We start from the raw sequence: 57,671 nt of genomic DNA, 5'->3' as shown, positions 1-57,671 counted from the left end.
GCCGCCGGATATGCCGTCATCGGCACGCAGCCAGAAAGTGACGCCATTGTTGACGCCATTTGGTCCGGAAACATTTTTCGCAAAAGTGAAATAAGCGCCATTGGCCAGTTGGCTACTGTTAAGGGTAACGGTACCGTTGGCATCCAGTGCGTAAGTGGCGTCACCTGTACCGAAAGTATTGTCTGCGCTTACCACCAGGTAAGTACGTGCATTACCGCCGGCAAGTTTTATGGTGATATTCTGATCGGCCCAGTTGGTTTTCTGTGCTTTAAAGACGCGGGCCATGCGGGTGTTGACAGTATTGAGACCGTTAACCGGTGTCAGGTAGGTCGTGGCCGCGCCATCATCTCCAAAAGTAAAGAAGGAAAGGTCGTTGGTAATAGTGGCCGCATTGGTTTTGTTGGAAACGGCGATACCATCTCCGACAGCAATGGTGACGATGCCGGTATCTGCTGCGATGGATTGTTTCTGCAGCAGCATACCCCTGTCATCACGGCCGATGCCGATGATGTGTTTAGCGTAAGCACCACCGGTAGCGGCTTTCCACATGGTAGTGGTACCGTCGCTGGCGAGGTAGTCCATCGGCACGCCGATGCCCAGCGTCAGGCCGTAACGCAGTGCCATATAGGATTGTACCTGTTGACGCTCGACAGCGCTCAGCTTGCGGGAATATAATATTATCTCAGGGATATCGCCATTAAATACGGCGTTGTGGCCCGCGCCAAGATAATCCTTGTTGCCGGCCGGCGAGAGGAAGTTCACGGCATTGGTATTGACTGCCAGCAATACCTTGCCATCTACACCAGCCGCCCAGTCGTTGGTAGCGCTCCAGATGTTGAGCATATGCGCATTGCGTATGCTGACACCCACAGGATACGGGAAGTTCATTCGGCCGGTGTTAGTACCGAAATAAGTAAATTGATTGTTGTTAGTATAGTTATAGAACGCTGCACCACCGGCAAGTGTACCTCCAAATTCAAAAGGATACATGGCGTTACCACTGTTGTCAACATTAGATGTTTGTACCGAGAATACTTCACCTGCGGTAAAAGTATTGGCAATCTCAGGCTGCTGTATGAAATAGTTACCAGAGGCGCCTGCGCCACCGAAGCTAATGCCCGGGTTAAAGTTAACGGATGCTTCTTTCCATGGCAATGCTCCGGTAACGGCCTGCCCCCATGTACGGCCGGAAGCACTCAGGTCTTTCCACTGTGTGGCGTTACCGCCGGTCACCACTACTCCGCTGTCCGCTCTGGCCCATACTTCCAGTCCGCCTGCCACACCGGCCGGAGCCGACTGTACAATAGCAAAAGTAAAGAAGGCGCCGTCGGTCAGCAGATCGCTGTCCAGCGTGATGTTACCATTGGCATCCAGTTTATAGGTTTTGTCGCCGGCGCCAAAAGTTTCATCGTTGCTCACCAGCAGGTAAGTATTGTTGTTTCCTCCTGCGAGTGATAAGGTGATGGAGCTCTTAGCCCAGTTAGTACGGTCTGTTTTATAGATTCGTGACAGGCGTGCGGAAATATCACCCAAACCACTAACGGGGGTGCTATACGTAGCTGGCTGACCGTTATCACTAAAGGTGAAGAAGGAACGATCATTGGCCACGTCTGTGTTATTGTCCGCATTGGCAGCTGCCAGGCCGCTTCCGATGCCAATGGTCAGGTTGGCGCCGTCCAGCTGCGAAAGGCTTTGTTTCTGCAACAGGGTACCATTGTCGTCTCTGCCAATACCGGTGATACGTTCGCCATAGCCGGTATTTTTAGCGGCTGACCACATTTTGGTGGCACCGTCGCTGGCAAGGTAGTCAGCAGCAGCACCTGTAGCGGTCTTCAGCGTCAGCGCGTACTTCAGTGCCAGATAGCTGTTCACCTGTGAACGTTCGGTAGCATTCAACTGACGGCTATAAAGGATCACTTCGGAAAGGCGGCCATTAAATATGGAACCATGTCCTGCGCCGATGGCACAGTTCAGTGCCGACCCTCTGCTGAAGGAAACCGGATAGGCATTGCTGCTGCCCAGGGTTTTACCATCGAAGTTCATTGCCCAGTCTCCGGGAGCGCTCCAGGTATTTAATATATGCGCCTTTTGGATATTGCTGCTACCGAATGAATAACCCGGTCTTGCTGTAGTTCCAAAGTGCGTATAGATAGCTCCGCTAAACGGATAGTGCTGAGCCAGAGAGGCTGCCGGTTCTCCACCAAATTCATAAGGGAAACTGGCCGAAGTGGCAGTAGCCGGAGTATTGGAATATTGTACGGAGAATACTTCACCAGCAGTATTGCCCTCGGCAAACTTCGGTACTGTAAAATAGTTGTCACCCTGGAAGTTAACAGCCGGGTTATAGTTAATAGCGCTCCTGGCCCAACCCACGGATGTGGCAGCGTTAAGCGGCCATTCTCTCTGCACCGCCTGGTCGCTCCATTTCAGGATGCTGCCGTCGGCAACGGTTGCACCTGCATCTGCTTTCACCCATGCCTGAAGGTTGTTCGCCACACCGCCGGGGAAACGTTGCTGCTGACCGAACGTAAAATAAGCGCCATTGGCCAGGTCTGCACCGGAAAGTGTAACTATTCCCGTGCCGTTCAATTTTATTTCTTTGGTAACAGTGCCAAAGGCCGCATCTGTGCTGATGAGCAGGTAGTTATTGCCTGCGCCGCCTTTCAGTTGCAGCGTTATCTGCTGGCTGTTGTCCCACGAAGCGGTTTTCTGCACGCGCCATACACGGCCCATACGCTGATTGGCGTTGGTGCTGGTGACAGGCGTGAAATAACCGGTAGCACCGCCGTTGTCGCTGAAGGTGAAGAATACTTTATCCTGCGCAAAGTTGGTATTATTATCGGCATTGGACAACGCAATAGCGTTACCCAGCGCGATGGTCACCATACCGCTGTCCTGGCTGAGGGATTGTTTCTGGCTCAGCATAGCACAATCCTCACGGCCGATACCGGTGATGCGTTTACCATAACCGGCGTTAGCGGCGGCCGTCCATATCTGTACGGTGCCGTCGCTGTTGATATAGTCAGTGGCGCCATTGTTCAGCGTGATGCCGTATTTGAGCGCCATGTAAGATTCAATACGCTGGATCTCGGCGGGCGTAAGATCACGGTTGTAGATGAATACTTCCGGGATAAAAACTTTTGTGAATTCCGAGAAGGTAGCGCCTCCCACGTCTAATGTCCATGCCGTGCCATCAGAAGCAGCGCCGTTTTTCACCAGCGCGCCGTTGCTTTTAAATTCATAAGCACCGCTGGCTCCTCTCTCGAAAGAATAGAGTTTGCCTCTTGCGGTTAATCCGTTGCCGGTGTTCAGCCATCCTTCCACATACAAGCGGTTTTCGAACCCGGCATGCCATCCCATCAGTTTATTTCCACTGGAGCTGTTGAACACGCGGCCATTCTGGCTGCCTTCCAATACTCCCATGCCCATAATGGAGTAAGCCCCGGATACAGCTGCCGTGGCAGGTACCAGGTGAGCGTCGTTACCATCATAATAAATAGCCGGGTTGAAGTTGACCATGCCGGTGGTATTGTCCGGATCACCGATCACCGTCATATGATTGGCCTTTCCGGAAATATCGCCCCAGTTCACGCCATTCACCGCCTGGTCTGCCCTGTACCACGCCACAATGCCATTGCTCACACAGGCGGGGCCTTTGGCTGACATGGTGATGGCGTTGCTAAACTCTGACGTTCCGCAGTTGTTAGCCGGAATACGCAGGGTGGCAGTCCACGTACCGAGACCGGTAGCGCCCGGACCAGCATTGTAAGTGATGGTCTGTGTAGAAGTGCCGGCAGACAATCCCGTTAAGGACGTAACATAATATTGCCCGCTCGTTCTGTTCGTAGCGGGATCATTGGCATAAATATCAACGGTGTACTGTGCCCCGGCAGCTATATTCGGGATGGTAAGCTGTAGCTGGTACTGCCCTCCCCCCAGCGCGGTAGATGATACGAGTACCGGTGTTTTGCCTGCAGCGAGCGTGTAACTACAGTTACCGCCCGCCAGTGAAATGCCAGCCTTGGTATTGTTATATATGGAGTTATTGGTAATAATGACTTTATTGGGGGCATCATTATAAATGCCCGCTTCGCCATTATTATATATGACACAACCATCTACCTGCGAGTCTGTTATACCGGCGCCGCCATAAAACCAAACACCATGACTAATGTTGTTCGCGATCGTATCTCCCTTCAGGTCTACGTCAGTAACGGCATTGGCACCATTGATCGCAATACCCGTCCGGTCCTGGTTATAAAAAGCAGAATTGATGATGTCTACATTACTTCTCGGCGCATTGTTGTAAAATTCAATACCATCCGTGCTATTCGTAAATTTGGAATTGGTCAGCTGAAAATTGGTGGCTGCGCCTCCAACATAGATACCATCTACGTCAAACCCATTAAAGGTCACATTATCGATCGTCACGCCGGTGGCAGCTCCCTGGAAATAAATACCTGCATCGCTGTCATCTGTGGTACCCAGCTTATCTCCGTTCAGTACTGAATTGGTGCAGGTAAAGCCATTGACCGTGGTATTAAACAGGACGTGGCTTCCCGCGTAGATCCCGGGTATCCGGTTTTCTATGACTGCTTTATTAATCGTGATGTTGCTGGCGGCTCCGTTGAACAAGATGGACCAAAGATCAACCTCATTAATATTAATGGTATCGAGTGAAATATTCGTAGCGGTATTAACAAAGCGGAAAGCATAGTCGCCGTCGTCATCGGTGCCAATCACGTCCAGATCTACTGACGTGCGGTTAATATCAAAATTCGTGGCAACGAAATCACAATAAACCCCCTGTGATATGCCGCTCCATAAACTATCAATGGTCACGTTTCTGAACAACACATTATTCGCCGTCTCGACAGCACCACCGGTATTATTAAATACCATCGCATTCTGGAAACCACTGATATTACTGTTGATAAACGTAAAACCATTTACACCCGCGTCACGGAAAACGATCCCTTCTCCCCCACGCGTATTGTTGAACGAGCTAAGCTGGATATTATCCATGACCAGGTCGGTCTGCGTACCCCCTGTAAAATAAAACGCCCGCCCGATGTGCGCCGCGCCGCTGGAAGGAGCCGGCTCTACGTCGTTGGAAGAAATGTTTTTCACCGTCAGCCTGGTGGAGGCTCCCTGCACGCGCATAAATGCGTTCAGGTAGTTGCCTACCGTACTGAAAGAACGTATATTATCAATCGTTATCCCTGTTGTATTGGGAAAGATGTCTACGTTGATGTCCCCGTTGTTCTGCACGACGAAATTCCTGACGGTCACACTGTCCGCATTAATCACAAAAGGATTAATAATGGAGTTGGTCCCGGTGGAATACAACGTGATCTTGTTCTGCCCGTCGATCGTCAGTTTCTTCGCCGTAATAGTTGGCAGCGAGGTGGCCAGCGTTATCTGGCCATGCACATTGAACACGATATCGTGCGGGCCCGCGCCCGCGGCGTTCGCATCCAGGATAGCCTGTCTGAATGAACCCGGCCCCGCGTCGTTTGTATTGGTGACAGGGAAAGTGCCGGCAGTAGCGGCAACAGTCGTCATCATGCCAAACAGCGCCAGTAACAGCCGCTTGCAGCTTCTGCTGAAAAACCTTGATTCGGGAGTCATAACATTATTTAAGAGGGACATCATGCAATAAACATTGGGTAATAAGAAGCCAGGACCACCGTTTTGCAAACAGCGGAACAGGCTGATTCTTTTGGGAATCTATATAGCTCAGGACGTGATATGGTTGACTATTAGCACCAGCATACAACTCTCTTTTTGCCGGTATAGATCAAACACAGACAGTTTCAGTTTTATGAATAATGGTTATTGAGACAGTACAGGACGGTAAAGTCCGCATGTGTTGAATTCGCGTAAAAGTTCCCCATAGGAATGTATTAAGTTTATAAAAAGGATACGGGCCTCATGATTTTCGTCCAACATTCACATTGTTGTTCACAATAGTTCATCCTACAAATCGCCAGAAGTGTTCACATGACTCAACGGAACATTTCCGTTAACGAAAGTAGACAAACTATTCTTGACAAGTTGTAGTTGAACTTCAATATAGGTGTAGTAGTTATACTACTCATCCGTAAGGCCAAAAGTGTGCGGAGGAAGCAGGATTTGCTGAAAGGGGGCAGGGCGCCCTCTTTACCCCATACGCTCTGTCATTGTTATATCATAAAAAAATTTATAAATAAACATATACATCGGAAGAAAAATATAGTATTTTAGTGGCGACAAAAGATCTATGCTACCCTCCCGCCCTAACCTTAAACGGAATGATACACGTATTGATAGCAGATGACCATTCGATAGTAAGACTTGGCATTAAACAAATAATCTGCTCCCTGCCTGGTAACATGCATGTTACAGAAGCAAAAACATTTGATGAAACCATTTCTTTTATTGAACAACAACATTTTGACCTGCTGGTACTGGACATTAATATGCCCGGCGGCAATAACCTGCAGATGATACAGGCGGTAAAGCTCCGTCAGCCTGACGTGCGGATACTGATTTGTTCCGCCTATGAAGAAATCATGTATGCACTGGGCTATCTGCAGACAGGCGCTGACGGCTATATTGAAAAAAACTCTCCGGACGATGACTTCAAAACTGCCATTAATAGTGTTTTGGCGGGAGAAAAGTACATCAGCAGAGCTGTCCGTGAACAACTGATCAACAAGTACACCAAGCAGCAGGACCACCGTCCCAATCCTTTCTCCGTACTTTCCGGCCGTGAGGTGGAAGTGATGAACCTGTTGACCAAAGGGCTTCCGCTGATAAAAATTGCGGAGATACTCCACTTGCAACTCACTACCGTGAGCACTTACAAAGCACGCATTTTCGAGAAGACAGGCGTAAAAAATGTGATCGCTTTAGTGGAGAAAGCGCAGATGTACCAGGTGACTAGTCATTCCGGCGAAGTTGTAATGAAAGTATAGTGCCGCCGTCATCACCCGGACGGGCATGGAGCCGGCCATTGATCATGGTCAGCAGCTCCTTTATCAGTACAAGGCCGATGCCTGTGCTGCCGGAATGTCCTGTGCCGTCATTTTCCGGATGATTAATCCAGTCTCTTACCGTTTGTGGCATGCCGCTGCCGGTGTCTGACACGTGGATCGTCAGTCCGTCCTCTCCGCCTTCGGCAGAAACTTCAACACTTCCGCGAACAGTATATTTTACAGCGTTGTCCAGCAGGTTATGCAACACCACGGCCAACAGCAGTTTGTTGGCCACCACTCTTGTTCCGGTCGGAACATGGTTGATGAGCTGAATGCCTTTCGAATCGGACACCGGTTTAAAAATGGACATTTTTTCTTCTATCAGCCAGGGCAGATCAATAACTTCTTTAGTCAACTCGCCTGTCTGATAGGAGGTCCGCATATAATGTATCAGATTGTCTACCAGGTAATGCATGCGGTAAAGACTTTCATAAGTGACCATTTTTATTTCTTCGTCCTGCAACCTGCCAGACGACTCCCCGTTATTATTGACGCGCAGCAGAAACCGCAACGGAGTTTTAATATCGTGGGTAATGGCCGTGAGCAGATGCTTATGCATTAAGCTTTGCTTACGCAGCATCTCGTCCGACTCCTGCAGGATGGTCATCGTTTCCTGCAATTTCTCCGTGCGGTTAAATACTTTCAGCTCCAATAACCTGTTTTGCTCCTGGATACGCCTGATACGCATTTTGTACAGCACAAAGCCGAGGCAGATTAAAACCCCCAACGCCAACAACCGGAACCATCCTGTTTCATAAAATGCTTCCTCCACGCGGATAGTAATCGTCTTTTCGATATACTGGTCCCTGCCAAAACCTTTCAGCTTCCGGACACGGATGCGATAATTCCCTGATGGCAGGGTAGACAATGTAATGGTCCTGTCGCTGCTCACCGGCAGCCATACCTGTTCTTCTTTCTGATCATCTTTCTCTAAACAATAATAAAAATAGAGGTTTCCCGGATCACCGAAATAAGGAGAGCTGACATGTAATCTGAAAGCCTTAAAGTTGTTGGGCAATTCAAAATGTTCGCCAGGCTCTGTCAGTTTCAGGTTGTGCTCTACCCAGTCCACGAATATGTCTTTGTCTGGCATCTCCATCCGGATGGCGGATGGCGTGAACTGTACCAGCCCGTCGAGCGAGGGCAGCGAGATATCTCCGTTGTCATATTTAAAGGCGCAGGGTTGGCAGCCTCCGTTAAATTCGTTGGTATTAAAGCCCTGGTCTTTGCCGAAATAATAGTAAAACAAATCACGCTGCTTCCCGTCCGCATAGTCCAGTACGTCCTGACGACTAACACGGAACAGTCCTTTGTTTGTCGTGAGCCAGCAGTAACCCTCTGCATCTTCTGTGACACAGTGCGTGGTGGACATATAACGCTTGCGGTCCAACGGCAGCGCTGTCAGCTTTTCATTGCGATAAAGAAAAACGCCTTTGTTGTAGGTACTTATCCATATTTCCCGCTGCCGGGGAATGTAGATACTGCGGATGTTTCCCTCTTCCAGCCCCTTAATGGTATCTGTATGGCCCGATGAAAGATGGACCCGGTATAATCCTTTGCCGGTGCCAACCCACATCAGTCCGGGAATTTTTCCTTCTTTGATGAAGGTAACATCTTTCACGCCGGCTGGAACGTACTGTAGTCCCTGACTGGCATCGGCATTTTTCAGGTAATACAGTCCGGGAAATTTCCCTGCCGTCCACACTGTTCCCTGCGGGTCAACATAGACGGGGCCTATAAGATAAGGCAACTGGAATTTGTATAACTCCCGGCTGAAGTCCGGTGATATGCAGATCAGCGCAAAGCCACCCCGTCCCCAGTACCGGCCCTGCTTATCGCGCGCCAGGGCGTAATTTTCCAGGGCGCTTTCACTGTCGAAAGACAATGGCAGCCAGGTATATTTGCCACTATGGCTGAAGACCAACCCTCTGCCTGTCACCACAGCGTCGCCCGGAAATGGCGCCTGTGCATAAAACACCTCCTCTCCGGAGACATTAGATTTATGAACGGTAAACTGTTGCCGGGTGCAAACGTAGAGGCCTTTGGTAGAGCTGCCGAGGAAAACGCGGCTGTTCCGCTGATCGTAATAAATGGAGGTAATATAGGCCTGATGTAAATCGAAGTCGCGCAGCACCAGTGAACCACGGATACGCCCCTCCGGTTCCGGCTGTAATACATAGCAGGCACGGTCGGTATATACGAAAACCTGGCGCGCCGCCAGATTCCAGAAAATATCCATTTTGCATTTGGCGAAGGCGGGGTCGGTCAACAGTTCTCCTGCAAGCGTTATCCTTGCCGCCTTGTCCCGCTCCCATCCGATGAAAATCCCGTCTCTGTTCAGGTAAAAAAGCCGGCCACCGCTCACGAATAAACGCTGCACGTCCAGTTGTGGCTGCACAATGCGGTAATCCACTTTGTCCTGTTTTACGTGGGAGATGGTATCACGGTATATAGAAAAATAACTGTCCGAGGTCTGTGGTATCACGATGGGACGTATTTTGGCGAAATGCGCCCCATAGTCGTCAGGCCATCCCCGGACGGGGTAATAATCATCTTTGGTATCTTTGTACTGCTGGTATTGATATCCGGACAACTCTTTTCCTATATGCGTTACCGTGCTCTGCGAAACCGTCAGTATCTCCCCAACCTCGTTTTCCACCGAGATAGCGGTATCATTAGGGTAAATCCGTGCCATCCGGCTGCTTTTCAGCCCTGGCAGATTCTCATTGCCGAAATTGAGGAAGTAGTTCCCATCAAACCGCGTCAGGCCATTCTCTGTGGCCAGCCACAGGAAACCGTTCTTATCGGGCACAATGCCTTTGATGCTGTTTTGCGGCAAACCATCCTCATCTGTAAAATGTTTGATAAAATAACGCGCTGTGTCTGCCGGAGCAGAAGACATTACCGGCAATATATGCAGTAAGCATAGGTGAAGGCAAAAAATAAGGCGCATTGAATAGTTTGATCCCGGACACACGACAATAGGAACAGGCTGAATTTTTCTTCGTTTATCCGGCAAAGATATAAATACGCCGTGAAATTAAAATCACATTAAAATTATATGTCATCGTACCCGGGACGGGCACCTTCCGGAGAAGCCAGGCTAAACACCGTTAACCGGCGCTTAGCCTGAAATCTTCTGCTTAGTCGATCTTTATTCGGGAAATCTTGCCATCCTGGCTGTTGATACGGATGAAAGACACCACCACCGTTTCATCTTCATAGCTACGCTCAAAAGTGTCTACGGTGTACTCCGGCGATGTCCTTTTTACATTGACGACAGAGAAATCGTCTTTTGTAGAACCGTCCGGTGAATCGTAAACAGTGATCCGGCAGCCCTGGCGCACGCCATAGAGCTTCATAGAGCGGATCTGCTCATGTTTAGCCGGTTGGAAATTCTGTCCGGGGACGTCTTCGACAGTCTGTACAATATCCTGGGTGCCATTGTTGCCTTCATAAAATACGATAAGACCCATAAAATAAATTTTTGAAGTGATTAATGAATAAAAAAAGGGGACATTCTCTGTAGCTACAGAAAAAAAATGTGATAAATATACCAACTACGGGAAGTGAAAATAATCAGGAATGCGAACTATAATAGTTGTTATTTTGAGAAATACGGGTTTCCTATCGGGTTATATTGTAGCGCTGTCAAGCATTACAACGCATCACGTTCTCTGGCGTTCACAAACTGAAATTACTAAAAAAATTTAAACCCTCAAAAAATACGTACGGCATAAAATATGATGCAGGCATAGGATGAAAACAATGCAACCACCCAAAATAATTCATCGCACGGTTCACATTAACGGCCTGGATATCTTCTACCGCGAAGCCGGCGACCCTTCCCGTCCGGCCATATTGCTGATGCATGGGTTTCCCAGCTCCTCCCATATGTTCAGGAGATTACTGCCTGCACTGGCGCAGGCCGACTACTACGCCATAGCGCCGGATTTCCCGGGATTCGGCTACAGCAGCTATCCGCCGACCAACAGTTTCGCCTATACGTTTGAAAACATGGCCCGGGTGATATCGTCTTTTGTAACGGAAAAGCAGTTGCAACAGTTCGCGCTGTACCTGCATGATTATGGCTCCACCATAGGCATGCGCGTAGCCCTGGAGCATCCCGAAAAAATCACTGCTCTCATTTTCCAGGATGGTAATTCCTACGAAGAAGGCCTCGGCAAGGAATGGGACACGGCTAAAGCATACTGGGACAATCCTACTGCGGCCAACAGGGCACAATTACCCGAATGGCTAAACGCAGAAGGCACCCGTCAGCAGTATGTGGCCGGCGTACCGGAAGATCAGCTGCCGCTTTTCAGCCCGGACACCTGGACGCTGGACTGGGCGCTGATGGACCGCCCGGGCCATGTGGCCGCACAGTTTGCCCTGTTCGAAGACTACCGGCACAACAGAAAATATTTCCCGCAGTTCCGGGAATTTTTCCGTCGCACCCAACTCCCAACGCTGGTGATATGGGGTAAGTATGATGCTTATTTCAGTGTTGAAGAAGCAGCCTGTTATAAAAGAGACCTTCCCGATGCGGAAGTACACATTTTAGAAGCCGGACATAAAGCGCTGGAAAGTCATTTTGAAGACATCTGTCCGTTGATGCTGGACTTCCTGAAGCGGCGACTCAGCTAACGGTCACGTTTTCCAGCCGTGCGCCCATCCCTTTCAGAGCGGCATAGGTAAGTTTGTCCATGGTGGCGCCATCGAAGTGGATGGTGCCGATAGCGCGGTAGTAATTGTTCGTCAGCGCAAAAGCCGGACGGAAAGAGACATTTTTGAGCGTTGCGCCTTTAAACACCGCGTCATTCAACAAGGCCCGGTCGAATTTAACGCCAATAAAGGTCTGCCCGTCAAAACACTGGCCCCGCAGGTCGGAACGCCTGAAATCCACGCCACTAAAGACACAGCGCTTAAAGATAGTCGTTCTGAGATCGGTCATGTCCAGTCTCACGTCTGTCAGCTTTACATCTGTAAATGTTGACCTCACCAGCTCCGACTTGCTGAAAACAGTCCGCACGAGAATGGAGTTGTCGAAACTTGTATCCGTGAGGTTAACGACAGACAACTTACAGTCTGTCAGGTCGGCCCTATTAAAACGGGCCCCGGCCGCGTCGCAGGTGGTAAAGGAGCTGCCAGTCAGGTCGGCACCGGTAAAATCCGCTCCGCGTAAACTGCTGGCGTGGAATTTTCGTTTAGGCGCCACGACACCGGCGAAATCTGTCCCCGCCAGGTCGGTCCCGGTGAAATCCGTCACCAGCGCCTGCTCCTCCCTGCCGGAAATTTTAGCATCCACTGGTGCCACCGGCTCCGTATAGGCGGCACTGTCAGTTGTCGCTTTAATCGTTGTCTCCGCTTTAGGGGATTCAAAATTCTCCGAGAAATAATTCAGGTCAACCCCCAGGATTTCGGCCAGCCGGTTGATGGTGAGGATATCAGGGAGGGATTCCCCACGCTCCCATTTGCCGACAGCCTGCGGACTGATAAACAACTGTTGGGCGAGCTGCGCCTGAGACATATTCGTCTCTTTTCTGGCCCTTGCGATTTTGCTGCCAATATTTTTAGCTTCCATGGATACTGCTTTTCGCAGCAAAGATAACCCGGTTCCGGGTCAATACCGTAAAACAGCGGCACCTGTTGGTGGTAATGACATTACCTGCTGTTGTATCTGACAACTACCGGTGGTATTTCCCTAAAAGGGAGCCATCAGATCCCTCTGTCCTGCAATTTATCCGGGACGCTATAGCTGCCGTTTTTAAACGGAACAACCGTCTTTTCGAGCGGCACATTGCTGCTCATGCAACTGCCGGTGATGATCACCAGACGGTAGTTCTCTTCTCCTGCAACAGGTTGCATCTGCCATTTGTTGTAACTGCATTGCCCTGTGCCGGAACCATTTTCATAGCTGTTGTCGGTAACGAGAGAAAAGGCACTGCTGAGCCTATCATTGGAAAAAGCCAGCACATCGTCCCAGAAAACGTTGGAGCCCATATGGGTAATGCCACCAACAATCACGATGCCCGTGCTGTGGCCGCCCAGCTTCACCAGTCCGTTGAAATAACCGGAGTTGCCGTACATGCCGCCACCGCCGGCATTCAGTTCGTGCGCCACATGCTGCCAGCTGCCGTTATTGTTTTTAAACAGCCAGATGTCCACCCAGCCGGAGGGCGGCGCACCACCGTCTTTGATTTCATTTCTGAAGGCGGCGAGGCAATAGGTGTTGCCATCCTGCCGGAAGAACTGCAGGGAGTCCAGCGCACGGCTCACTTTATCATTTGCTACCTCAGTGGGTACTGTATCGTAAACGGATTTGGTCAGCTGATTTACTTGCGCCTCCCCAAAGCCGGCCTGCGCGGGCAGTAGCTCCACCCGCTCCGCAAATGCCTGTTTGATTTCCTTCCGGATATCCTGCTTCAGGCGGTCCATGGATTTTTCAGTGTCCAGCTTTTCCAGGAAAAGCTTCACGATAGCGGCGGTTTTTGTATTGCCGTGTTTTTGTACAAAGGAGAGATATTCGTCTTTGTTTTCCTGGTTCAGCGAAGCAATATCCTGCCAGTTTTCAAAAGAAGGGGTATTATCCTGGCCGAAGAGATAATCTTCACAATACCGTTCGAAGCTTTCCCTGGCGCTGACAGCCAGAATACTGTTGGGATATGTTTCCAGGAACTGCTCCCAGTTCAGCGTCCGCTGGCCCACCTCATGAAAAGATACGCCCAGTCCTGCGTCCGCGCTGTACAAGACGGTATCTTCATCCGCGTTCAGTTGCAGGTAACTGCGGTAGTCTGCCGGCAATGCATTCTTAAACAACTGCGTGTAAAAGGTGGGCACCGTCCGTAACTCCGTATAGCCTTCTCCGATACCCCAGGGTTCAATTCCGGCAGTCGCCAACAGGTCAACTGTCCGTTGTACGCTGTCCGGCGGCACTATCTTCTTCTTTTCTTCAGCATAGTAATTGGCGTAATTGTCCAGCCATGCGGTTTCATTGTCAGACATGCCTGCCAGGGCGGTATCCACATATAGCGCGAGTGAATTGTATAGTTTTACTGCCGCTTCCGGACTGATGCCCGGGAGCTGTTGTGCGATCGCTTTTCTTCTGCTGATGATACCATCAACATATGTTTTTGTAGATACTGCCTGCCTTTCTGCAGGCTGATTAGCGAGAGTATCCACTTTCGCTTTTTCTTTGGGGTTGTTTTTTGTGTTGCCGCCATCACAAGCAGCCAGCAAAACAATGGAGCATAACAGGCCTGGTACCAGACCTTTAAAAAATGAACAGTTCATAAGTATTTTAAGCCATGAATAAGGTCGTAAGATACAGAAAGCGTGGCAAATAAACAGCGGAATCAGTAGGCCACGGCAGCTTTCCAGCTGCTGGTGTCCGTTAGCGCCTGCATGAAGGCCACCAGTGCTTTCTTGTCCTGCGGCGTCAGTCGCAGCTTTTCCGCTGGCAATGTCTGGTTGGGCGGCGCGATGCCCAGTCCGGCCCCACCGCCCTTGTCATAAAAGTCGATCACTGATTCCAGCGTAGGGAACACACCGTTATGCATATACGGGGCCGTGACCGCACTGTTGCGCACCGTCGGCGTTTTAAAAGCATAGCGGTGAATGCTGATCCTATACAGCACATACTTACCGGGATCCTGGTCCAGCGGCGCATGCGGACCGGCGCTTGCCGGTACGCCCAGCACTTCCGATTCCGGCTCTGCAAAATATGGTGGCGCCACCCCGCTGAACAGCGGCGCAAAATGGCAGGTGCCGCATTTACCCTTTCCCATGAAGACATTGAAGCCTTTCTTTTCCATTGTATTGAGCGCGGTGGTGTCCCCGTTCATATATACATCGAAGCGTGACTGCAAACTGGTGAGCGACCGCAGGAAAGATGCCAGCGCGTTGGCGATGTTTTCTTCCGTAATGCTGTTATGCCCTTCCGCAAAGGCTTTGGCGAACAGACGCACATAGGTGCTGTCTTTCTTCAGCGAATGGGCTGTCTGTTGCAGGGAGCCATTCATCTCCCGTTTATTGTGTACCACGTCAGACACCTGGTTTTCGAGGAAGATGGCGCGGGAATCATAGAACTGTTTCGACTGGAACGCAGCATTCAGCAAGGTGGGCGTATTGCGGGCGATGAGCGCTTTGCCGTCCAGGTCCGTATTGCGTGCCATGCCGTCTGTAAATGCTTTTGAGGCCTGGTGACAGGAAGCGCAGGAGCGCTGCAGGTTGCCCGACAGCATGGGGTCATAAAACAGCCGTTGCCCTAACTGTATCCTTCCGGCCGTGGGGTCTGACTCATAATTGGGCGAGTAACCGTTAACGTTATAGTACCGCATCGCAAAGAGGTGTGGGGCCTCGGGAGACAGTATCCTGCGTTCGGGCGGCAGTTGCAGGTGCAGTTGTTGTTGCAGCGCCAGCAGCGAGGCACTCAACGGATTGACGTAATGCGTAATAAAATGAAGCCGGTCAAATTCGTTGAAGCCCGGGTGTGCTGCCAGGTACTGCCGCGCGGCTTTAAAACGAGCCGTCGCTGTCTGCCGGACGTTGCTGTCCGCCACATCGCGGGCATACAGCGTAGCAGCGTATTCAACACCCTTCAGCGCGGCAGTTGCTTCGGGCATTGACAGCTGCGCTATGGGCGAATCATAGCCGGAAATACCCAGGGCGATGATGCGGTATATCTCAAAGCGCATCGCATCAAACACATAGGCATCCATAAAACCATAAGGGTCCGTCTGCGATCGCAAAGCGGTAAACTGTGCCCTGAGCGCTGTGACAACGGGCAGCAGTTCTTTGGATGCCGCACCTGGTGCCCACAGTTTTTCTTCGATCACCTGGAAACCCTGTGGCGGCAATATGTCCCGGGAATTCTCCCCGTCCGCAAAAGGCAATGCCGGTCCGTTGATATTCCGTATCACGTGCGGGTAATAATATTCCGTGAGAAATTCGGCCTGCTTGTATGCCAGCCGTGCGGAACGGAACAGTTGTCTCTGCGTGGAAACCGGTGCATGGGTACGGACAGCTTCTTCCAATAGCTGAAGACTATGTTCCACCGCTCCCATCTGAAGACCGAAATATGTTTCCACTGCTGTAACAGGCGGGGGCTCGCGGCGTGGGTGCGTATAGGTTAGTGCGGCCAATAACAGTACAGTAATAATGCTTCTCATGGTTTTCCGGTAAATATTATCGAATGAGCTGTTCTATAACGGGGTTTCAGCATCTTCAGCCCGTCTGCCGGACCGGAGATAAAAGCATGCCCGCCTTTGTCAATGCCACTTAATAGCGGTAAGTACCCACCTTGTTCCTATAAAGGCCCAAAACACTGCAAAGAAAAGATTTCATAAGAAGTTAACGGGTGTTTTAGATTAACTATTGTAAAATATGAAAATTATAATTAATTTCATTACCGGAACCATGAGGAGAATTTTTTGATTGATGAACCGGGAAATTCAGATGCAGCGATGATCCCCCAATCAAAAAAATCTCAAACTTATATTGCGGACACTGTAATGAAGCAGTAATGCGCGCCCCGGAAACCCAGCGCTTCATTCTCAACCTTTTCTGTATAAGCCGTTAAATCCAATTCACCTTTCAATCTAAATCGAACCTTCAACATCCAAACACTTAAATCTCATCCCATGATCCCATGCTTGTCCTCTATTGCGAAATCGTGCATCCTTACCTGTTGCAGCGCCCTGTTGGGCCTGACGTTACAGGCGCAGACCACACTGGTCCCTTTTGGTTCAACCTGGAAGTACCTTGACAATGGCTCCAATCAGGGCTCGTCGTGGCGATCGGCCACGTTCAACGACGGCTCCTGGAAGAGCGGTCCCGCCGAACTGGGCTATGGCGACGGCGACGAATCCACTGTGGTCAGTTATGGCAGCAATGCCAACAGCAAGTACGTCACCACGTACTTCCGGAAACAGTTCACCCTCTCCGGCCTCAGCAACTACACCAGCTTCACCCTGGAATTCAGGAGAGACGATGGCATCGTGGTGTATGTGAACGGCATGGAAGTAAAAAGGGACAATATGCCTTCCGGCACTATCTCCTACAACACGCTGGCCTCCGCCGATGCCAGCGATGACGGCGCCTCCGTACAAACAGCCACGCTTCCCGTTTCCGCTTTCGTGGAAGGCAGCAACACCATCGCAGTGGAGATACACCAGCAGGTGGTCACCAGCAGCGATATCTCTTTTGACCTGCAACTGAAAGGCAATAGCGGCAGTTCCTCTGCGTCCGTGGTAAGAGGCCCTTACCTGCAAATGGGCAATCAGACAGCCGTCTCCATTCGCTGGCGCACCGCCGAAGCCAGCAACACCAAAGTGAAGTATGGCACCGTATACGGTAACCTGACAGACAGCGTGATAAACACCTCCTCCTCCACCGAACATGAGGTGAGGATCACCAATCTGCAGCCGGACACCCGCTATTATTACAGCATCGGCACCACTACCGCCGTACTGGAAGCAACCGATAAAAACTATTTCAATACAGCGCCTCCCGCCAATACCACCCGCAAAATCAGGATCGCTGCGTATGGCGACTGTGGCAACAATTCCAGCAACCAAACCAAAGTACGGGACGCCTACCTGAACTATGTAGGCGCCGCACCTACCGACGTATGGCTGCTGCTCGGCGACAACGCCTATGATGGCGGGTTCGACAACGAATACCAAACCAACTTCTTTAATATCTACAAAGACAACCTGCTCAAAAACATCCTGCTGTTCCCCACGCCGGGCAACCACGATTATGATAATGATCCTTCGCGCCAGGATGACCATAATATCCCCTATCTTGCCAACTTCACCCTGCCCAAAAATGGTGAGTGCGGCGGCGTAGCTTCCGGCAAGGAAGAGTACTACTCATTTGATTACGGCGATATCCATTTTATCTGCCTGGATTCCTACGGAGAAGAAAACAACAAACGTTTTTACGATACCTCCTCCACACAGATACAGTGGCTCAAAAACGACCTGGCCGCCAATAACCGCAAATGGACCATCGCGTACTGGCACCATCCGCCATACACCATGGGCAGCCATAATTCCGATACAGAAAGTGAACTGGTGAAAGTAAGACAGAACCTGATCCGCATACTGGAACGTTATGGGGTAGACCTGATCCTCAATGGGCACAGCCACGACTACGAACGTTCCTACTTTATCCGCGGGCACTACGGACTGGAAAACACTTTCTCCCTGACGACGCACGCTGTCAGCAAGAGCAGCGCCAAATACGACAGTACCACCAGCTCCTGCCCCTACATCACTTCGTCTGCCAAAACAAACCATGGCACAGTGTACGTAGTGGCCGGTTCTGCCGGACAGGTAGGCGGTACTTCTTCTTCGTTCCCCCATGCCAGTTCCTATTACGCCAACGCCACTACCGGCGGCTCACTGGTATTGGAAATAGAAGGCAACAGATTGGATGCGAAGTTCATCGCAGCGGATAAAACGATCAAAGACCGTTTTACCATGATGAAAGACGTTAACAAAACAACGGTGGTGAATGCTACTGCCGGTCAACCGCTGACCCTTAGCGCCTCCTGGCCCGGCAATTACAAATGGGACGATGGCTCTTCCAGCCGCACCAGGACCGTAACGCCCAACAGCACCACCGTATATACCGTTTCTGATAACGCTACGCCCACCATCTGCGTAACTGATACCTTCAAAGTGGTAACCGGTACCCTGATGGCCACCAGCGCCGTCGCCGAAAACAAAACAACGGCAGCGCCTTCCTCCTTCTCCGTTAAAGTATATCCTAATCCATCTCCCAACAATAAATTACAGGTGGAAATCAGCAGCAAACAGCAGCAACCGGTGAGATACAGCATTGTAGACCTCTCCGGCAGGAAGATACAGGAAAATGTATGGCAGGTAGCTTCAGGCACTTCCACACAAACCATCACGCTGCCCCGTGGCAATTATGTCCTCACCCTCATCAATACTAACGGTGAACGGCAAACGCAGCAGCTCGTCGTAGAATAATCCATACTTTTTATCATAAAAAAATCCCGGGGCATGTAAATAATGCTCCGGGATTTTTATTTGTCATGCCGCGGCTGACATTATCCGCCAATGGGTGTAGCCGCATGTATAAACGTAGGCCTGCTGAAAGTATAAAAAGGCTGAAAGAAACACCAGATACGTTTGGAGCCATGTGAACGGAACACCTGTGTGGTATTGTTGGGATTGGCTATAGAAAAGCTGATCGTAGCATTATTTACATCCGGGAAGTTAGGGTCGTAAATTTTAAGGGAGAGATCTGTTCCATCCAGCTCATAGCCATATACCAGCACCACATGGTTTTCACCCAGGTCGGCAGGGTTGAGGGATTTTGTTTGTACCAGTGCGAGGGGCACCAGCTGGTTGCTGTCCAGTTTACGTTGCATTTTAGGCCATTCATCTTTGATCATGCGCCAGGCCCTGCCGCGTGGCGCCAGCCCTATCTTGCTCATATCCGTTTCATGGTCCGGCAGGGCGGGGTTCATCAAAGCCATATAGGTAGTGATGCCGCCAGGCAGGTTGAAGCTGGTGATAAAGCGGTCCACCAGGTAGTTGTACATGGTGCCGCCACAAGGAGACGTGGTGGTGGCCGGCGGCAGCATTTTACTTTCAAAGAGGTCACGTACTACGAACACCATGCCACCGCATACGCCGTTTGAAGCGTTGCCAATGGGTATCTTGATATTGCCGAAGGGAATGGGCGGTATCAGGTTAAACAGCGGGCAGTCGGGAAACCGGCTGTTGCTGAAGTGAAAAGCGTTGACGCTGGGTGTAAATCCGGGCACGCTGTGTTCTCTTATCCAGGTGTCGGATGACCATAACGCTTTACCGTTGGTATCATATATCACCAGGTTGCCGTCGTCCTGTAATATGAGCCAGGCGCCGTAGTGGCGGTCTGTGCCCGTGTCCCATACATAGCTGTGGCCGGGACCGTACATCACGAGGTTGCCATCCTGCTGCATTTCCAGTATGTCCACCTGACGGCCGTCGGTATTGGAAGCCCAGCGGGGTTTGTTGCCGGTGCGGTACAGCACCAGGTTGCCGTCGCCTTGAAGTATTAAAGTAGTTTTTCCGTTGGGGGCGGTCAATGTTCCGCCAACTGGGAGCGATTGTCCCGGTAGAAGCCTGTCCATAAAAGGGGGTTAATTTAATTAGTGTGATTAAATAAAATCATTTGAGGTTAACCGGTTAATGACAGTACAAAAGTAGTCGCCTGCCGGCATGCCGGTAAGCGTAGAAACAGCGATTTTGATAACTCAGTAGATGTACGTAGCTGCTACCTCCCCTTCCGCCGCAGCATCAGAAAATAAATCCACTACAATAAAAAGTACTTTGTATTTCAAAGTATATTCGTATTTTCGTATGGCCATTCTAAACAACATGCTATGAAAATAGATATTATCATCGCGTATGTACAGCGATACGAATTCGGCCATGAGTACGATTTTGTACCACCGGTCACCGGTATACACCTGGCGGCCATTACCCCGGCGGCGCATACAGTGAATGTATATCACCAGCAGGTGGACAAGATCAATACCGACACGGACGCCGATTTGATCGCCATCTCCTTCTTCAGCGGTTTTGCCATGGCGGCGTATACGCTGGCCGTGGAGTTCAGGAAAAAGGGGAAAACAGTGGTGGCCGGCGGCCCGCATGTGACGTACTGTCAAACAGAAGCGCTGGAATATTTCGATGCCATCGTCACGGGCGAAGCGGAGAACGTATGGCCGCAGCTGATCAATGATGCAGCGGCAGGCCAACTGAAACGGCTATACGCCGGCAGTCCCTGCGACATGCAGGACCTCCCCACGCCCAGGTACGACCTGCTGCCCAACAAGTTCTTCATCCGTAAAGTCATCCAGGCCACCAGGGGCTGCCCCTTCTCCTGCTCTTTCTGTACCGTTCCCTCGCTCAACCCTGGCTTCCGGCTGAGGCCTGTCAAAGATGTGCTGCGCGATGCCGGATACGATCAATTCGATTACTGGTGGCAACGGAAAATAGTCTGGTTCTGGGACGACAACCTCACCATCCGGCGCCCCTATATCCGGGAACTATTGCAGGAAATGATCCCATTGAAAAAATGGTGGCTCACGCAGGCCAGTATGGACATCGCTAAGGACCCGGAACTGCTGGACCTGATGAAGGCTTCCGGCTGCATCGGTGTTTTCCTTGGCATCGAATCGTTCGGGACAGACTCCCTCGCCGACGCCAACAAGCGGCAAAATAAAATCGCGCACTACAGCGCCGCCGTGAAAGCCATCCGTCAGCGCGGTATAGCGGTGATGGCAGGCTTCATCGCCGGTTTCGATCATGATGATGAACAAAGCATCGTCCGCATGGCCGATCAGCTCATGGAGATAGGCATAGACGTTCCTTTCCTGAGCATCATGACGCCGTTCAGAGGCACGCCCATCTATCACACCTTAAAAAAAGAAGACAGAATACTGGAAGACAGAAACTGGAATTTTTATAACGGCTATAACGTTGCCTTTACACCGAAAAAAATCGATGCCGAACAATTGTTGCGCGCCCACAGAACGTTATGGAAAAAATCCTTCTCGCCCTGGTACGCCGGCAGACGGATACTGCGCGGCATATTCACCCTCAGATGGGGAGCGTTGCTGCTGTCTGTGTTTATGAATAGTTTCTACTCCTGTAAACGCATGAGGAAAAACTATCCGATCGATATGACGAAACGAAAAAACGGTGTAAACGCCGTAGCGCCGGTGCTGCGCCAGGAAAAGGAAAGCTGCGGGCTGGCGGTACCGGCTTAACGCATGCTCCTGAATTCAAGCGGTGTTTTCAGTTGCAGCAAAGTCATCGGGAGGAAAAACAATCATAATTCTTTAATTTTATTTCAGACCATAAAACCCTCCCGTTATGACTGTAGAACAAATCGCCGCGCGCCTGGCAGAGCTTTGCCGGCAAGAACAGTTCAGTGTTGCGCAAAAAGAACTGTATGCAGATGACGCCGTCAGCATAGAGCCTCATGACATCCCTGGTTTCGACCGTGAAACCAAGGGACTGGCAGCGCTGAAGGAGAAAGACAAAAAATTCAACGCTATGCTCGAAGCCCGGTATGGCACCACTGTTTCCACACCATTGGTTGCCGGCAACGCCATTGCCTTTGTGCTGACCATGGACATTAAAATGCAGGGCAGAGAGCGGGAAAGCGTACGTGAACTTTGTGTGTACCAGGTAAAAGACGGCAAGATCATTTCAGAACAGTTCTTTATATAAAGAAATGCCCTGCGGGGCATTTCTTTATATAATCCGGGATGATATTGCTGCAAAACCTCCTTCCACGCGGCCACGCCGCAGCAACTGACGAATCACTGAAGTACGCCACCCGTCCGCTATCCGGCAATATCACCAAATTGTCAGGTTCTGCTGATGGTATAGGATTATTCTGAAGTTATCAATAACTTACTATTGATCGACCGTTTATCTGCCCCTACGAAACCCAACATCTGATGAGACACCCAAACCCGTTATGCATTGCACTCAGTGCCGTTTCTCTTTTTATTTTTTCTGCCTGTAGCAAATCATCACTCACCGGACCACAGGAACCCGGACAAACCACGTTAGCCACCGAAAAACAGGTAGCAGTCGCCTCCACCACGCCAGTCGGCACCGTTATTTATACCAGCAATGGGTACAAACTTACGTTTACCAATAATGCCGGTAATTTTGACGATGCCACCCGTCAAAAATTCGTGGATATGTACTTTAGTATTTATCCCACGTTGCTAAATCGATTTTACACAGGCGCTTCCAAACAGGTAACTTTTGTCATCGATCCCAGCTACAACGGTGTGGCCTATACGTCAGGCACCACGGTGACCTACAGCGCCGCCTGGATGGCCAATCATCCGCAGGACGTGGATGTGCTCACCCATGAGGTAATGCACATCGTGCAGGCCTATACCGGTGGTACGCCCGGCTGGCTGACCGAAGGCATCGCCGACTATGTACGCTATAAATATGGTGTGAACAACGGTCCTGCGGGCTGGTCGCTCCCCGCCTGGTCTTCTTCCCAGTCCTACACAGACGCATACCGCGTAACAGCGCGCTTCCTCGTATGGCTGGAACGGCATGTGAGGGCCACCATTGTGGACGACCTGAACACGGCGCTCCGCAACAAGACCTATTCCGCCAATACATGGAACCAGCTCACCGGCAAATCAGTAGATCAGCTGTGGGCAGACTACTCCAATAATCCGGCTTTATAATCCAGGGAAAGATATCATAGCATTGCCGTTATTATTCTCTAACCAGGGAATGATGAACAGTCGATCAACTATTCAGGCAATGATATGTACTACAGGTTACCGGCAGCCCTGTAAGGCCTGGCCGGTAACCCTGCATCATAGTGCTTATATTTTTTGCGCGTTCTGAGGCTTCGCCAGCATACCTTTGGCGAAGAGGTCTTCTGCGTTCATCTCCAGGATGAGATCACCGGTGATAACACCATTCGATAACAACAGATGGCCATCCATATTTCCGGCATAGGGAGCGTCCGCTGCCACGCCATAAAACGCCCCTCTGCAGGCGCCAATGGACACCTCGGTCAGGTCTACCGGGTTTCCGTTCTGGTCCATCAACCGGCTTGTGCCGGCAGCGAGGTCTTTTGCCTTCATGAGCTGCCCGGTGTTTAACAGAAACAACTGATTTAGACCGGTCACCATCACTCTGCCATTATTAAAGTGAATCCAGGCTGCCATACTTTCACTAACGCCCATGTCCATACGCACTGTGCGCGTTTGCCAGGAAAATACATGACCGTTCAGACTGGCGGCCTGTAGCTCGTTTCCCTCCTGTAACTCCTCCACAAACACTGGTCCCTGCGGGGTGGCAATATCGGTGCTTTGAAGATAAGACATAAGTATATAGTTTATTTGGTTAACAATACCGCCGCTATTTCGCGTCCGGCGAACGAATGTAAGACCTTTTTCCAAGTTAAAACACCCCGGGAAACGCAAACCAACATTCAAACAATTAATTGACGCTAAACACGTTAAGACTTTGATCATACTTTGTTCAAAGTTTGTCTTCGTTTTTACCGCGTTTCTGTTTGCAGGAAACGGTGGTCAGCGCATAGCTTTACTCCCATCAATCGGCCCACGCATTTTCACTGTTCCACTTAAGCATTCCACATATGAAAAACACCAAGAAAACATTCCTCCTGGGAATGATGCTCCTGCAAACCGGGCTGTTAAGCTCCTGCTACAAAAAATGGACTCCCGGAGACGGGCCGCATCATCCCAGTGATAACGTTGTCACCACCAACCGGTACTACGTAGACAGCAATGGTTCTGACTCCGCCAACGGCCTGTCCCCCGCCACAGCATGGAAAACGCTCAGTAAGGTAAACACGGTCACCTTCCAGCCGGGCGACTCGGTACTGTTTAAAAGAGGTGACGCGTGGACCGGCACCCTGGTCATCAAAAGTTCCGGTACCGTCGATGCCCGCATTACCTTTGGCGCCTATGGATCGGGAGAAAAGCCCCGGATCACCGGTAACAACAGCACCTTGTCAGCCGTACTTATCCAGGACGCCCGGTATCTCACCTTCGAAAATTTCGATGTCAGTCACCCGCGTGCGGTACGCCCGCCGGACATGGCCTTGTGCGGTATCTATGTAGCCCTTGCCACCGCAGGTGTCTACCCAGGTATCACCATCAAAAACAATGATATACACGATGTGGAAGGCATGCCCATCACCAACCGCCATATGCAGGGCGGTATCTTCGTGCGCTCCAATGCCACACAGGGCTATTTCGACAGCCTGCTCATAGAAGGCAATCAGCTCCGCCGCTGCTCTTCCAGGGGCATCCTCATGGGCGACGGCAGCAACAAGGACACCACCTTTTACAACAACCATGTGGTCATCCGCCAAAATGTGATCGATAGCAGCGCACTGGAAGGCATCATCGTGTACACCGCTAAAAATGTAATGATAGAACATAACCGGGTGCTGAACGCCGGCGCCTATACGCTGGGGGTGAACATGAACATCGTGCTGGCCGGCTTATGGGGCCGCGGCAAGGACATGACCATCCAGTATAACGAAGTCGCCTATACGCGGCTGACCAACCCGGTGCCTTATTCCTCCATGGATTCCGAAGCGTTCGACATAGACCTGAGCAGCCCCGGCTACACCATCATCCAGTACAATTACTCGCATGACAATGCCGGCGGCTTCTTTTTACATATGGGCGATCCCGGTCCTGATTTTACGTACGGCATTCTCCGTTATAACATCAGCCAGAATGACGGCAATGGTTTTAATTACAGGACATTTGAACTGCACGGCCATCCCAATGGGAAAACAGTCCCTATTTACTTCTACAACAATACCCTCTACAATGATACCATGATCGGGGTGCTGGACAGGGCCGGTGGCACAGGCGTTCACCCCGGACTGGCCTTCCGGAACAATATCTTTTATGCCCCTAAGCTTCAGTTCGATGACCAGGCCAACATCGTGTACCAGCACAATCTTTATTATCCCGGCGCCAAAGCCGCCATTGACAGCAGCGCCCTGCAGGGCAATCCGCTGCTGATAGCCGCCGGCACAGGTGGCAGCGGTATCAATACCCTCAGCGGGTACAAACTTTCGCCGGCCTCCCCTGCTATCCATGCGGGAACGCTCATCAGCAACAATGGCGGAAAAGACTTCTTTGGATTGCCGGTTTCCGGCAGCAGCCCGCCCACCATCGGCGCAGCGGAAAAGGAGTAATGAAACGTTACAAAATCAGTAAGCCCCGCTTCCTCAAAGGCGGGGCTTACTGATTGCTGACAGCCTCTGCCAGCCGGCAATAGCCCGGATACTCCCTTCCTTTTTAATGAAATAATATCGCAGCTATGTATTAACTTTAAACAGTACTCAAAATAACCATCGTCCTCAAAACCACACATTATGTCCACCAATCCTCTGGAACGTCTTACCGACGAACAAATCCTGCATCACCGTACTTATATAAAAACAGCTGCGCCAGACATTTGGAGCGCCCGGGAATGTTTGCTGATCGCAGATGATGAACCACACATCCGGGCACTGATGTCCCTTTGTGAAAAACGGCCCAACAACCCGCCTCCCGGAAGTGCGCCCTACACACAGGTGATAGCAGCACCCGGGTATGTTCCCTACCTGTCGGAGAAAGTGCCCACAACGCCGGTAGGCGATGAGATGTGCCGGCTTGCTTTTGATGCCACGTTCTCAAAAGGCCTGCAGCAGGCTTTATCGTCCGGCCCGATGGCTGCCGCAGCGGCGCTGGCAGCGGCCACCGTCGCTGTCGGGAAAACAACGTACGGCAAATGGATACCGGAAGTTGGCCGGCTGATCCCCAAAAAAGGCAACGAAGTACAGGCACTCTGGCGGGAATACCGCAAACAGGCATCGGACAAAATGGAATACGCCACGCCGATGATGATACGGGATTTCTTCTCCAGCGCACTGGCATGGCAATTTGTTCGTATCAACGATGGCCGCATACACGATCTGGGAGGCTCTATCATGTGCCTTACCACCGGCAGTGATTTCGTGGGGTCAGCAGATGATCCTGGGCTGGGTGATATCGATATTTACCTGAGGGCGATGAACGAAGGACTGGCCTGCCTGGGAGGCTCTGCTGTCACACCCGCCATCAGGGACGCCGTGATATGTGCGGCGTTTATGCAGGCCCGTAAGGCCGTCACTGCGGCAACCATGAAAAGAGCCACCGGCGAACTGGAAAAACTGCTTGCCGACAGCAAAGGACCTGTCACCCCCATTGAATTTATGACCATGCGATGGTGGGAAGCGGCCATGATCGGGTATCACCGCATAGGCCTGGGTGCTGAAGGTTACCGTCACCTTGCTGACGAGACAGGCGTTTTCCTGGCTACCAGGAAATGCGGGAAGATCAGGCGTGCAGTCGATAACCTTATCCGTTATGATGAAGCGGTAGACATACTTTTTGACGCTGTTCAGGGCGATGGCCTGAACGAAGCGCTGGTGGCCATGTGCGCAGCCGGCAGCAAAGGCATCGTGGGGTACGCGCATGCCATGGCGGCTGTTACAGATGAAGTGTTCCAATGTGATTGCGGTGCAGAAGGACATATCGACGTGGGGGAAATGTCTATGGCCAGCGCCCTCTGGTACGCGATCATCCCCAGATACCTGATCAGGGCGCAGTTGGACGGCCTCGCACAGGGAAACCCGGAAATAAAGTCGGCGTTTGCCCGTCCCTTGCCCGGAGAAAGAAATATCGTCGCCCATACATTGCCCGGAGATCAACTACATACTGATGACTGGCACCCGTTATGGACCACCGCCAGGGCAGATGTGGCGGAGCTGACGGCCCGCACCCTTAAAAGGTCCCTGCTTGAAGGCTCCTATGACGAAGCAAAATATCTACGGTGCCACAACGCCGCCTACGATGTGCTGAGCGACTGTATGACCGTTGCAGACGACGATCAGCAAATACTGTCCCTCTCCGGTAAATGGTGCCTGTTCTTCGATGAAGCACTGGCCGATTTTAAAGCGGAACACACGGAGGTCATCTCCCATTTAAAAGAGCTGGTAGGAAGGATATGGACACACCTGCTCATCGGGGACCATGGCCGGAACGGTGATACGCATGCCCGTATCTTTGTGGACACAGACCGCCACTTCAGAAGCACCTATTCCCTGGACACCTTTGCCGGAGGAGCTATCAGGCGGGCTTTTCTTGGAACAGTGTCCAGCGCAATGGAGCTGAGCGGGTTCAATCCCTACCATTGCCTGGTGGAAGGTGCAGCCCGAATATGCGGGGACAAGAGATAATACAAACAGGGCCGGCGTTTGATGCCGGCCCTTCATATCTTTATATTACATATCCTGTAATACGCACCAGCAGTCGTCAAAATTCCTTTTCTCCAGATCCTGTTTTCTGATCCAGAAATACAGGCGGCCCATATCGGCCCACATCATGCTGGCATCACCCTCGTTACTGTCCACCTGTAACAACAATAACCAGTCTTTGGCATCGGCCATCACGCCTGCATATTCCGGACCGTCAAACTTCCCGAAGTCACCGGTAAAATCTTTATGGGTAACGATCTGGCAGAACTCCTCCATCTCTCCTTGCAGTATGTCAGCGTGACCGAATGTTTTATTGCTCTCCCCCTCTTTCCATACTTTCTCCCGGTAGACACCTTTTTCCCCGTCGCCGAGAAAGGACAAAGCCTTACTCCGTCTGAACGGCATGGACACCTGTGTTTCGCAGGTAAGCGAACACGGGCCAAACTGTACGCTCAATGACTCAGGGAAATCGGGGCATTGGAGATCCTCCCTTGGGCCGTCGAAATAGAGCACGCGAAACAGGTGCTTTTCCTCCATGGAATACCCGCCCATAGCCTGATCTGCGTCATAAAAGAAAAAGAGAAAGCCGGTATCAGGAAGCAGCTGATAAGTGTCGAAAGGTTTTATTTCCTGCAGGTCCAACTGTGCAATAAATGACAGCGGGTTGCCTTTATTGTCCGCCGGCCACGGCATATGCTCCGGAAGATCGGGCGTACCGCCTATCCTGGAACTGCCAATGGGCACATCATTGTAGTCGTGGATGGGCGTCAGGTAGTATCTGATGGTGTCTTTCATGACGGCTTCAAACCGGGGTTTGTGTTTGTCTAAATTGCTGGCGGTTAACGCGGCGTAAAATTCCTGTTTATTCATGGTATAGTTGTAAAACTGGCTAAAGATAAAATCTTTTGTCAGTTTTTTTTCTGAATTATAACCTGAAGGGATACTCGTATTTTTAAGGAATTGGCAGCACAACAGGACACCTGATTTTACATCGGCTGCCCCGTGATTACCTGGGGCACACCTGCCGGGTTAAAAAAATTGCGCATAGCTAAAACACTTCTGCTGCCAGGGATTGCAGCATCTTATCCATCCCTTTTTTGTGCCAGCGTAAATACAAAAGCAGCACGGCCACCATAAAACCACCCTGTATCAGCAACATTAATGACAACTGCTTTATCGCCATAAACATTCCTATAATCAGGAAGGCAAGTATCGCCCCGGCAACAATGGAAGTATTAGACCGGAACCCCATCATATCGAAGGTCTTCGTCACTTTCTTCGGAAGCAATAAAGAAGAGATAAAACCCAGGGCTATGCTGTCAGGATAGACAAACAACAAAAAGACGAACATGTTCGCAGACGGAGCAATGTACCAGCACAGCAGCAATGACACTACAAAATCCAGCAGCAACAACTTACCGATGCCACGACAATAAGCCCAAAACAGCTTCCCCGGCGATTGCACATAGCCTATCATAAAATAAGCCTGTGGCACATATCCTACAAGATTGTTGAACACATAATTAAACAAAGCCACCGGTGAACAGACTATCGCCCAAATAAAATAATTGTCTTTAAACGCTGGCAACCTGTTTTTAGAGGCCGCTGCAATAAGTACCCCCGACAATAACAACCTGAATAAAATGCCAATGAGCAGCGTGGTCTTTACTGTCTTTTTCCTGATGACGGCCGTAAAAATAAGCTGACCAAAACTTTTAGACCTGCTATCAGCCGATTGCCCCGTTTGTTTGGCGTCCATCACCTCCTGCCGCTGGTATATGCTTACAAACAAGGTCACCAGCACCATCAATCCCGTCAGCTGTATGATAACCAATACCCACAACGGCAGCTTCAAACAGAGCGTAAGCAATATAATGGTCCCTGTAACCAACAACGTTATAGACGAATGAACAAACATCCATGTCCCGGCCTGCTGTATTTTCACGATCCTTTCCAGCAGATGGTAAACCAACATACTGCCTGCCAGGTATAAAAAATAACCCGTTGCCACTGTCCCGGAAGAGAAATAAAAAGCCGCCAGAAATAACAGCAACAGTAAGAAAAAGGGAGATATCAGATCGTAACACAACTGAATAATCGCTTTTTTCCATAGCCCCACCGGGTAGGTACGCATGAAAACCCGTCTGAACATAACATTCTCCGGAAAATACCCTTTCAACAGTATCAGCGCCCCGATAATCAGGGCCAACCGGACCATTAACCAGTCCACCCCAAAATACTGACGGGCATGCAGGTACCGGAACAGGTAACCGGTGGCCAGCCCGTATAGCAATGCCACACCCGCTAAAATGACCATCAGGAAAGTGCCAAACCATCCGTCAAGGTCGTCACGTCCTTTGGCCAGCGAAATAGCCTTGAGTCTGCAAACAAATAAAAGAAGTTTCATGAACAGGGTAATTAAACAAGCCAGTTGATCTTTTCATCGCTCGTATCCTGCGGGCGCAGTAATGTAAACAGCGAATCTTCCAGTGTGCTTTTGCCGCTCGTGGTAAAATTGACAAGGGTATCATTATAAACAACCCGGCTCTTTTCGAGGATAAGCAGCCGGTCACAAATTTTTTCGATAAAAGTGAGATCGTGGGAAGAGATCACCACCGTGGCACGCTGTTTATATTTATTGATAAATTCTATCAGCCGCCGGCAACTGAAAGCGTCCAGACCGGAGAAAGGTTCGTCTAAAATCAGCAGCTGTGGCTGGTTTACCAGTGCCGCACAGATACCGGTCTTTTGTTTCATGCCAAATGAATAGCCACTGATCATCTTTTTGCTGCTCTCCCGCTCTTCAAAGAAATACTCAAACAGGTTCAATAAGTTTTCATCTGACTGCCTGGCTTTTCCATTATACAGATAGTTGATGAACTGCAGGTATTGCAACCCGGTAAGTTCTTCCGGCAAATATTCCTGGCCGATGTAAAACCCGGTCTTTTTCTTAACGTCATTATTTAACGACGCTCCCCCGAAATATTTTATTTCGCCGGAACTGGCGCCCAGCAGCCCCAGTATTATTTTTATCAAGGTGGTCTTCCCTGCCCCGTTTCGCCCTAACAACCCTATGCAGTCGTTCGCCTGCACGGTGACGTTCACTTTGTCCAGGACAACCTTCTTATCATATGATTTGGAAATATCTGTGAGGTCAAGGATACTGTTATCAAGCATATAAAATTCGTTTAATGGAGGGGGCTAACCCGGTACAACTGTATTAATATACAAAAATTGAGGGGACCGCCTCCAAAACTTTTTGCCTGATAAGAACCGCTAAAACCTGCTGGCCTTCCTGAACTCCAGCGGTGAGATATTCGTTTTTGTTTTGAACAGTTTGGAAAATGACTGCGGATATTCAAACCCCAACTCAAAGGCTATTTCATTTACCGACAAATCAGTCATGGTTAACCTCTCTTTTGCTTTTTCGATGAGCTTTTCCTGTATATGCTGTTGCGTACTGTTGCCGGTCAGTGTTTTGAGCAGTCCGCTCAGGTAATTGGGAGATATATTGAGCTGCCCTGATATGTCCTTTACTGTTGGTATCCCTTTCTCTTCCAGCACTTCCGGCGTAAATGCCTTCTCCAGCAATGCTTCCAGCTGGTCTACAATACCGTGATGGGTGATTTTGCGGGTAATGAACTGCCGCTGGTAGAACCTTTCTGCATATCCCAGCAACGTTTCGATGAGGGAAATAATAATCCCCTGGCTGAACTGATCGATATTGGCCTGGTACTCCCGTTCAATATTCCTGAACAGTCCGCATACCGTCTGTTCCTCCTCTTCCGACAGGAACAGCGCTTCGTTTACCGAATAGTCGAAGAACTCATACTGCTTTATTTTCGGGGCCAGCGGATGACGCCACAGAAAGTCCGGATGGAGCAGCAGCAACCACCCGGACTGGTTTATTTCATCTTCCCGGCAGGCATTGAAGCTAAACACCCGCCCCGGCGCCATGAAGCTCATTACTCCTTTATCAAAATCATATTCCTGCTGACCATACCTCATTTTCAGACAGGCCTGGGTGAACCGGCTCATACTGATAAAGTAAAAGTCGGTGGTCATCGTGATGTCCGAGCTCCGGGTCCCGTCTGTTAAATCAGCAATATTGACAACGCTGATCAGCGGATGTTTTGCTTCCGGCAGGCTTCTCAGTTGCGACAGGCCATGAATGCCTTTTACCTTCAGGGGCGGATTTCCAGCCATAACATTTAATTTTGATGGTACCAGGCAGCGTACTCCCTGGCGAAGTCCTTTAATTTTCTTTTTCCTAATGCAGGCCTGTTGAGATAATAATCCTGCTGTGCTTTCCCGTTGTGCATATGCTCCTGCATTTCCACCAATAATGCGGCCACTTCAGGCGATACGCCGCTGGCTTGCAGCCCTTGCTGCACCTGGTCTGCCGGCAGCGTTACCCATTGGAGGCCCGGTATGCCCACCGCTTCTCCGATAATTTGGGCCGCCTGGTTACAGGTCAGTTCCTCGCTGGCCACATACCTGGTTTTCAAACCCGCTGTTGCCGGGGTATTGATCTCTTCCGCGATGGCCTCAGCAATGTCTTCCGGGGCCACAAAGGCCACTATGTCTTCTCCGCCATAGTTAGACGCTATCCTGCCCTGGTGGCGGATCATGTCTTTCAGGTGATAGAAGTTACTGTAGAACGGCCCTGGCCTTACAAATGTAACGGACACGCCGTTCAGCGCCTCAAACTTTTTCTCCGGCTGTACGCGCTGCAACAGGTGCGCTATCCATCCGGTAAGCACGACTACGCGCCCTACGCCTGTTTCCCGGACGGCATGAACATAATTGTCCATGTTCCGGTCCCATTCCCCGACATCTCTGGAGGTGAAGTCCAGCGGGTTCATACAATAAACAGCATCTGCGCCTGTAAAGGCTTTCACGAGGAAAGACCGGTCGCCGATACGGCCAACGGCGGGCCGGGCGCCCATCGCCTGTACGGCCGCCTGTTTGCTGATGTCTGTCGTGATGAGGGTCACTTCATGTCCTTCCTTCACCAGTATTTCCGTGAGCGGCTTGCTGATATGTCCGAGAGAGCCGGTAAGTACGATTTTCATTGCTAAAAATTTTATGTGCCCAAAGGTCACCCGGAACGAGCCGCTAAAAGTGTTCAGATCTCAGAAGGTTATAGGAGAATCTATGTAATAAATAAACGTTGTCTTTTTGAAAACCGTCCTGTCTGCGAGCCCTACAGTTAAAAAAGCACTACCTTCGCCCCGGAACCGTAATAAAAATTGTCAGTCATATGTGCCATCCTACAGGCCATATGCCGGCACCGCTTAAATATATACCCGGATTGCTATGCGTAATGCCTTCATTAAAAAAGTTGCATTAAAAATATTAAAAATTACTTCGATATCTTTAGCCGCTATACTGGCGTTATTGTTTTTGCTGCCGATGTTGTTTCCGGATGCCGTGGCAAACAAAATCAAGACCTGGGCCAACAGCAGCATCACCGGGGAGCTGAATTTCTCCAAAGCCCGGTTATCGTTCTTTAACCACTTCCCTGCCCTGACGCTGACACTGTACGATGTTAGCCTCAAAGGCGGAGCGCCTTTCCAACAGGACACGCTGATCGCCGGCAACGAAGTGGCCCTGGGCGTAAACCTGCAAAGCGTATTCTCCGATGCCATCACCATCGACGAGATATACCTGACCAACGGGAAAATCCATATCATGGTGGATTCCAGCGGCCATCCCAATTATAACGTATATAAATCCGCTCCCGCCACCACACCAAACAAACCGGACAGCGGCAGCGCCTCCATGAAAATAGAAAGGATACAGATTGAACACTGTCACCTTATCTACGATGACCAGTCGCTCCCCATGTACCTGCAAGCCAAAGAGGTGAACTATGTCGGAAAAGGAGACCTCTCCAAAGCCGTCTTTGACCTGCACTCTAAAATCAATATCGGCTCCCTGGATTTTACCTACAACAACACCTCCTATATCTTATCCAAAAAACTGAACGGGGAACTGATCACCAAGATCAATACCAACTCCCTGGATTTTGTTTTTGAAAGAAATGACCTGAAAATAAACGACCTGCCGGTAAGACTGAAAGGCGCTTTCGCCTTCCTGAAAAACGGCTACAAAATGGACTTCCGGCTTAGCTCCATGGAATCCAGCCTGCACGCCATTTTCGGCGCGCTGCCACCCGAATATCTCACCTGGATGCAGCATACCAATGTGGAAGGCACCGCAGACGTAAACGCCAGTTTAATTGGTGAATACATCGCGGAAACCAATACCATGCCCAACCTGACTTTTAATATGCAGGTCCGTAATGGCGTGATCACTAACCCGAAAGCGCCTGCGCCCATTAAAAACCTGTTCCTGAATTTTCAGTCCAGGCTGGCGCAACTGAATACCGACAGCCTATATCTGAATGTAGACTCTATCTTCTTCAACATCGATAAAGATTATTTCAGCTCCGTGATACGGGTAAAAGGGTTGAAGACACCAGACATCCATCTCAAATTAAATACAGACCTGGACCTGGAAAAATGGAGCAAAGCCATGGGCTGGCAGTCCTTTGACGTGAAAGGCCGCCTGCAGGCCCATATGCTGGCCGACGGCCCCTATGCCACCCGTATTGTGGACCGTGGCCCCAAACAACGCCCGGACACGGTTATCAGCAGTATCCCATCCTTCGATCTGAAGGCCGGTTTCCACGATGGTTATTTCAAACTGGCCTCCCTGCCCGAAGCCCTTAAAAACATCAGCTTTCAGGTGGCGGCCAATTGCCCGGACAACGACCTCGCACACACGCACTTCAACATCGACAATATCAACGCCAACCTGCTCAGCAACTATATCAAAGGGCACCTGCGTTTCAGCAACGCCCAGGCGCCCGTTGTAGACGCGCAACTGGCTTCTGTGCTGCAACTGAGCGACGTCAAACAGTTCTATCCCATGGACAGCCTCGACGTTACCGGCGCCCTGCATATTGATATCAATACCAAAGGCAGCTATGTGCCGGCAAAGCGGCTATTCCCGGTAACTACCGCCACGCTCACCATGAACAACGGTACGCTGCAAACAAAATATTATCCGAAACCGATCCAGAAAATCAATGTAGACGCCACCGTTACCAATACCACCGGCACGCTCAGCTCCCTGAAGGTAGACGTGAAACCCGTCGCCTTCGAATTTGAAGGAAACCCTTTCCTGCTGAAAGCAGACCTTAGCAATTTCGATAACCTCCGGTACAACATTACCTCCAACGGCACTATCGATCTTGGCGCCATCTATAAAGTATTTGCGCTACAGGGATATGACCTGAAAGGTTTTGTCCAGACCAACCTGGCCCTCAGCGGCACCCAGGCCGACGCCCTCGCCGGACGTTACGGCAAACTAAACAACCGGGGCAAAATGACTGTCCGCGACATTGTGCTCCAGTCAGACATGTTCCCCCTCCCTTTCCATATCAGCAACGGCATATTCCGGTTCGACCAGGACAAAATGTGGTTCGATACCTTTATCGCCACCTATGGTAAATCGAAGCTCACCATGAACGGCTTTTTAAGTAACGTGATTGGTTATCTCACCGCAAAAAACCAAACACTGCACGGTAACTTCGATTTCAAAAGCAATTATGTGCTGGTAGATGAACTGATGTCCAATAGTAGTCCGGCTACCGCCACGCCTGCCAAAACCAGCGCCCCCTCCGGCGTGATCATGCTGCCCGCCAACCTGGCGCTGACGCTTAATGCGGCCGCCGACAGGATACGCTTCAAAGGCATGAACATCGATAGCTTCCATGGACAACTGGTGCTCGACAGCGGAAAAGTAGCGCTCAACAAAACCGGCTTTAATATCATCGGTGCGCCGGTAGAGATGGATGCCACCTACGCCTGCATTCAACCGCAGCGTGCCACCTTCGACTACCACATCACTGCAAAAGAATTTGATATCCGCCGCGCCTATAATGAAATCAAAATCTTCCGGGACATGGCCAGTTCAGCCGCCAGCGCCAGCGGCATCGTAGGCCTGGATTATCGCCTCAGCGGTAAACTGGACGGCAACATGAACCCCGTTTATCCTTCCCTGAAAGGTGGCGGCGTATTGTCTGTCAAAAAAATAAAGCTGAAAGGTTTCCGGCTGATGAACGCCGTCAGCCAGTCCACCGGCAAATCAGACATCAAAGACCCGGATGTTTCCAAAGTAGATATCAAATCCTCCATCAGCAATAACATCATCACCATCGAAAGGACCAAACTGCGTGTAGCCGGTTTCCGTCCCCGCTTCGAAGGACAGGTGAGCATGGATGGCCGGTTGAACCTGAAAGGCCGACTGGGCCTGCCGCCGTTCGGCATCCTGGGCATTCCTTTTAACGTTACCGGCACGCAGAGCAACCCGAAGGTAAAACTGCGCAGGGGCGATGATAAGGAACAACTGGAAGAAACACCCGATACCGAAGAATAACCTTCAACACACGTCACATTATCTTAAAAAACTTTATTTCGAATGAACGAACAGTTAACGACATTAATAGCAAAACTGAAGGACAACGCCATCCAGTTTAAATCAGTGATTGAGTTTATCGACAGTCAGTACCACCATCAGCCAACAGCCTTTAAAAACGGGGACACTTACAATGAAGCCACCCAGAACCAGGGCAGCGCCAGGGTTTTTGCTTTCGCTCAGTTAAACGATCTTTCAAAGGAAGATACCCTCAGCTTGTTTGCAGAACACTATCAGTCCGTATTAAATACGCCCAACGGCGATGACCACCAAAACATCCGGCAGTTTATGGCCCATGGATGGGCAGGCGTGGTATTTGAAGGACAGGCGCTCACCTCCCGGTAAAGAACGCTGAAAATTTTCTTATTTTGCTGTCATGATGCAGCAACATATCCTCACCGCTCCGCAAGCCAGAAAAATCATCCTTCATGCCGCAGGCCTGGCGCAACCAGGCCAGTTCGGCAAAGGGATCGAGGCCGTCTACAAACTGATCGACCATCTTGGTTTTATCCAGATTGACACCAACTATGTGGTGGAGCGGGCACATCATCATGCTATCGCTGCGCGCGTGCCGGACTATAAGCCGGAATGGATTGACGAGCTGATGGCGGATGGAAGCATCTTTGAATTTTTCACTTACGGCACCGGCTATATTCCTATGCATGAGTTCCGCTTCTCGCTGCCGGTCAAAGCGGGCTTTTTGTCACGGAGAAAACCGTTGACACAACCGGAGATCAACCTCATGAACAAAGTGTTGGACAGGATTGGCCGGGAAGGCCCGTTGATGGTGAAGGATTTTGAAAACGACCGTCCGGTAGCCAGTTCCGGCTGGTGGGATTGGCGGCCGGCAAAGCTGGCGCTGGAGCGGCTGTTCCTCGACGGCAGCCTGATGTGCACCCGCGAAAAAAATTTCCATAAGGTTTATGACCTGCCTAAAAACCTTCTTCCGGCAGATGTGGACACCACTATGCCCACCCCGGAAGAATATGCGCGGTACGTGATCCGCCGCTCTTTACAGGCGCTGGGCATCGCGTACGCCAAAGACATCGCCTGGCGCGGACATTACGCCAAAGACAACCCGGCAAAAACAACGCTGGATAAAATGGTGGAGGAAGGGGAAGTATGCCCTGTCAGTATCAAAGGACAAAACACCGCTCCCCTTTATATGTTGCCTGATTACACAGACAAAAAAATAAAGCTGAGCGGTGATGCATTTATTCTCTCTCCGTTCGATACCTTAAATGTGCTGCGGCACCGGTTAAGAGACTTTTTTGATTTTGACTACCAGATAGAATGTTTTGTTCCCCAGGCCAAACGCAAGTACGGATATTTTTCACTGCCTGTACTGGTAGGTGATACCTTTGTGGCCAGAATGGATGCAAAGGCCGACCGTAAACACCGTGTACTGACCGTCCACAACCTGCATGCAGAGCCGGTGACACTCAGCCAGCCGATGATCAGCAAAATCGCCAAGGCAGTCAGGTCATTCGCTACGTTCAACCAATGCAGGGACATCGACATAAAAAAATCAAATCACAAACAACTGGTCAAAGCCATTAAAGAAGCCTTTTGATTACTTATTGTATATAGGGCTTCTTTTCAGCATATAATGCAGGGCATCATGGTATGACCCTTCATTGTTTAAAAACGCGGTACGCCTGTTGGAAAATATCCGCTCATTCTGTTTATTGAAAATACCCAGGGTCACTTCGTTCTCATACTGGTTTTCAACAGTGGTACTGGTAGAATTATCGTTTTGCCTTTTATTGCCCTCCACCTTTGTAGTGCTGGAACCGGAAGAGTTAACGCTTTCCTTTACGCTGCGGGATAGCGTGCCCTGTAAAACAAATTCAGCGCCCAATATCCTGCAAAGCTCATCGTACGTGTATCCTTTGATGGTATTCATATCAATGCCGTTCCTGTACAACAGCGCGTTGGTGGTGTTTGGGTCCTGGAACCTGTACTGGCCGCTCCTTTTGCTCAGGTACACATAGGTATCGTTCTGTAACTTCTCTCCTCTTTCAGTGACCTGTTGCAACGGCTCATTGACAGCGATATACTTAAACGGCAGGATGGCCACCAGCCCGGATTCTATAGGCCGGCTGTTGTCAACCGGCGCTTTGGCCGTGTTAGTCGCGGGAGCGCTGAACACTTCCACCCTTCCGCTGCTGAAGGTAATCTTGCTGATGTCCGATTTTTTCAGTTCATACACGAGTGTTTCTCCGGAATGAATAAATTTAACCGTGTTGGTTTGCATCTCAGTGATCTTTCCGTGCTTTTCTTCTCCACTCAGCATAAGCACTACGTCTTCTTTACCGCCCGGTGTCCTGCCATTTTGCGCTTTTAAAGAAAAACAACTCAGTAACATCAATAGAACGGTCACTGACAACTTCAACATTCTGATCATGATAAAAATATTAGGGTCTTAAAAATGATGCTACTTTTTCTCCGTCTTAACCCTTTTCTGTTCATCGGACGCTGCACTTTCATGTTTGTCTGTCACGTCTTTTTTATCATTCTTATTAAAACGGTAGGTGAATGTAAGTTTCAACACCTGCGACTGCCATCTTCCGCGCATATCGATATCAATATTCTGATAACGGCTCGCAGCGTTGTACCTGTTCCAGCCGAAGATATCAGAGGCGCTGAGCCGGACAGTGCCCTGTTTGCCAAGGATATCTTTCTGGATGCCTGCATGTAAGGAGCCAATTGGCTGAACCAAAAACGTGCCATCAATGCTGCGGGAAGACCACATGCCCATAAACTGAAATCCCCAGCCGCTTTTCAACTTCACCTGCTGCATCAGCTGCCCGGTGAAGACACCGGCTTTCAACCGGAACGGTTCATTATTGAGCGTGCCCGAGTAGTCGTAATCGTTATAGTCCATGTAGATAACGGTGGCCATGTTATCGCCAACAGGTATCTGGGCATTGATATTGGCGCCTAGCACTTTGCGGGTGTTCAGGTTTTCCGGCCGCTGATAGGTTTCATTCTTTGCGGCGTCCTGCAGGATGACGTCCTGGATAATGTCCGTTGTCCGGTTGTACAGCAGCGTGGCCGTTAACGCCCCCTCCCATACACTGTAGCCCAGTTCTATGTTATGGCTGTATTGCGGGTTCAGATAAGGGTTCCCTTCGTTGTACGTGTACTGGTCCAGGTAGAAACGGAACGGGTTCATACTGCGGTAATCCGGCCGTTCTATCCTCCGGCCATAAGTCAGTGTCACCTTGCTTTCCTTATCAAGATCATAAGCTATGAAAGCGGTGGGAAAAAACTGGAGATAGCTACGGGAGAAGGTCTGTCCGTTGTTTTTCTGTTCCCCTTTCAGCCAGGTCTGCTCTGCCCGGAGGCCTGCCTGGAACTCCCAGCGGTCGTGCTGATGCCGGAGGTTCAGGTAAGCCGCGTTGATATTTTCCCTGTAGAGGAAATGATTGCTCAGCGTATCGTTCTTTTTCCAGCCGGCGGCTACGCCATCGAAATACTGTGCATTATTGTCCGTATTGACAAACGATGTTTTCAGGCCTGCTTCCAGGCGGGTACCTGATGACAGCGGACGGGTATAATCTGCTTTCAGGCTGTAGATATTAATTTTCCCCGGCAGATCTGCCAGGAACAGCTTATGTGGCGCTGCCTCGCTGCTGTCGGGCCTGTAGTAACGGTTATCAAAATGTTGTTCGCTGGTGCTGTTGTACGACAAATAGTCGGCGTTTACCACCAGGTCATGTCCTACAGTATCAAATACATGTTTCAGGCTAACATTGGCTTCCATATTGTCCCATTTGCCTTTTGTGGTAGCGGGTGCGTCTACGCGGGTTATCATAGTGCCGTCACCGTTTTTTAACAGGGTATTGTTGGTACTGGATGAGGAGGAGGGATTATGAAACCCGCCCACCGCCACGCCTATGGTCGTTTTGGTGCTGGCATAATAATCCAGGCCCAGCTTTCCGGTAGCACTCTGCCCTGTTGTTTTGGTGTAAGTATGCTGATCATAAATACTGGTGATTTTATCGTCACCGTTACGGAAGTTACGGACTATATAATAATCTTCAAAACTCTTCCGGTAGCTATAGCCGGCATTTCCATAAAAATTAATATGCCTGTTGCTGTAGTTAAAGTTGAGGTTCTGCGTAGTACCGGGATATTTTCCCTGTAAGGCGGTAAGTACAATGTTTCCGTTAAATCCGCCGGTCTTTATTTTTTTTCTTTTGATATTAATCACCCCGTTGCCGGCCGCGTCATATTTTGCGGGCGGGTTAGACATGATCTCAATCTGTTCCAGCTGTGAGGCGGGCAGGTTTCGCAGGAAGGCGGTCAGTTCCGCACCGGAGAGGTATGCAGGCCTGTCGTCTATCATCACTTTTACGCCTTGTTTTCCTTTGATGGAGATGCCCCCGTTCTTGTCTACCATCACGCCGGGCAACTTCTCCATCACCTCCATGGCGCTGCCTCCTGCGGCCATGACAGAGGACTCCACGTTGACAACGGTACGGTCCAGCTGTTGCTCTATAAACGGCTTTTTAGCGGCTACCGTCACCCCTTTCAGGTTGCTGGCATCTGATTGCAGCACGGCATTGTCCAGTGCCACCTGGGGCTGGTCCAGGCTGAAAACCGGGCCGTTCCACTCTTTGTATCCTATATAGGTGACGGTAACAAAATAACGGTTGAAGGGAATACTTTCCAGCTGCCAGTTACCGGTGGTATCCGACAGGGTCACTTTCACCAGTGAAGAATCCGATGCTTTTTTGAGCAGTACGGTGGCGGCAACGACCGGCTGTTGTGCCCCGTCGCGCAGCTGACCGGTTATTTTACCGGTTTGCGCACTGGCGGCAACCGATAACATCAGCAATACCAACGGCAACATCCATTGTCTGATCTGGCGTTTTGGGGAACGGGGCATCATGATAGTGTTTTCTATAGTTGTGTACATTTTATTAAAAGGGTTTTTCAACTTTGTTGAGGGGTTAACGCCACGTCACGGATGAGCATGGCTATATTCTGGAACTGATGAAGAATAAAGAAATGGTTGCCGGGATAACGCAGTGTACGGACGTCCCGCTCCGTTTCAAGCGCCCATCCGGCGGTCTGGCTGGCACTGATTTCCTCGGTGGCCCCGGTGATGACGGTAATACCGGTGCTGTATTTGCCCTGCGACTGGTACCGGTAGGTTTCCAGCGCCTTCATATCTTCCCGGATCACGGGCAGAAAAAACTCCATCAGCTCCGGATCGGCCAGCAAAGCATCCGGCATGCCGCCCATCGTTTTCAACTCCGACATCAGTTGCTCGTCTGACAACAGGTGCAGTTGCCTGCGCTGGTCATTAAATACAGGTGCTGCACAACCGGTAGCGAAGAAATGCAGCGGAAGTTGTTTCCACTCCCCTTTCAACCGGTGTACCAGCAGGTTGCCCAGCATGGCGCCCATGGAATGGCCATACAGCACATAGGGCGATCTTATGTGTGGCAGCAGCTGTTGGTAAAGGTCGGCGGCCATCGCGTGCATATCAGACAACAACGGCTCTGCCAGCCGCTTGCCGCGGCCCGGCAACTCCAGCGTCACCATATCTATGTGCCTGCCTAAAAAAGGTTGCAGGTCACGGAAAGAGTAACTGTTACCGCCTGCATACGGAATACATATCAGTTTGGTTTTCTGTAACATCTCAAATGCTTTTTTGAACATCGTTTTCTCCTACAGCATGCTGCAGCTCATTGACCGCATTCACTTTGGTATCACTGACAATATTGCCATAGTCGAATTTTATCAGCCGGTCGCCACAATCGAAATAGGTATCGTCATGGGTCACTACAATAACGGTCTTTCCCATCTCTTTTAACTCAGGAATAATTTTCTTGTAGAAATATGCCCTGAACACAGGGTCCTGCTCTGCGGCCCATTCATCCAGCACAATCACATCTTTGTCTTCCAGCATCACATAGATCAATGCCAGCCGCTTCTGTTGTCCTTTGGAGAGATCAGCTTTAATCGATTTTTTATCCTGGTCAAACACGACAATTTTTTCCAGCTCCATCTTTCGGAGCCAGAACATCAACCGCTCATTGTCCGGCTCCAGTTCCAGGCCGTCATAGTTTTCATTAAAAAGAAGGCTGTCCGTGAAGATGGCCGCAATACGGTTGCGGTAGCCCGGGTATGTTCTGTCAGTGATCACCCGGCCGTTCAGCGAGATGGTGCCGGCATGCGGCACATACAGGCCTGTCAGCAGGTTCACGAAAGTACTTTTACCACTGCCGTTGCCACCGGTAATAAAAATGCTTTCTCCTTTTTTAATATCGAGGGTCAGTGGTTTTAAACGGAAAGTTTCCGCTCTTCTTTCATCATAATATTCAAACGTAACGCCTTCGAAACGGATGTTGTCGAACCTGTCATCTGCGGCGGGCAGGTCGCCATGGCCGATAGATATGGCTTTGGAGGCATTGATCTTATCATGGAACTGCTCCAGCCGGTCAACAGCTATCTGCATCTGCGTAAACTCGCTGATACGCGCCACCACAATCCCTACTGGCCCCATCAGGTATAACAGGGTGGCCACAAACTGGTTGCTTGCCACGTTTGTCATATGCAAGATAACGGGCAACAGGAAAACGATAATACCAATCAACAGGTACCATAAATAATTCCCCATCAGCTCATTCCCCATATACTTGATCAGTGTTTTAATGGTGAGCTCCTTTACCCTGTTCCTGTTCCGGGAGATATATTTCAGGAAGATATTATCGCTTCGCGTGATGCTCATCTTCACATCCTTAAAACCACGCAGAAAATCATTGACATTCTGCTGGTATATGTTTGCGAGGTCGCGCACGGTGTTCAGGTCCCTGGCGATGGACAGGTTCCGGATATAATACACCACCGCCAGCGTAGACAGCACGCCAAGGATGAGCAACGCGCCAAAGAAATTGGTGTAGAACAAATAGGTCAGGCCGATCAGCACCATCACAATGGAGTTAAATGTTTCTATAAAAACATTGGGGAACCGTTGCAGCGTAGTGACATCTGCCGTGGCGGTCCGAACTTTTTCTTCTCCCAGCTTAACATATTCTTCATAATCTGAAAAGCGCAGTTTCTCAAAAATAGACAATCCCAGATCATTCCCCAATTCGTAGGTAAGCCGGATCGTATAGGATTGAAAGGCCCTGGCGGTAATAAAAGACACCAGTATCATGACCACATATATCTGCCAGTCGTATCCTTTTACAAACGGCAGATCGGTCCCCGCAATCTTACTATTGATCAGTAACAACAGGCCCATAGACCATACGCTGTTGATCATCCCAAGCAATAATAACAGGATGTAAAACAACTTCGATTTTTTCTGAAGCAAGCTTATTAATCTCATACGTCCCGGATTCTAAAAATGGTTAAACAATAAAATATGAAAAAGGGATGCCGCCCGGGCCGAAGCCCCGGGCAGCTTTTCCGCCTAATATGACAACTGCTCGCTGAGGTATTGGGCCAATGCCACAGCATTTTCCTGCTTCAGCATCGAGAAGTGGTCCCCCGGTGCTGTAAACACTTTTACCGCTTTCGTATGGGCGTCCCATCCAAGGCTTTCGGGCTTGTCCTTCCATTGCGCCGATGCCGCTTTAACGATGTGCAGGCCGGCATTGGTAAGTCCTTCCACCTGATAGCTGTTCAGCACTTCGATGTTACTTACCTTGATGTCCGTTAACCGCATGATAAAGTCCACATGCGCCAGCCTTTCTTCGCCCACCTTGCCTTTCAGGTAATTGGAGATAAACGGTACCACGGCCTTCATGTCCAGTGGCTGTACCATTTGTTTAAGCCCTGTCACCCATGCAGGTGGCGTGTTGGATATCACGTTGTTCTCCTGCAGCACTTCCACCAGGGCATCGTAGAAAATTTCCTGGTAGGTGATGGCGCCCTGTTGCAGCACATCGATATGTCCCGGGTGCGCATCTGCGTCCAGTATTGCCGCGAATGCCACCGTTTCCCCGGCAGCTTCCAGCTGGCGGGTCATTTCATACAACACGTACGCGCCAAAGGAGTGCGCAATGAAGCGATATGGCCCGTGTGGTTGCAGTGCTTTTATCCAGCGGATATTTTGTGCAGCAATAGCAGTGATGGTGTAGAGCGGTCGCTCTCCTTCCAGCACTCCCGGCATTTGTATGCCGTATACCGCGGCGGTGGCCGCCAGGCCTTTGGCCAGTTCATCATAACCATCGCTCAAACCATCCTGGCCGGGAATAATAAACACGGTCGTCCGGCTGTTGCTTTTGTTTAAAGGTATGATGTGGCCCTCTTCTGTGGCCGCAGTGGTTTCCCCGCTTGCCTCCGGTACTGTCAGACTGGCGGCCAGTCCGGCAATGGTAGGCGTATCGAAGATATTACTGAGGGCAATTTCTTTGCCCAGCTTCCTGCGGATGGCGGCGATCAGACGGATAGACAACAACGAGTGGCCTCCCAAAGCAAAGAAGTCGTCATGGACCCCCACCTGGTCTACCTCCAGCAGCTGCTGCCAGATGTCCGTCAGTATTTCTTCCGTTTCATTCCGCGGCGCCACATAGGTATTTCCGGAGAGTGTGCCTGCGTCTGGATCTGGTAGCGCTTTCCGGTCAACTTTTCCATTAGGCGTGACCGGTATCCTGTCAATTTTAATCAGCTGCGATGGTACCATGTAGTCCGGGAGCTTTTCTTCCAGGTAGCTGATGATGGCATCGCGGTCAAATGTTCCGTCTGGTAAAATATAGGCGATCAACGACCTGTTGTCGGTGCTGCCTTTGGCCACTACTACGGCCTGGCTTACGCCATCGCATTGTTCCAGCGCATTTTCGATCTCGCCCAGCTCTATACGGTAGCCGCGTATTTTCACCTGGTCGTCTATTCTGCCCAGGTATTCGATGCTGCCGTCCGGCAGCCAGCGGCCCAGGTCACCGGTGCGGTACAGCCGTGCGTCCGCTTTTCCGGAGAAATGGTCCGGGATGAATTTCTCTGCCGTAAGCTCGGGACGATAGAGATAACCACGCGCCACGCCTTCGCCACCGGCGCATATTTCACCCGTCACCCCTACCGGGCACAGTTCCCGGTGCTGGTCCAGTATGTACACCTGTACCTTGGCCACAGGGTTACCGATCACGATGGTATCGCCACGCAGCGGATCATCTGTAAGGCTGGTACAAACCGTGTTCTCCGTAGGCCCGTAGGCGTTAATCACCCGGATGCCTTTTGACTGGAAGTACCTGGCGTCCTCGCGGTTCAGCGGTTCACCGGCAGACACGATTGTTTTGATGGTGCCCAGTTCCTCGCGGATCGTATGCTGGTAAGAAGGTGGCAACACCACCAGTTCTACCTGTTGTTTGCGCACCATATCGCCAAACCTGTCTGCTGCCAGCAGGTCTTCTTTCCGGGGGAGTACAAGGCTACCACCACTTAACAGGGTATTGAAAATTTCGTAACAGGATGCATCAAAGCCGAAAGCTGCAAACTGTAATGTTCTCATACCAGGTATTAATCTGAGGGATGCTGCCTGGCTTAGGGCCAGGTTTACCACACTTTTGTGTTCAATCATTACGCCCTTGGGGTTGCCTGTACTGCCGGATGTATAAATAACATATGCGAGGTGATGCGGTGCAGGGGCAACAGCCGGCGCCTTCGTAGGCTGGTTGCTGATCGCTCTGCGGTCTGCATCTGTTCTGATAATATGGATGTGATCGGGCACCACCAGTTCATCGGCCAGTTCGCGGCTGGTGATGAGCATGGCGGCACGGCTGTCTTCCAGCAGGTAGGTGATCCTTGCTGCCGGATAAGACGGGTCGATCGGGAGATAAGCGCCTCCTGCTTTCAGGATGCCCAGTATCGCGACGATCATTTCAGGTGAGCGTTCCAGGCAAACCGGCACCAGTGTTTCCTGCTGCACGCCTTTACCGGTCAGGTAATGCGCCAGCTGATTGGAACGGATGTCCAGCTCCTGGTAAGTCAGCACCTGTTCTTCAAACAACAGGGCAATGCTTTCCGGCGCGGCGCCCACTCTTTCTTTGAACAGGTCCATAATGGTTTTACCGCTGCCGTCATAAGCCGCTGGCATAGCGTTGAAATCAACTGCGATACGCTGCTGCTCTTCTTTGTTCAGCAACACCACATCGCCGATCTTAGCCGCCGGGTGACTGACAATAAACTCCAGCACCTGTTGGAAATGCCCACGTAAGGCGGTCACGTAGGCACGGTCCAGCAACGCTGTATTGTATTTAAACCTCACCGCTACCGATTCGCCCACTACCGCCGCAATACCTAAAGGATAGTTGGCATGGTCACGCATTTCGATATTGTCCATCTGCAACTGCCACTGGTGGGTGTTCAGCAGATCACTTACGGGATAGTTTTCGAATACCAGGAAGTTGTCAAACAAATCGCCCGGTATTTCCATCCAGCGCTGCATATCGTTGAGTGACGTGTACTGATGTTCCCGGCTCTGCACCTGCTGCTGCTGGATTTGCTGCAGCCAGGCCGCGATGCCCAGTTCCCTGTCGATAGTGGTATGGAAAGGCAGGGTGTTGATATACATCCCTACACGTTTTTCCACTCCCGGCAGATCATCGGGGCGACCGGAAACCGTTACGCCGTAAGTGACCTGCTGCTGGCTGGTATAGCGATATAACAGGTACGCCCATACGGCCTGTATCACGGTATTTACGGTGATACGGTGCTGCTGCGCGTAAGTGAGCAGCTGCTTTGCTTTGGCTCCTGCCAGCTGCATTTCCTGCACTTCATATACGCCCTTGCCTTTGGTACGTTCTGCGGTGGCGCTGATGAAAGGCAGCAGTGTTCCACTGTCTGCCGATGCCAGGTAGCCTTTCCAGTAGGCCATCTCTTCTTCCTGGTCACGGCGTTCCAGGTAACGGATATAGTCTTCGTACTTATCTTCCTCAGTTGACGCCGGTTGTTTACCGGCCATCAGCTGATCGTATGTTTGCAGCAGTTCTTCCACGGCCACAGACCCTGACCAGCCGTCGAGCAGCAGGTGGTGGAATGTCCATACCATCCGGTAGCGCTCATCGGTCAACCGTATCAGCGCAATGCGCATCAGCGGCGGTGTGTTGAAGTCGAAGCCTTTCACCAGGTCGGCCGCTTCATAGGCCGTCCATGCAGCTTCCTGTTCGGCAGCGTCCATATGCCGGTAGTCCTGCTCATCGAAAGGTACGGCCACCTGCTGCTGTACGCACTGCACCGGAATACGGAACACATTGGCAAAGAAGCTGCTGCGCAATACGCTGTGATGCTGCACCAGGTGCTGCCAGCTGTCTTTTAACACAGCGATGTCCGGTGCGTCCAGCGTGCAGCAAAGCTGTTGTATGTAGATCCCGTCACTGCTATTGTACAGTCCATGGAACAGCATGCCTTCCTGCAGGCTGCTCAACCGGTACAGACCGGTGATATGGTCCCTGCGGGTGCCCCCGTTGTCATGCGGCGCATCAAGGAACTGGTCCAGCTCCGCATTGGTCACGATATCACCCAAACCATAGTCGGATGGCGTAAACACCGGCTGGGCAGCCTGGGCCACTGTATGGGTAATCAGTTGCTGTAGCTGCACCTGGTACTGCGCTACCAGCTCCTGTATCGTACTGCCGTTATAGTGATGGGTGCTATAGCTCCAGTACAGTACCAGTTCACCGTTTTCCACTGCGCCGTTGACAGCAATTTTATGGCGCACCTTCACATCCGTGACACTGCCGGTACCGGCAGCTTCCGGCGCGGTGCTGAACCATTTACTGTTTCTTCTGGCAGCATCTACCTGCCCGAGATAGTTAAAGGTGATATCCCATGGATCATTGCCCTGTAAAGCATCTTCCTGGTTGATATATTTCAATACCCCATAGCCGATCCCTTTACCAGGCAACTGTCTCAGTTGTTCTTTGATTTCTTTTAGTAAGATGCCGGGGGCCGTGTCTGCACTATTGTTCAGCCATACGGGGTACAGGCTCGTGAACCAGCCCACCGTATTGCTGATGTCGATGTTGGGGGAAATATCTTCACGGCCGTGTCCTTCCAGGCCTACTACCACGCCGGCGCCGTTCCAGGTGTGCAGGGCGGCTGACAGTGCAGCCAGCAGCACGTCATTGATTTCGGTATGATAGGCTTTAGGCGCTTCCTGCAACAACAGCTGCGTTAACGTTGCGTCCAGGTGCATCACCTGTGTGTCCATATCATTGCCGGTCAGCTCTCCGTGATAAGATCTGTCCACTTTCAGCGGCTGGTACTGCTGCACGATGTGCTGCCAGTATTCCCGTTGCTGCAACAGCTGTTTACGTTGACCGTATTCCACCAGCCCCTGCTGCCATTCGCGGTAAGAGCTGGTTTTATGGGCCGGCGCTAATGATTCACCTTTGAGCAGGCTGTCCAGCATGATTTCCAGGTCGTCCTGCATAATCTGCCATGACACGCCGTCCACTGCCAGGTGATGTACAATGATCAGCAGGCGGTTGGCCGCTTCGGAGGCTGGTGTTAAAAACAGCACCGCACGTACCAGGATGCCTTGCTCCGGCTGTAAACCAGCCTGGTACTGGTCGCAATGGGCGGCGAGCGTAGCGGCATAATCTGCGGCATCGATGTCACGCAGGTCCACCACTTCCAGGTCTCCGGCATAGTCTCCGTAATGTTGGCGCCAGCCGTTGTGTTTACGGGTGTAGGTAAACCGGAGGCTGTCATGACGAAGCAGCAACTGTTGTACCGCTGTCTTTAATATTGTCGCATCAATTTGTTTGTCGATGCCGACGAACAACTGTTGTATAAAGTGTTTGGCGATTGTTTCTTCTTCGAGGTACCATTGCTGAATAGGCGTCAGTCCACTGTTACCGGTAAGTACGCCTTGTTCGCTGTGAACGACTTTTTCTTTGCCGGTGGCCAGTGAAGCGGCCAGTCCGGCGATGGTCTGGTGTACAAACAGGTCTTTCGGTTTCAGGTCATACCCAAAACGTTTGGCCCGGCCTACCACCTGAATGGTGATGATGGAGTCACCGCCCAGCTCAAAGAAGTTGTCATTTCTGCCGATATTTTTAACGCCCAGCAGTTCTTCCCAGATAGCAGCCAGTGTTTGTTCCACTTCGCCGTTTAAGATAGCGCGGGTATGGGTTGTGGCGGTGTAAGGTTCCGGCAGGGCGGCCTTGTCCACTTTCCCGTTGGCCGTCACCGGTATTTTTTCCAGCGCCATCACCACGGAAGGCACCATATATGGCGGCAGTTTGTCTTTCAGTGAAGCCAGTAACGGGTCTTTCCCGAAAGTTCCCTGCGGCACTACGTAAGCGACTAAACGTTTATGTCCGTTGTCATCTGTTTTCACCAGTACGACAGCCTGGGTAACGAAGCCGCTCTGCAGCAGGGCGTTTTCAATCTCTCCTGGTTCTATACGGTAGCCACGGAGCTTCACCTGGTCATCTATCCTGCCCAGGTATTCGATGTTGCCGTCCGGCAGCCACCGGCCAAGGTCGCCGGTGCGGTACAGGCGTGCGCCTGGCTGACCGCTGAAATGGTCCGGTATAAATTTCTCTGCCGTGAGCGTTGGGCGATATAAATATCCCCGTGCCACGCCTGCGCCGCCGGCGCAGATCTCGCCGGCCACACCAATCGGGCAAAGTTCGCCATGCTGGTCCAGGATATATACCTGTCCGTTAGCCAGCGGTTTACCGATAACCACCGTCTCACCTTGCAACGGGCTGTCCGAAATGGTGGTGATGACGCTGTTTTCCGTAGGCCCGTAAGCGTTAAAGACGCGGATGCCTTTTGACTGGAAGTATTTCGTGTCTTCCCTGTTCAGGGCTTCGCCACCGGAGATAATGGTTTTGATGGTGCCCAGCTCTTCCCGGATGCTATGCTGATAGGAAGGCGGCAGCAACAACAACTCCACCTGGTGTCGCCGTACCATTTCGCCGAACTTGTCCGCTGCCAGCAGGTCTTCCTTGTGAGGCACCACCAGGCAGCCACCACTTAACAGGGTGCTGAAGATCTCGAAGCAGGACGCATCAAAACCAAAAGCGGAGAATTGCAGTACCCGTATGCCAGGCTTCAATGACAGCACCGTTTCCATGTTCAGCGCCAGGTTCACCAGTCCTTTGTGTTCTATCATCACCCCTTTGGGATGCCCGGTACTGCCGGAGGTATAGATCACGTAGGCGAGATCGTCGGGTGCAGGTGTGGTACCAAGGGTGATGCCAGGCTCTCCTTTAATGGCCATCCAGTCATCATTCGTTTTAATGATCTGAATATGGGCCGGGATATCAGGCAAGTTGGCCACATGGCCGTTGCTGATCATCATGGTGGCACGGCTGTCTTCCAGCAGATAGCTGATGCGCGCGGCCGGATAAGACGGGTCAATCGGGAGATAACCGCCGCCGGCCTTTAGTATGGCCAATATGGCAACAACCATGTCCGGAGAACGCTCCAGGCAGACAGGCACCAGGGTTTCTTTTTGTACCCCTTTGCTCATCAGGTAAACCGCCAGCTGGTCTGAGCGTTTATCCAGCTCCTTATAAGTGAGAGCCTGCGTTTCAAACACCAGGGCTGTTTGATTCGGCGCTATGGCCACCCGTTCTTTAAACAGGTCTATGGCAGATTTGCCGGTAGTTGTTTGCGGCTGGGCGGCGTTATTGAAGTCAATGGTAATCCGCTCCCGTTCTTCGTTATTCAGCAGTACTACTTCACTGATTTTTGCCGCAGGATTGCGAACAATATATTCCAGCACCTGTGTGAAATGATCGCTGATCTGCTGAATATACGCAGGCGACAACAGCACAGTATTATGTTGCAACAGAATGGTGATTTCCTGTCCCACCCCTATCGTAATGCTCAGCGGGTAGTTTGTATGTTCTTCTACGTGTAGCTGTTCTATCTGCAGTTTCCATGGATAGGAAAGCGTTTCTTCGTCCACCGGGTAGTTCTCGTATACCATCAGGGTATCGAACAGATCTCCGGTGACGTTGGTATATCGCTGACTGTCGCGCAGCGGTGTATACTGGTACTTGCGGCTTTGCACCTGTGCTGCCTGTATGTCACGCAGCCAGTCGGTGACAGACAGTTCCGGCGCCACAGCGATGTGTACCGGCAGGGTGTTGATGTACATGCCCACTTTCCGTTCTATACCAGGCATATCGTCCGGGCGGCCGGACACGATGGCGCCGTAGGCCACGTGCTCGTTGCCGGTGTAGCGGTATAACAAATACCCCCACACGCCCTGCATCAGGGTATTGACCGTGAGGCGCTGTTGTTGGGCATATGCAGTAATAAGGCGGGTCTGGTCAGCATCCAGCACTACCGGCGTTGTCTTATAGCGGCCCTGTGCTTTTGTTCTGTCGGTGCTGTTGATAAACGGCAATAAGGTGCTGTTGTCGATACCGGCAAGATATCCGCGCCAGTAAGCGCCTTCTTCGTCTTTATTCCTGCGGTCCAGGTAACGGATATATTCTTCGTAGTGGTCGGTGGGCGCTTCTTCCGGCTGTTTGCCTGACGCCAGCGCTTCATAGGTACGCAGTAATTCTTCCAGCAATACCGGCATCGACCAGCCATCCAGCAACAGGTGATGATAGGTCCATACCATGCGGTAGGTATCATCCTGCAACCGGATGAGGCTCATCTTCATGAGCGGTGGCGCGGTGAAATCAATGCCCTGCTGTAACACTTCCGCTTCATGGGCGGTCCATGCCGCTTCCTGCGCTGCCGCATCGAGGTGGCGGTAGTCCAGCAGCGTCACCGGCAGTTCTGCATGACGGTACACACATTGTACCGGTACATGAAATGCATCGTGGTAAAATCCGCTGCGCAGGATGGTATGTTGCTGCAACAGGTGCTGCCAGCTTTGCATGAAAGCATCGACATCAGGTTGATGTAATAAATAGGTGAACTGCTCCGTATAGGCGTCTACGGTATTATCGTACAAACCATGGAACAACATGCCTTCCTGCAAGCCGCTCAACCGGTACATGGCGGTAATTTCGTCGCGGCGTTTGGTGCCGCCGGCCATTGGCATGTCCAGGAAGCGGTCCAGTTCCGTGATGCTTACCAAACCGCCCAGTCCGTAGTCAGACGGCGTCAGCAATGGTTGTTGAGCTGCCTGTGCCACCGCATGCAGCACCACTGTTTCCAGCGCATCGATGTATTTTTGCGCCAGCGCCGCGATGGTATTGCTATTGTAATGTTGACTGCTATAGCTCCAGTCCAGCACCAGTTCACCGCCTGTGACCATACTGTTCACGGCTATCTTACGGCGTACAGTGTAATCGTCGCCCGCTTCCGCACCGGCCTGTTCGTCTGTAATGGTAAACCATTTGCCTCCGCTGGCCACCGCATCAAACTGCCCAAGGTAGTTAAAGGTGATATCCCACGGATCACCACCCTGCAATGTTTCCAGCTTATTAATATATTTCAGCACGCCGAAACCGATTCCTTTGTCGGGTATCTGACGCAGCTGTTCCTTCAAGTTGCGCAGCAAGGTACCGCTATCTCCTACGGTATTGCCTGGCAGCAACACCGGGTACAGGCTGGTGAACCATCCTACGGTACTGCTGATATCAACGCCTTTGTCGATGTCTTCCCTGCCATGTCCTTCCAGCCCGATCAGCACATCGCCATCGGCCCAGCTGTTGAGCGCCAGGGCGAGCGTGCTCAGTAATACATCATTGATTTCCGTGCGATAGGCGGCCGGCACTTCTTGCAGTAATTTTTGCGTGAAGAAAGTGTCCAGCTTCACCTGACAGCTCTCCATATCTTTTATCCGGAGCACGCCGTCATAGGCTTTATCTACCGGCAAAGGCCGATATTGCTGTACAATGCCGGACCAATAGTCCGCCTGTTTCAGCAAACGGTCTGTCTGCCCATACTTCACCAACGCTTCATACCACTGCCTGTAGGAACTGCTCTTTTTGCCCAATGATACCGGTTCATTACGGTACAGACCATCGAGCAAACGCTCCAGGTCTTCCAGCAGAATACGCCATGACACGCCATCTACGGCAAGGTGATGAATGGCCAGCAGCAAACGGTTATGCTCCTCCGCCGCAGGTGTCAGGAATAACACCGGACAGATACAACTGCCTTTGGTAACATCAATATTACGCTGATAGCTGTTGCCATACGTTTGCAGCATGGCCGGCAGCTCGTCCATTGATTCCGTTTGCAGGTTCACAATGTTCAGCATAGCTTCTGTATTGCTGTATGCCTGCTCCCATCCGTTGGCGCCGTACGTATACTTAAAACGCAGACCGTCGTGGAACTGTACCAGTTGCATAATGGCGGCTGACAAGGTAGAAGACGGAATGCGCTTGTCTATCTTCAGCAACATGCTCTGGTTAAAATGAGAAGGCGTGGTCCCTTCTTTTTCAAAATACCATTGCTGTACTGGTAACAGGCCACAGCTGCCGGTTTGTATTTCCTGGTCGGCAGACAGGCTGGTGGCTGCCCCTTTACGGGCAGACATCACGGCGTACAACATGGCAATGGTCTGGTAATCGAACAAATCACCTACCTGCAATTCGTAGCCGGCCCTTCTCACACGGCTCACTACCTGAATGGTGATAATGGAGTCACCACCCAATGCAAAGAAGTTGTCATTGATACCTACCCTCTCCACGCCCAGCAACGTTTCCCAGATACCTGCCAGGGTGCGTTCCACTTCATTGCGCGGCGCCACATAGCTGTCTGTTTGCAGGTTTTGTCCGTCGGGGTCCGGTAATGCTTTTTTATCGATCTTGCCGTTTGCCAGCAGCGGGAAATAATCCAGCACCATCAGCAACGACGGCACCATGTAATCCGGCAGCTGCGCCGTAAGCTGCTGTAATATTTCATCTTTATCAACGTCTTCTTCGGCAACTACATAGGCTATCAGGCGTTTGTTGTCAAGATGGTCTTTTTTGACGATCACCACCGCTTGTTTTACGGTAGCGCAATTGTTCAATGCTCTTTCTATCTCTCCCAACTCGATACGGTAACCACGTATTTTCACCTGGTCGTCCATACGGCCCATAAAGAGAATATTACCATCCGGCAGATATTTCACCATATCGCCGGTGCTGTACAACCGGTCGTTGGTATCAGGCGCAAAAGGATTGGCAATAAACTTAGTGGCGGTCAACGCTTCATTATGCAGGTACCCCTGCGCTACGCCTTCCCCACCAATATACAAGCCGCCGGGAACCCCTACCGGGCATAATTGCAGCTCGTTGCTCAACACATATACCTGTGTATGGGAGAAAGGTTTTCCTACCGGAATACTTTCACCATAGGCCGCATCTTTATCGACGATGTGCAATAATTTACCGATGGTGGTTTCAGTTGGTCCGTAGTGGTTTACCACCAGGCAACCGGTGCCCGCCGCATATACAGATGCCGCAACGGCTGACTCCAGCGCTTCACCGCCAAAGATCAACAGCTTCTCCGGCAATAACAGCCGGTCTTGTAAACACAGCGCCTTCCAGTGTGAGGGCACTATCTTCATACAGTCTATCGGATGTTTGTCCAGATAGTCATATAAGAGCGTGGTGTCCTGTACCGTCTCTTTAGAGAAGATATGCAAGGTGCCACCAGTGGCCAGCGCACCGAAAATCACGGTATTGCCAAGGTCTGTCGCCATGCTGGACATGAGCCCGAAAGAGCTGCATTCCCTGATGGGCAGCGTATTGGCAAGACCGAATATATAATCTGCCAGGTTGCCATGCGTGACCACTACTCCTTTAGGTTGACCCGTACTGCCGGAAGTGTAAATAACATACACCGGATGATCAGCCCTGGTGAGGCCCGGAAGATTGTCCGTTCCGTGTACTTCGATATCATTCCAGTCGTCATCCAGCAAGATGATGTCTGCCGGACCGGCCTGTACCCTGTCTGCATATTTACCAAGGGTGATGATATTGGAGGCTTCGGTATCTTCCAGCATAAACCGGATACGGTCTTCCGGGAAGTCCGGTTCCACCGGCACATAGGCGCCTCCTGCCTTCAGGATGCCCATGATGCTGACAACCATGTCCAGTGAACGTTCCATACAAACCGGCACCAATGTGCCTGCTTTCACTCTTCTGCTTCTTAAATAATGCGCCAGACGGTTGGCGCGTTCATTCAGTTCGCGGTAAGTCAGCGTATCACCCTCAAAGGCCACTGCCGTAGCTTCCGGCGTACGGCTGGCCTGCGCTTCAAACAGGTCGGCAAAAGTGATCTGTTTCGTATATTCTTTCTCGTAAGTTCCTTTAACGGACAGCAGTTGCTGTTCTTCACCGGAAGTAAGCATCGGCAACAACGCAATAGTTTGGTCCGGTGATGCCACTACGGCCTGCAACAGTTGCTGGAAATGCCCCACCATACGCACTGCGGTAGCTTCGGTAAACAGGTCCGCGCAGTACACTACTGTTCCGTTCAATCCATCCTCATCTTCGTCCATGCTGAAGACCAGGTCAAACTTGGCAGAGGTGTGTGCCACCGTTTCTTCTGACAAAACAATATCGCCAAACCGGAGGTCCGGCTGGTTCACGTTGTTCTGCAAACCGAATACCACCTGGAATACCGGCCGGTGGCTCCTGTCGTTGTCTACCACCACCTGGTCCACGATCTTTTCAAACGGCACTTCCTGGTGTTCAAAGGCATTCAGTGTTGTTTGTTTTACCTGTTGCAACAGTGCGCGGAAGGACGGGTGGTTGCTCAGGTCTACCCGCAGCGCCAGCATATTAACGAAGAACCCGATCAGCCCTTCTATTTCCTGTTGTGTTCTGCCGGCAACAGGGCTGCCCACACAGATATCTTCCTGGCCGCTGTAACGGTATAACATCACATTAAACGCAGAGAACAATGTCATGAACAGGCTCACGCCTTCCTGGCGACTGAACTGATGTAACTGCGCCGTCAGTTCAGCGGGCAGTTGGAAACTGACAGCACCTCCCCTGGTGCTTCTCACCGGCGGTCTTGGATAGTCCAGCGGCAGGTTCAACGGAGTGATGCCAGCCAGGTTTTCTTTCCAGTAAGCCAGCTGTTTGTCCAGCATATCACCGGTGATGTAAGTCCGCTGCCAGATAGCGTAGTCTGCATACTGAATGTCCATATTGTTCAGCTGCACCTGCGCACCGGTGGACGCCGCCATATAAAACGCTACCAGCTCTTTCACCAGGACGCCGGTGGACCAGGCATCAGAGGCAATGTGGTGCGTGGTGATGATGAGGATATGTTCATCAGGCGCCTGTACCACCAGGTCTGCCCGCAGCATATGGTCCGCAGACAAATCAAACGGCGCGTCTGTCACCTTTTTGATAAAGGCTTCCAGCGCAGCCGGATTGTTTTTATATGCCGGTTGATCTGTGATGTTTAATGTCCAGTTGTCCTGTTCCATTATGTGCTGATATCCGCGGCCGTCATTCTGCCGGATCACGGTCCTTAACACCTCATGGCGATTCACTACACTGCGCAGGGCAGTTGACAGCGCTTCAGTATCCAGCGAGCCACGCAGGCGCAACACCGCAGGTACGTGATATTGTACGCTGCCTTCCAGCTGGTCAATAAACCAGAGGCGTTCCTGTGCGAAGGAAAGCGGAATACGGGCAGGACGTTTTACAGCCTTAACGGCAGGCAGGGACGTTTGTCCGGCTTCCTGCTGCAAGAAGGCCGCCAGCTGGTCTATCACGGGGTACATAAAGATAGCCCTGACCGTTGTTTCTATACCTGTTTTATTGCGTAGGGCAGCTACCATACGCATAGACAACAGGGAGTGCCCTCCCAGTTCAAAGAAATTATCGTAGACGCCTACACGCGGCAGCAACAGTAATTCCTGCCAGATATCGGCCAGCACCTGTTCCATTTCGTTGCGCGGCGCTACATAGGCCTGCTGTGGCAGCAGGTCCGTAGGCAATGCCAGCAACGCTTTGCGGTCGGCTTTTCCATTGGGCGTTAACGGTACCTTCGCTATGGCTGTGAAGAAAGAAGGTATCATGTATTCCGGTAAACGGCCGCGGAGATATGCGATGATCTCCTCCCGCTTAAAGTCTCCATCCGGCACTACGTAACCGATGAGCGATTTATTGCCGTCAGGCCCGGTCTTCGTCAACACCACGGCTTCTTTTACCAGTGGGCATTGTGTCAGCACATTTTCGATTTCTCCCAGCTCTATACGGAAGCCGCGGACCTTCACCTGGTCATCAATACGGCCAAGGTATTCAAGCGTTCCGTCCGGCAACCATCTGCAGATATCGCCGGTGCGGTATAACCTTCCTGCGGCTGATGACAACAAAGGATGATGGATAAATCGTTCGGCTGTCAGTTCAGGCCGGTTCAGATAGCCGCGGGCCACCTGTATGCCGCCGATATGCAGTTCTCCCGGTATGCCTA

29 protein-coding genes and 1 pseudogene (2 of these 30 cut by a window edge) are annotated in these 57,671 nt (G+C 51.0%); 12 read left to right on the top strand and 18 right to left on the bottom strand.

The window, feature by feature from the left end; all coding sequences use genetic code 11:
- Positions 1–4,902 (bottom strand): annotated as a pseudogene (locus tag HGH92_RS25030) (Calx-beta domain-containing protein); its annotated part reaches 14,577 nt to the left of the window's first position; the annotation flags it as partial.
- 1,391 nt (positions 4,903–6,293) lie between these two features.
- On the opposite strand from HGH92_RS25030, the gene HGH92_RS25025 reads away from it, so the two are divergent.
- Positions 6,294–6,959, top strand: coding sequence for a response regulator transcription factor (locus tag HGH92_RS25025; protein ID WP_168873546.1), 666 nt, complete (start codon positions 6,294–6,296; stop codon positions 6,957–6,959).
- On the opposite strand, the gene HGH92_RS25020 is transcribed toward HGH92_RS25025, so the two are convergent.
- Positions 6,925–9,921, bottom strand: a complete 2,997-nt coding sequence (locus HGH92_RS25020) for an ATP-binding protein (protein ID WP_168873545.1) — start codon at positions 9,919–9,921, stop codon at positions 6,925–6,927. The genes HGH92_RS25025 and HGH92_RS25020 overlap by 35 nt on opposite strands.
- Before the next feature lie 241 nt (positions 9,922–10,162).
- Positions 10,163–10,495: a hypothetical protein gene (locus HGH92_RS25015; RefSeq protein ID WP_168873544.1), complete on the bottom strand. Its 333-nt coding sequence runs from the start codon at positions 10,493–10,495 to the stop codon at positions 10,163–10,165.
- Positions 10,496–10,778: 283 nt separating this feature from the next.
- Between HGH92_RS25015 and HGH92_RS25010 the strand changes: the two genes are divergently transcribed.
- Positions 10,779–11,666, top strand: a complete 888-nt coding sequence (locus HGH92_RS25010) for an alpha/beta fold hydrolase (RefSeq protein WP_168873543.1) — start codon at positions 10,779–10,781, stop codon at positions 11,664–11,666.
- On the opposite strand, the gene HGH92_RS25005 is transcribed toward HGH92_RS25010, so the two are convergent.
- From HGH92_RS25005 to HGH92_RS24995, 3 genes are all read right to left on the bottom strand, one after another.
- A complete protein-coding gene (locus tag HGH92_RS25005) occupies positions 11,659–12,603 on the bottom strand; it encodes a pentapeptide repeat-containing protein (protein ID WP_168873542.1) in 945 nt (314 codons plus the stop codon). The genes HGH92_RS25010 and HGH92_RS25005 overlap by 8 nt on opposite strands.
- Positions 12,604–12,737: 134 nt before the next feature.
- A complete protein-coding gene (locus HGH92_RS25000) occupies positions 12,738–14,312 on the bottom strand; it encodes a hypothetical protein (RefSeq protein WP_168873541.1) in 1,575 nt (524 codons plus the stop codon).
- 62 nt (positions 14,313–14,374) lie between these two features.
- A complete protein-coding gene (locus HGH92_RS24995; RefSeq protein ID WP_168873540.1) occupies positions 14,375–16,189 on the bottom strand; it encodes a cytochrome c peroxidase in 1,815 nt (604 codons plus the stop codon).
- A 471-nt stretch (positions 16,190–16,660) separates the two neighbouring features.
- Here HGH92_RS24995 and HGH92_RS24990 point away from each other — a divergent pair, with 471 nt between their 5' ends.
- A complete protein-coding gene (locus tag HGH92_RS24990; protein WP_168873539.1) occupies positions 16,661–19,021 on the top strand; it encodes a metallophosphoesterase in 2,361 nt (786 codons plus the stop codon).
- Positions 19,022–19,101: 80 nt separating this feature from the next.
- On the opposite strand, the gene HGH92_RS33645 is transcribed toward HGH92_RS24990, so the two are convergent.
- On the bottom strand, positions 19,102–20,172 hold the full coding sequence (locus HGH92_RS33645) for a hypothetical protein (RefSeq protein WP_211092741.1): 1,071 nt from the start codon (positions 20,170–20,172) through the stop codon (positions 19,102–19,104).
- A gap of 252 nt (positions 20,173–20,424) precedes the next feature.
- On the opposite strand from HGH92_RS33645, the gene HGH92_RS24980 reads away from it, so the two are divergent.
- The 4 genes from HGH92_RS24980 (at position 20,425) to HGH92_RS24970 (ending at position 23,274) form a co-directional block, all read left to right on the top strand.
- Positions 20,425–21,816: a B12-binding domain-containing radical SAM protein gene (locus tag HGH92_RS24980; protein WP_168873538.1), complete on the top strand. Its 1,392-nt coding sequence runs from the start codon at positions 20,425–20,427 to the stop codon at positions 21,814–21,816.
- Between the two features lie 106 nt (positions 21,817–21,922).
- Entirely contained in the window at positions 21,923–22,282 is a 360-nt protein-coding gene (locus HGH92_RS24975) for a SnoaL-like domain-containing protein (RefSeq protein ID WP_168873537.1), read from the top strand.
- Positions 22,283–22,320: 38 nt separating this feature from the next.
- Positions 22,321–22,455, top strand: a complete 135-nt coding sequence (locus HGH92_RS34090; protein ID WP_262888811.1) for a hypothetical protein — start codon at positions 22,321–22,323, stop codon at positions 22,453–22,455.
- A gap of 60 nt (positions 22,456–22,515) precedes the next feature.
- The gene (locus HGH92_RS24970; RefSeq protein ID WP_211092740.1) at positions 22,516–23,274 is read left to right on the top strand and encodes a basic secretory protein-like protein; all 759 of its coding nucleotides are present in this window, start codon (positions 22,516–22,518) and stop codon (positions 23,272–23,274) included.
- Between the two features lie 144 nt (positions 23,275–23,418).
- On the opposite strand, the gene HGH92_RS24965 is transcribed toward HGH92_RS24970, so the two are convergent.
- Positions 23,419–23,925 (bottom strand): hypothetical protein, encoded by a 507-nt coding sequence (locus HGH92_RS24965; RefSeq protein WP_168873536.1) that lies wholly within the window; start codon positions 23,923–23,925, stop codon positions 23,419–23,421.
- Positions 23,926–24,200: 275 nt separating this feature from the next.
- On the opposite strand from HGH92_RS24965, the gene HGH92_RS24960 reads away from it, so the two are divergent.
- Both HGH92_RS24960 and HGH92_RS24955 read left to right on the top strand, forming a co-directional pair.
- Entirely contained in the window at positions 24,201–25,784 is a 1,584-nt protein-coding gene (locus HGH92_RS24960) for a right-handed parallel beta-helix repeat-containing protein (RefSeq protein WP_168873535.1), read from the top strand.
- A 180-nt stretch (positions 25,785–25,964) separates the two neighbouring features.
- The gene (locus HGH92_RS24955; RefSeq protein ID WP_168873534.1) at positions 25,965–27,851 is read left to right on the top strand and encodes a hypothetical protein; all 1,887 of its coding nucleotides are present in this window, start codon (positions 25,965–25,967) and stop codon (positions 27,849–27,851) included.
- Between the two features lie 45 nt (positions 27,852–27,896).
- Here the strand turns inward: HGH92_RS24955 and HGH92_RS24950 are convergent, their stop codons facing one another.
- From HGH92_RS24950 to HGH92_RS24930, 5 genes are all read right to left on the bottom strand, one after another.
- Positions 27,897–28,739: a YwqG family protein gene (locus HGH92_RS24950; RefSeq protein ID WP_168873533.1), complete on the bottom strand. Its 843-nt coding sequence runs from the start codon at positions 28,737–28,739 to the stop codon at positions 27,897–27,899.
- Between the two features lie 178 nt (positions 28,740–28,917).
- Positions 28,918–30,276: a hypothetical protein gene (locus HGH92_RS24945; protein ID WP_168873532.1), complete on the bottom strand. Its 1,359-nt coding sequence runs from the start codon at positions 30,274–30,276 to the stop codon at positions 28,918–28,920.
- Positions 30,277–30,287: 11 nt separating this feature from the next.
- Positions 30,288–31,046, bottom strand: coding sequence for an ABC transporter ATP-binding protein (locus HGH92_RS24940; RefSeq protein ID WP_168873531.1), 759 nt, complete (start codon positions 31,044–31,046; stop codon positions 30,288–30,290).
- Between the two features lie 99 nt (positions 31,047–31,145).
- On the bottom strand, positions 31,146–32,075 hold the full coding sequence (locus HGH92_RS24935) for a helix-turn-helix domain-containing protein (RefSeq protein WP_168873530.1): 930 nt from the start codon (positions 32,073–32,075) through the stop codon (positions 31,146–31,148).
- A 5-nt stretch (positions 32,076–32,080) separates the two neighbouring features.
- A complete protein-coding gene (locus tag HGH92_RS24930) occupies positions 32,081–32,944 on the bottom strand; it encodes an NmrA family NAD(P)-binding protein (RefSeq protein ID WP_168873529.1) in 864 nt (287 codons plus the stop codon).
- A 244-nt stretch (positions 32,945–33,188) separates the two neighbouring features.
- Between HGH92_RS24930 and HGH92_RS24925 the strand changes: the two genes are divergently transcribed.
- Genes HGH92_RS24925 through HGH92_RS24915 form a run of 3 tightly spaced genes read left to right on the top strand, consistent with a single transcriptional unit; the run spans position 33,189 to position 37,929 of the window.
- Entirely contained in the window at positions 33,189–36,317 is a 3,129-nt protein-coding gene (locus HGH92_RS24925; protein ID WP_168873528.1) for an AsmA family protein, read from the top strand.
- A 42-nt stretch (positions 36,318–36,359) separates the two neighbouring features.
- Complete coding sequence (locus HGH92_RS24920) at positions 36,360–36,701, top strand: HopJ type III effector protein (protein WP_168873527.1); 342 nt, start codon at positions 36,360–36,362, stop codon at positions 36,699–36,701.
- 31 nt (positions 36,702–36,732) lie between these two features.
- Entirely contained in the window at positions 36,733–37,929 is a 1,197-nt protein-coding gene (locus HGH92_RS24915; RefSeq protein ID WP_247655049.1) for a winged helix-turn-helix domain-containing protein, read from the top strand.
- On the opposite strand, the gene HGH92_RS24910 is transcribed toward HGH92_RS24915, so the two are convergent.
- The 5 genes from HGH92_RS24910 to HGH92_RS24890 form a co-directional block, all read right to left on the bottom strand.
- On the bottom strand, positions 37,930–38,763 hold the full coding sequence (locus HGH92_RS24910) for a hypothetical protein (protein WP_168873526.1): 834 nt from the start codon (positions 38,761–38,763) through the stop codon (positions 37,930–37,932). It lies immediately after the preceding gene.
- 30 nt (positions 38,764–38,793) lie between these two features.
- Positions 38,794–41,283 carry a TonB-dependent receptor domain-containing protein gene (locus HGH92_RS24905; protein ID WP_168873525.1) on the bottom strand — a complete coding sequence of 830 codons (2,490 nt, stop codon included), beginning with the start codon at positions 41,281–41,283 and terminating at the stop codon, positions 38,794–38,796.
- Between the two features lie 17 nt (positions 41,284–41,300).
- Positions 41,301–42,011 carry a thioesterase II family protein gene (locus tag HGH92_RS24900; protein ID WP_168873524.1) on the bottom strand — a complete coding sequence of 237 codons (711 nt, stop codon included), beginning with the start codon at positions 42,009–42,011 and terminating at the stop codon, positions 41,301–41,303.
- 1 nt (position 42,012) lies between these two features.
- The gene (locus tag HGH92_RS24895) at positions 42,013–43,707 is read right to left on the bottom strand and encodes a cyclic peptide export ABC transporter (RefSeq protein WP_168873523.1); all 1,695 of its coding nucleotides are present in this window, start codon (positions 43,705–43,707) and stop codon (positions 42,013–42,015) included.
- A gap of 84 nt (positions 43,708–43,791) precedes the next feature.
- Positions 43,792–57,671, bottom strand: partial view of a non-ribosomal peptide synthase/polyketide synthase gene (locus tag HGH92_RS24890; protein ID WP_168873522.1) — the 3' portion only. It continues 7,006 nt past the right edge of the window; only the last 13,880 of its 20,886 coding nucleotides appear in the window; the start codon falls outside the window, past its right edge; the stop codon is at positions 43,792–43,794.

Source organism: Chitinophaga varians, assembly GCF_012641275.1.
Taxonomy (GTDB): Bacteria; Bacteroidota; Bacteroidia; order Chitinophagales; family Chitinophagaceae; genus Chitinophaga; species Chitinophaga varians_A.
The sequence above is the reverse complement of the archived record's forward strand: the minus strand, read 5'-3'. Positions and strand labels throughout refer to the sequence as shown.

Coding starts and splice junctions, on each gene's coding strand:
- HGH92_RS25025 (WP_168873546.1), top strand. CDS start 6,294: ATGATACACGTATTGATAGCAGATGACCATTCGATAGTAAGACTTGGC.
- HGH92_RS25020 (WP_168873545.1), bottom strand. CDS start 9,921: ATGTCTTCTGCTCCGGCAGACACAGCGCGTTATTTTATCAAACATTTT.
- HGH92_RS25015 (WP_168873544.1), bottom strand. CDS start 10,495: ATGGGTCTTATCGTATTTTATGAAGGCAACAATGGCACCCAGGATATT.
- HGH92_RS25010 (WP_168873543.1), top strand. CDS start 10,779: ATGAAAACAATGCAACCACCCAAAATAATTCATCGCACGGTTCACATT.
- HGH92_RS25005 (WP_168873542.1), bottom strand. CDS start 12,603: ATGGAAGCTAAAAATATTGGCAGCAAAATCGCAAGGGCCAGAAAAGAG.
- HGH92_RS25000 (WP_168873541.1), bottom strand. CDS start 14,312: ATGAACTGTTCATTTTTTAAAGGTCTGGTACCAGGCCTGTTATGCTCC.
- HGH92_RS24995 (WP_168873540.1), bottom strand. CDS start 16,189: ATGAGAAGCATTATTACTGTACTGTTATTGGCCGCACTAACCTATACG.
- HGH92_RS24990 (WP_168873539.1), top strand. CDS start 16,661: ATGATCCCATGCTTGTCCTCTATTGCGAAATCGTGCATCCTTACCTGT.
- HGH92_RS33645 (WP_211092741.1), bottom strand. CDS start 20,172: ATGGACAGGCTTCTACCGGGACAATCGCTCCCAGTTGGCGGAACATTG.
- HGH92_RS24980 (WP_168873538.1), top strand. CDS start 20,425: ATGAAAATAGATATTATCATCGCGTATGTACAGCGATACGAATTCGGC.
- HGH92_RS24975 (WP_168873537.1), top strand. CDS start 21,923: ATGACTGTAGAACAAATCGCCGCGCGCCTGGCAGAGCTTTGCCGGCAA.
- HGH92_RS34090 (WP_262888811.1), top strand. CDS start 22,321: ATGATATTGCTGCAAAACCTCCTTCCACGCGGCCACGCCGCAGCAACT.
- HGH92_RS24970 (WP_211092740.1), top strand. CDS start 22,516: ATGAGACACCCAAACCCGTTATGCATTGCACTCAGTGCCGTTTCTCTT.
- HGH92_RS24965 (WP_168873536.1), bottom strand. CDS start 23,925: ATGTCTTATCTTCAAAGCACCGATATTGCCACCCCGCAGGGACCAGTG.
- HGH92_RS24960 (WP_168873535.1), top strand. CDS start 24,201: ATGAAAAACACCAAGAAAACATTCCTCCTGGGAATGATGCTCCTGCAA.
- HGH92_RS24955 (WP_168873534.1), top strand. CDS start 25,965: ATGTCCACCAATCCTCTGGAACGTCTTACCGACGAACAAATCCTGCAT.
- HGH92_RS24950 (WP_168873533.1), bottom strand. CDS start 28,739: ATGAATAAACAGGAATTTTACGCCGCGTTAACCGCCAGCAATTTAGAC.
- HGH92_RS24945 (WP_168873532.1), bottom strand. CDS start 30,276: ATGAAACTTCTTTTATTTGTTTGCAGACTCAAGGCTATTTCGCTGGCC.
- HGH92_RS24940 (WP_168873531.1), bottom strand. CDS start 31,046: ATGCTTGATAACAGTATCCTTGACCTCACAGATATTTCCAAATCATAT.
- HGH92_RS24935 (WP_168873530.1), bottom strand. CDS start 32,075: ATGGCTGGAAATCCGCCCCTGAAGGTAAAAGGCATTCATGGCCTGTCG.
- HGH92_RS24930 (WP_168873529.1), bottom strand. CDS start 32,944: ATGAAAATCGTACTTACCGGCTCTCTCGGACATATCAGCAAGCCGCTC.
- HGH92_RS24925 (WP_168873528.1), top strand. CDS start 33,189: ATGCGTAATGCCTTCATTAAAAAAGTTGCATTAAAAATATTAAAAATT.
- HGH92_RS24920 (WP_168873527.1), top strand. CDS start 36,360: ATGAACGAACAGTTAACGACATTAATAGCAAAACTGAAGGACAACGCC.
- HGH92_RS24915 (WP_247655049.1), top strand. CDS start 36,733: ATGATGCAGCAACATATCCTCACCGCTCCGCAAGCCAGAAAAATCATC.
- HGH92_RS24910 (WP_168873526.1), bottom strand. CDS start 38,763: ATGATCAGAATGTTGAAGTTGTCAGTGACCGTTCTATTGATGTTACTG.
- HGH92_RS24905 (WP_168873525.1), bottom strand. CDS start 41,283: ATGTACACAACTATAGAAAACACTATCATGATGCCCCGTTCCCCAAAA.
- HGH92_RS24900 (WP_168873524.1), bottom strand. CDS start 42,011: ATGTTACAGAAAACCAAACTGATATGTATTCCGTATGCAGGCGGTAAC.
- HGH92_RS24895 (WP_168873523.1), bottom strand. CDS start 43,707: ATGAGATTAATAAGCTTGCTTCAGAAAAAATCGAAGTTGTTTTACATC.